This window comes from Streptomyces sp. NPDC092045 (genome assembly GCF_044756005.1).
In the GTDB taxonomy this organism is placed as follows: Bacteria; Actinomycetota; Actinomycetes; order Streptomycetales; family Streptomycetaceae; genus Streptomyces.
On sequence record NZ_JBIVSC010000001.1, the window covers coordinates 450,812 to 505,817 of the forward strand.

The 55,006-nt window shown below is 74.5% G+C and carries 58 protein-coding genes (2 of these 58 cut by a window edge); 36 read left to right on the forward strand and 22 right to left on the reverse strand.

Features of this window, described 5'->3' with window-relative positions:
• Positions 1-1,782: the 3' portion of a hypothetical protein gene (locus ACIQKA_RS02090; RefSeq protein WP_402539676.1), read on the forward strand. It extends 87 nt beyond the left edge of the window; the window shows 1,782 of its 1,869 coding nt (coding positions 88-1,869); the start codon falls outside the window, past its left edge; its stop codon occupies positions 1,780-1,782.
• A gap of 442 nt (positions 1,783-2,224) precedes the next feature.
• On the opposite strand, the gene ACIQKA_RS02095 is transcribed toward ACIQKA_RS02090, so the two are convergent.
• Both ACIQKA_RS02095 and ACIQKA_RS02100 read right to left on the reverse strand, forming a co-directional pair.
• On the reverse strand, positions 2,225-3,115 hold the full coding sequence (locus tag ACIQKA_RS02095) for a tetratricopeptide repeat protein (RefSeq protein WP_402539677.1): 891 nt from the start codon (positions 3,113-3,115) through the stop codon (positions 2,225-2,227).
• Positions 3,100-4,155: a GNAT family N-acetyltransferase gene (locus ACIQKA_RS02100; RefSeq protein ID WP_391093303.1), complete on the reverse strand. Its 1,056-nt coding sequence runs from the start codon at positions 4,153-4,155 to the stop codon at positions 3,100-3,102. The genes ACIQKA_RS02095 and ACIQKA_RS02100 overlap by 16 nt, the downstream gene beginning before the upstream one ends.
• A 112-nt stretch (positions 4,156-4,267) precedes the next feature.
• Here ACIQKA_RS02100 and fdxA point away from each other — a divergent pair, with 112 nt between their 5' ends.
• The gene (gene fdxA, locus ACIQKA_RS02105; protein ID WP_015035968.1) at positions 4,268-4,588 is read left to right on the forward strand and encodes a ferredoxin; all 321 of its coding nucleotides are present in this window, start codon (positions 4,268-4,270) and stop codon (positions 4,586-4,588) included.
• Positions 4,589-4,716: 128 nt separating this feature from the next.
• Positions 4,717-5,814, forward strand: a complete 1,098-nt coding sequence (gene dapC, locus ACIQKA_RS02110; protein ID WP_402539679.1) for a succinyldiaminopimelate transaminase — start codon at positions 4,717-4,719, stop codon at positions 5,812-5,814.
• A gap of 232 nt (positions 5,815-6,046) precedes the next feature.
• On the opposite strand, the gene ACIQKA_RS02115 is transcribed toward dapC, so the two are convergent.
• Together ACIQKA_RS02115 and ACIQKA_RS02120 are read right to left on the reverse strand one after the other, a co-directional pair.
• Entirely contained in the window at positions 6,047-6,454 is a 408-nt protein-coding gene (locus ACIQKA_RS02115; RefSeq protein ID WP_383159771.1) for an ATP-binding protein, read from the reverse strand.
• A 313-nt stretch (positions 6,455-6,767) separates the two neighbouring features.
• Positions 6,768-7,694, reverse strand: a complete 927-nt coding sequence (locus ACIQKA_RS02120) for a hypothetical protein (protein WP_390107512.1) — start codon at positions 7,692-7,694, stop codon at positions 6,768-6,770.
• Between the two features lie 37 nt (positions 7,695-7,731).
• Between ACIQKA_RS02120 and dapE the strand changes: the two genes are divergently transcribed.
• Both dapE and ACIQKA_RS02130 read left to right on the forward strand, forming a co-directional pair.
• Entirely contained in the window at positions 7,732-8,826 is a 1,095-nt protein-coding gene (gene dapE, locus ACIQKA_RS02125) for a succinyl-diaminopimelate desuccinylase (protein WP_383159767.1), read from the forward strand.
• A 105-nt stretch (positions 8,827-8,931) separates the two neighbouring features.
• Positions 8,932-9,681: a TIGR00730 family Rossman fold protein gene (locus tag ACIQKA_RS02130; protein WP_366371628.1), complete on the forward strand. Its 750-nt coding sequence runs from the start codon at positions 8,932-8,934 to the stop codon at positions 9,679-9,681.
• A 51-nt stretch (positions 9,682-9,732) separates the two neighbouring features.
• On the opposite strand, the gene folP is transcribed toward ACIQKA_RS02130, so the two are convergent.
• A complete protein-coding gene (folP, locus tag ACIQKA_RS02135) occupies positions 9,733-10,593 on the reverse strand; it encodes a dihydropteroate synthase (RefSeq protein ID WP_383159764.1) in 861 nt (286 codons plus the stop codon).
• A 102-nt stretch (positions 10,594-10,695) separates the two neighbouring features.
• Between folP and ACIQKA_RS02140 the strand changes: the two genes are divergently transcribed.
• Both ACIQKA_RS02140 and ACIQKA_RS02145 read left to right on the forward strand, forming a co-directional pair.
• Positions 10,696-11,049, forward strand: coding sequence for a hypothetical protein (locus tag ACIQKA_RS02140; RefSeq protein ID WP_383159762.1), 354 nt, complete (start codon positions 10,696-10,698; stop codon positions 11,047-11,049).
• Positions 11,046-11,660, forward strand: a complete 615-nt coding sequence (locus ACIQKA_RS02145) for a DNA-3-methyladenine glycosylase I (protein WP_383159760.1) — start codon at positions 11,046-11,048, stop codon at positions 11,658-11,660. Before ACIQKA_RS02140 ends, ACIQKA_RS02145 begins: the two co-directional genes overlap by 4 nt.
• Here ACIQKA_RS02145 and ACIQKA_RS02150 read toward each other — a convergent pair.
• Positions 11,657-12,460, reverse strand: a complete 804-nt coding sequence (locus ACIQKA_RS02150) for an enoyl-CoA hydratase-related protein (RefSeq protein WP_391093297.1) — start codon at positions 12,458-12,460, stop codon at positions 11,657-11,659. The two genes, ACIQKA_RS02145 and ACIQKA_RS02150, sit on opposite strands and share 4 nt — an antisense overlap.
• 311 nt (positions 12,461-12,771) lie before the next feature.
• Here ACIQKA_RS02150 and ACIQKA_RS02155 point away from each other — a divergent pair, with 311 nt between their 5' ends.
• The gene (locus tag ACIQKA_RS02155; protein ID WP_009997451.1) at positions 12,772-12,939 is read left to right on the forward strand and encodes a DUF3117 domain-containing protein; all 168 of its coding nucleotides are present in this window, start codon (positions 12,772-12,774) and stop codon (positions 12,937-12,939) included.
• Between the two features lie 159 nt (positions 12,940-13,098).
• On the opposite strand, the gene ACIQKA_RS02160 is transcribed toward ACIQKA_RS02155, so the two are convergent.
• Positions 13,099-13,764 (reverse strand): O-methyltransferase, encoded by a 666-nt coding sequence (locus ACIQKA_RS02160; protein WP_383159754.1) that lies wholly within the window; start codon positions 13,762-13,764, stop codon positions 13,099-13,101.
• A gap of 141 nt (positions 13,765-13,905) precedes the next feature.
• Here ACIQKA_RS02160 and sigE point away from each other — a divergent pair, with 141 nt between their 5' ends.
• The 5 genes from sigE to ACIQKA_RS02185 all read left to right on the forward strand — a co-directional run bounded on the left by sigE (position 13,906) and on the right by ACIQKA_RS02185 (position 18,909).
• Positions 13,906-14,664, forward strand: a complete 759-nt coding sequence (gene sigE, locus ACIQKA_RS02165) for an RNA polymerase sigma factor SigE (RefSeq protein WP_383159752.1) — start codon at positions 13,906-13,908, stop codon at positions 14,662-14,664.
• Complete coding sequence (locus ACIQKA_RS02170) at positions 14,661-15,608, forward strand: zf-HC2 domain-containing protein (protein ID WP_391093295.1); 948 nt, start codon at positions 14,661-14,663, stop codon at positions 15,606-15,608. The genes sigE and ACIQKA_RS02170 overlap by 4 nt, the downstream gene beginning before the upstream one ends.
• A gap of 76 nt (positions 15,609-15,684) precedes the next feature.
• The gene (locus ACIQKA_RS02175) at positions 15,685-17,649 is read left to right on the forward strand and encodes a trypsin-like peptidase domain-containing protein (protein WP_402539683.1); all 1,965 of its coding nucleotides are present in this window, start codon (positions 15,685-15,687) and stop codon (positions 17,647-17,649) included.
• Between the two features lie 91 nt (positions 17,650-17,740).
• Positions 17,741-18,208, forward strand: coding sequence for a sec-independent translocase (locus ACIQKA_RS02180; protein WP_383159747.1), 468 nt, complete (start codon positions 17,741-17,743; stop codon positions 18,206-18,208).
• Positions 18,209-18,282: 74 nt separating this feature from the next.
• Positions 18,283-18,909 carry a hypothetical protein gene (locus tag ACIQKA_RS02185; protein ID WP_383159744.1) on the forward strand — a complete coding sequence of 209 codons (627 nt, stop codon included), beginning with the start codon at positions 18,283-18,285 and terminating at the stop codon, positions 18,907-18,909.
• 78 nt (positions 18,910-18,987) lie between these two features.
• Here ACIQKA_RS02185 and ACIQKA_RS02190 read toward each other — a convergent pair whose 3' ends face one another.
• The 3 genes from ACIQKA_RS02190 to ACIQKA_RS02200 are packed head-to-tail and all read right to left on the reverse strand — an operon-like array spanning position 18,988 to position 22,005.
• The gene (locus ACIQKA_RS02190) at positions 18,988-20,121 is read right to left on the reverse strand and encodes an Mrp/NBP35 family ATP-binding protein (protein WP_383158584.1); all 1,134 of its coding nucleotides are present in this window, start codon (positions 20,119-20,121) and stop codon (positions 18,988-18,990) included.
• 44 nt (positions 20,122-20,165) lie between these two features.
• Complete coding sequence (locus tag ACIQKA_RS02195) at positions 20,166-20,729, reverse strand: DUF1003 domain-containing protein (protein WP_383158582.1); 564 nt, start codon at positions 20,727-20,729, stop codon at positions 20,166-20,168.
• Complete coding sequence (locus ACIQKA_RS02200; protein WP_383158579.1) at positions 20,719-22,005, reverse strand: magnesium transporter MgtE N-terminal domain-containing protein; 1,287 nt, start codon at positions 22,003-22,005, stop codon at positions 20,719-20,721. Before ACIQKA_RS02200 ends, ACIQKA_RS02195 begins: the two co-directional genes overlap by 11 nt.
• Before the next feature lie 286 nt (positions 22,006-22,291).
• Here ACIQKA_RS02200 and ACIQKA_RS02205 point away from each other — a divergent pair, with 286 nt between their 5' ends.
• Positions 22,292-23,047 (forward strand): hypothetical protein, encoded by a 756-nt coding sequence (locus tag ACIQKA_RS02205; RefSeq protein WP_383437770.1) that lies wholly within the window; start codon positions 22,292-22,294, stop codon positions 23,045-23,047.
• A gap of 11 nt (positions 23,048-23,058) precedes the next feature.
• On the opposite strand, the gene ACIQKA_RS02210 is transcribed toward ACIQKA_RS02205, so the two are convergent.
• Positions 23,059-23,568: a hypothetical protein gene (locus ACIQKA_RS02210; RefSeq protein WP_383443841.1), complete on the reverse strand. Its 510-nt coding sequence runs from the start codon at positions 23,566-23,568 to the stop codon at positions 23,059-23,061.
• A 28-nt stretch (positions 23,569-23,596) separates the two neighbouring features.
• Positions 23,597-24,724 (reverse strand): magnesium and cobalt transport protein CorA, encoded by a 1,128-nt coding sequence (locus tag ACIQKA_RS02215; protein ID WP_383158573.1) that lies wholly within the window; start codon positions 24,722-24,724, stop codon positions 23,597-23,599.
• 473 nt (positions 24,725-25,197) lie between these two features.
• On the opposite strand from ACIQKA_RS02215, the gene ACIQKA_RS02220 reads away from it, so the two are divergent.
• From ACIQKA_RS02220 to ACIQKA_RS02235, 4 genes are all read left to right on the forward strand, one after another.
• Positions 25,198-25,782 (forward strand): suppressor of fused domain protein, encoded by a 585-nt coding sequence (locus ACIQKA_RS02220; protein ID WP_391093289.1) that lies wholly within the window; start codon positions 25,198-25,200, stop codon positions 25,780-25,782.
• A gap of 224 nt (positions 25,783-26,006) precedes the next feature.
• Positions 26,007-26,645, forward strand: coding sequence for a DUF6758 family protein (locus ACIQKA_RS02225; protein WP_383158569.1), 639 nt, complete (start codon positions 26,007-26,009; stop codon positions 26,643-26,645).
• Positions 26,646-27,338: 693 nt separating this feature from the next.
• Entirely contained in the window at positions 27,339-28,205 is an 867-nt protein-coding gene (locus ACIQKA_RS02230; protein WP_383158566.1) for a PHP domain-containing protein, read from the forward strand.
• 255 nt (positions 28,206-28,460) lie between these two features.
• A complete protein-coding gene (locus tag ACIQKA_RS02235) occupies positions 28,461-29,066 on the forward strand; it encodes a MarC family protein (protein WP_053640910.1) in 606 nt (201 codons plus the stop codon).
• Positions 29,067-29,165: 99 nt separating this feature from the next.
• On the opposite strand, the gene ACIQKA_RS02240 is transcribed toward ACIQKA_RS02235, so the two are convergent.
• Positions 29,166-29,318, reverse strand: coding sequence for a hypothetical protein (locus tag ACIQKA_RS02240; RefSeq protein ID WP_104860408.1), 153 nt, complete (start codon positions 29,316-29,318; stop codon positions 29,166-29,168).
• Between the two features lie 175 nt (positions 29,319-29,493).
• Between ACIQKA_RS02240 and ACIQKA_RS02245 the strand changes: the two genes are divergently transcribed.
• A complete protein-coding gene (locus ACIQKA_RS02245; protein ID WP_383158563.1) occupies positions 29,494-30,423 on the forward strand; it encodes an NYN domain-containing protein in 930 nt (309 codons plus the stop codon).
• On the opposite strand, the gene ACIQKA_RS02250 is transcribed toward ACIQKA_RS02245, so the two are convergent.
• Positions 30,407-31,294, reverse strand: coding sequence for an alpha/beta fold hydrolase (locus tag ACIQKA_RS02250; protein ID WP_402539687.1), 888 nt, complete (start codon positions 31,292-31,294; stop codon positions 30,407-30,409). The two genes, ACIQKA_RS02245 and ACIQKA_RS02250, sit on opposite strands and share 17 nt — an antisense overlap.
• A 106-nt stretch (positions 31,295-31,400) precedes the next feature.
• Positions 31,401-34,088, reverse strand: a complete 2,688-nt coding sequence (locus tag ACIQKA_RS02255) for a DEAD/DEAH box helicase (RefSeq protein WP_402539688.1) — start codon at positions 34,086-34,088, stop codon at positions 31,401-31,403.
• Between the two features lie 486 nt (positions 34,089-34,574).
• On the opposite strand from ACIQKA_RS02255, the gene ACIQKA_RS02260 reads away from it, so the two are divergent.
• Entirely contained in the window at positions 34,575-35,297 is a 723-nt protein-coding gene (locus tag ACIQKA_RS02260; protein WP_383158555.1) for a ferritin-like fold-containing protein, read from the forward strand.
• A gap of 56 nt (positions 35,298-35,353) precedes the next feature.
• On the opposite strand, the gene ACIQKA_RS02265 is transcribed toward ACIQKA_RS02260, so the two are convergent.
• The 4 genes from ACIQKA_RS02265 to ACIQKA_RS02280 form a co-directional block, all read right to left on the reverse strand.
• Positions 35,354-35,626, reverse strand: a complete 273-nt coding sequence (locus ACIQKA_RS02265) for a hypothetical protein (RefSeq protein WP_383158552.1) — start codon at positions 35,624-35,626, stop codon at positions 35,354-35,356.
• Between the two features lie 168 nt (positions 35,627-35,794).
• Entirely contained in the window at positions 35,795-36,022 is a 228-nt protein-coding gene (locus ACIQKA_RS02270; protein ID WP_376247091.1) for a DUF3107 domain-containing protein, read from the reverse strand.
• 145 nt (positions 36,023-36,167) lie between these two features.
• Positions 36,168-36,827 carry a TetR/AcrR family transcriptional regulator gene (locus ACIQKA_RS02275; RefSeq protein WP_383158549.1) on the reverse strand — a complete coding sequence of 220 codons (660 nt, stop codon included), beginning with the start codon at positions 36,825-36,827 and terminating at the stop codon, positions 36,168-36,170.
• Between the two features lie 240 nt (positions 36,828-37,067).
• Positions 37,068-37,283: a hypothetical protein gene (locus ACIQKA_RS02280; protein ID WP_383158546.1), complete on the reverse strand. Its 216-nt coding sequence runs from the start codon at positions 37,281-37,283 to the stop codon at positions 37,068-37,070.
• Positions 37,284-37,423: 140 nt separating this feature from the next.
• Here ACIQKA_RS02280 and ACIQKA_RS02285 point away from each other — a divergent pair, with 140 nt between their 5' ends.
• The 7 genes from ACIQKA_RS02285 (at position 37,424) to ACIQKA_RS02315 (ending at position 45,620) form a co-directional block, all read left to right on the forward strand.
• The gene (locus tag ACIQKA_RS02285; RefSeq protein WP_402539690.1) at positions 37,424-38,389 is read left to right on the forward strand and encodes an alpha/beta fold hydrolase; all 966 of its coding nucleotides are present in this window, start codon (positions 37,424-37,426) and stop codon (positions 38,387-38,389) included.
• 8 nt (positions 38,390-38,397) lie between these two features.
• Positions 38,398-39,771, forward strand: coding sequence for a DUF3152 domain-containing protein (locus tag ACIQKA_RS02290; RefSeq protein ID WP_402539691.1), 1,374 nt, complete (start codon positions 38,398-38,400; stop codon positions 39,769-39,771).
• Between the two features lie 134 nt (positions 39,772-39,905).
• Positions 39,906-40,001, forward strand: a complete 96-nt coding sequence (locus tag ACIQKA_RS02295) for an Ms4533A family Cys-rich leader peptide (protein ID WP_383158537.1) — start codon at positions 39,906-39,908, stop codon at positions 39,999-40,001.
• Positions 40,002-40,208: 207 nt separating this feature from the next.
• Complete coding sequence (locus ACIQKA_RS02300) at positions 40,209-41,939, forward strand: ABC transporter substrate-binding protein (RefSeq protein WP_383438067.1); 1,731 nt, start codon at positions 40,209-40,211, stop codon at positions 41,937-41,939.
• The gene (locus ACIQKA_RS02305; RefSeq protein WP_383438070.1) at positions 41,936-42,913 is read left to right on the forward strand and encodes an ABC transporter permease; all 978 of its coding nucleotides are present in this window, start codon (positions 41,936-41,938) and stop codon (positions 42,911-42,913) included. Before ACIQKA_RS02300 ends, ACIQKA_RS02305 begins: the two co-directional genes overlap by 4 nt.
• Positions 42,910-43,899, forward strand: a complete 990-nt coding sequence (locus ACIQKA_RS02310) for an ABC transporter permease subunit (protein WP_391093280.1) — start codon at positions 42,910-42,912, stop codon at positions 43,897-43,899. The genes ACIQKA_RS02305 and ACIQKA_RS02310 overlap by 4 nt, the downstream gene beginning before the upstream one ends.
• Positions 43,900-43,922: 23 nt before the next feature.
• The gene (locus ACIQKA_RS02315) at positions 43,923-45,620 is read left to right on the forward strand and encodes an ABC transporter ATP-binding protein (protein WP_402539694.1); all 1,698 of its coding nucleotides are present in this window, start codon (positions 43,923-43,925) and stop codon (positions 45,618-45,620) included.
• Between the two features lie 306 nt (positions 45,621-45,926).
• Here ACIQKA_RS02315 and ACIQKA_RS02320 read toward each other — a convergent pair whose 3' ends face one another.
• The gene (locus ACIQKA_RS02320) at positions 45,927-46,976 is read right to left on the reverse strand and encodes a DMT family transporter (RefSeq protein WP_383433583.1); all 1,050 of its coding nucleotides are present in this window, start codon (positions 46,974-46,976) and stop codon (positions 45,927-45,929) included.
• A gap of 75 nt (positions 46,977-47,051) precedes the next feature.
• On the opposite strand from ACIQKA_RS02320, the gene ACIQKA_RS02325 reads away from it, so the two are divergent.
• From ACIQKA_RS02325 to lepB, 3 genes are all read left to right on the forward strand, one after another.
• Positions 47,052-47,954, forward strand: a complete 903-nt coding sequence (locus tag ACIQKA_RS02325; RefSeq protein WP_383160080.1) for a LysR substrate-binding domain-containing protein — start codon at positions 47,052-47,054, stop codon at positions 47,952-47,954.
• Between the two features lie 251 nt (positions 47,955-48,205).
• A complete protein-coding gene (locus ACIQKA_RS02330) occupies positions 48,206-49,261 on the forward strand; it encodes an AraC family transcriptional regulator (protein ID WP_402539696.1) in 1,056 nt (351 codons plus the stop codon).
• A gap of 267 nt (positions 49,262-49,528) precedes the next feature.
• The gene (gene lepB, locus ACIQKA_RS02335; protein ID WP_383433594.1) at positions 49,529-50,137 is read left to right on the forward strand and encodes a signal peptidase I; all 609 of its coding nucleotides are present in this window, start codon (positions 49,529-49,531) and stop codon (positions 50,135-50,137) included.
• 69 nt (positions 50,138-50,206) lie between these two features.
• Here lepB and ACIQKA_RS02340 read toward each other — a convergent pair whose 3' ends face one another.
• A complete protein-coding gene (locus tag ACIQKA_RS02340; protein ID WP_383433595.1) occupies positions 50,207-50,821 on the reverse strand; it encodes a TetR/AcrR family transcriptional regulator in 615 nt (204 codons plus the stop codon).
• Between the two features lie 187 nt (positions 50,822-51,008).
• On the opposite strand from ACIQKA_RS02340, the gene ACIQKA_RS02345 reads away from it, so the two are divergent.
• The 6 genes from ACIQKA_RS02345 (at position 51,009) to ACIQKA_RS02370 (ending at position 54,894) form a co-directional block, all read left to right on the forward strand.
• Positions 51,009-51,689 carry a cholesterol esterase gene (locus tag ACIQKA_RS02345; protein ID WP_383433598.1) on the forward strand — a complete coding sequence of 227 codons (681 nt, stop codon included), beginning with the start codon at positions 51,009-51,011 and terminating at the stop codon, positions 51,687-51,689.
• A 137-nt stretch (positions 51,690-51,826) separates the two neighbouring features.
• Entirely contained in the window at positions 51,827-52,348 is a 522-nt protein-coding gene (locus ACIQKA_RS02350) for a DUF6114 domain-containing protein (protein WP_383433601.1), read from the forward strand.
• Complete coding sequence (locus tag ACIQKA_RS02355) at positions 52,345-53,130, forward strand: DUF6230 family protein (RefSeq protein ID WP_062758214.1); 786 nt, start codon at positions 52,345-52,347, stop codon at positions 53,128-53,130. Before ACIQKA_RS02350 ends, ACIQKA_RS02355 begins: the two co-directional genes overlap by 4 nt.
• A complete protein-coding gene (locus tag ACIQKA_RS02360; protein ID WP_383160490.1) occupies positions 53,124-53,510 on the forward strand; it encodes a DUF6114 domain-containing protein in 387 nt (128 codons plus the stop codon). Before ACIQKA_RS02355 ends, ACIQKA_RS02360 begins: the two co-directional genes overlap by 7 nt.
• Positions 53,511-53,575: 65 nt before the next feature.
• Positions 53,576-54,157: a hypothetical protein gene (locus tag ACIQKA_RS02365; RefSeq protein ID WP_383160493.1), complete on the forward strand. Its 582-nt coding sequence runs from the start codon at positions 53,576-53,578 to the stop codon at positions 54,155-54,157.
• Complete coding sequence (locus ACIQKA_RS02370) at positions 54,154-54,894, forward strand: DUF6230 family protein (protein WP_402539697.1); 741 nt, start codon at positions 54,154-54,156, stop codon at positions 54,892-54,894. Before ACIQKA_RS02365 ends, ACIQKA_RS02370 begins: the two co-directional genes overlap by 4 nt.
• Before the next feature lie 49 nt (positions 54,895-54,943).
• Here ACIQKA_RS02370 and ACIQKA_RS02375 read toward each other — a convergent pair whose 3' ends face one another.
• Positions 54,944-55,006 carry the 3' end of an anti-sigma factor domain-containing protein gene (locus tag ACIQKA_RS02375; protein ID WP_383154891.1) on the reverse strand. Its footprint extends 699 nt past the window's final position, so the window shows 63 of its 762 coding nt (coding positions 700-762); the start codon falls outside the window, past its right edge; its stop codon occupies positions 54,944-54,946.

A 55,006-nucleotide genomic window follows, 5' to 3' on the forward strand; every position in this document is an offset into this window, starting at 1 on the left:
GCGGCCCCGGAGCCGCCGAAGGCCGAGGAGACGAGCAACTGGTTCGCGCCCCGCAAGACCCCGGCACCCGCCCCGGCCCCGGCTCCGGCGCCGTCCCCCGCGCCCGCTCCGGGCCCGAAGCGCACGGCACCCGGCCCGGACGCCCCGGGCACGGGCTTCGCCGGCTCCGCGACCTCGGGCGTCCCGACGGTCGGCGGCACCCCGTCGAGCCGCCCGGTCGCCCCGGCGGGCCCCGTCCCGGGCAACCCGCTGTACGAGACCGGCACCCCGGCGGGCGGCACGCCGATGTACGAGGGGACACCCGAGGGAGGGACCCCGATGTACGACAGCACTCCGGGGGGCGGCACGCCCCCGTACGACGGCACTCCGGCGGGCGGCACGCCCGTCCACGGCGGTCCGGCGGCTCCGGCCGGCCCGACCACCGGCCCGGTCACCGGCACCGCCTCGTTCGCCGGCCCCGGCGGCCGCGGTCCCTTCCGGGGGCAGAACGGCCAGGGCCCGGGCGGTCAGCGACCGACGGCCGGCCAGGGCCGGCCGCCCGCGGGCGGTCCGGGCGCGGGCTCCCCGTTCCCCGGTGCCCCGCGCATGTCCGACGACACCGCGGTCCTGACGCCCCAGCAGTCCGCACCGGCCTCCGGCCCGGGGCCCCGCCAGGGCGGTCCGGCGGCCGAGGGCGGCCGCCACGTCTCCGGCGACACGCTCACCAGCGGCATCCCCGTGGTCCCGCCGGCGACGGCCCGCCCGAACCCCGTCCCGCGCGCCGAGGAGCGGCCGGTCCCGGCCCCCGTCCCGGCCGCGCGCCCGGCCCCGGCGGCCGGCCAGGCCCCCGCGAAGAAGGGCCGCTCCAAGCTGGTCCTCCTCGGCGCCGGAGTCCTCGGCCTCCTCGGCGTCGCCTACGGCGCCGGACTGCTCCTCAACCACTCCGACGTCCCCAAGGGCACCACGGTGCTCGGCGTGGACATCGGCGGCGGCACGAAGGAGGAGGCCGTCAACAAGATGGAGGCGACGCTCGGCAAGCGTGCCCACGCCCCGCTCCAGCTCTCCGTCGGCGGCAAGAAGGTCACGCTGCCCCCGGACAAGGCGGGCCTGTCCCTCGACAGCCAGGAGACCGTCCGCGCCGCCGCCGGCAGCGACTACAACCCGGTGTCGGTCATCAGCTCCCTCTTCGGCGGCGAGCGGGTCGCCAAGCCGGTCTTCCCGGTCGACGAGGAGAAGCTCGCCGTCGCCCTGACCGACCTCGCGGGCGCCTCCGGCTCCGCGACCGAGGGCACGATCCTCTTCGCGCCGAACAAGGTGACCCCCGTCGAGGGCAAGCCCGGCAAGGGCCTGGACGTCCGGCGCTCGATCTACTCGGTCCGCGACGCCTACCGCGCCCAGGTCGAGACGGGACAGGGCAAGGTGGTCGAGCTGCCCGTCACGTCCCGCCAGCCGACGGTCACCAAGGCCGAGCTGGACCGGGCGATGAAGGAGTTCGCGGAGCCCGCGATGTCCGACCGGATCACGATCAGGGCGGGCGGCAAGGAGATCCAGTTCGGCCCGGCGCGGTCGCTGCCGCAGATCCTCTCCATGAAGCCCGTGAACGGCCGCCTGGTCGAGGTCTACGACAAGAAGGCGATCGAGCGGCTCCTGGACGGCGCCTTCAAGGGCGTCATGATCACCAAGGGCGACGGCACCAAGCACGAGATCTCCGTCGACGACGTGGCGTTCGCGATGCGCGACGCGCTGATGGGCAAGACGCCCGCGGAGCGCACGAAGACGATCGACCTCTCCGGCGAGGGCTGACGGCCGGCACGTCCGCACGCGAGGACGGTGGCGGCGGCGCGGCGCTCTCGGGCGCGGCACCGCCGCCACCGCCGTTTCCCGGACGGACGGGGGCTTCCCCGGGCCCTTCCCGGGCCCCCGTCCCGGACCCGGACGCCCCGGCGGCGTACGGCGCTCGTACGTGCGTGAGGACGCCGTCCGGCGGACGATCCCGGCCCACTGGCGGGTCTCCGGTCCACAGGCAGATGCCCGGCCCACGGGCAGGTCTCCGGCCCACGGGCAGATCCTCGGTCCGCGGGCAGGTCTCCGGTCCGCGGGAGTCCCGGTTCACGGGCAGGTCTCCGGCTCACGGGCAGATCCCCGGCCCACGGACGGGACCCGGCTCGGGCAAGCCCTGTCTCCCGCCGGCCCCGGCCCCGCACAGGCTCCGGGGCGTGTCCGGCGGGTCGGGGGCGCACACGCCCTAGTTCAGCCGGGCCCGGGCCGCCAGGGCCCGGCGTCGGATCGTGGTCGCCGCCTCCGGGTCCACCGCGTCCATCACCCGCGCGTACGCCTCCATCTCCACCGCGCCCGTCAGGAAGTCCCCGCGCCGCACGAGCAGCTCGGCGCGCTCGTAGCGCAGCCTCGCCGGGTGCGAGGGGAGCAGCAGGGCCAGCTCCACCGCCCACAGGGCGACGCCGGAGCGCTCGGGGCGGGGGGCCGCCCAGGCGCGGATGTTGTTGAGGACGCGCAGCACGATCGCGCCGGGCTCGGCCGGCCGGAGCATCGAGCGGTCGAGCGCCTCGCCGGTCGCGCTCGTCACCAGGAGCTCGGCGTCCGCGCCCGTCATGGCGCGCCCGCCCGCGAACGGGTCCGCGAGGCACAGGTCGGCCGGGTCGCCGAAGCCGACGACGAAGTGGCCGGGCAGCCCGAGCCCGTACACGGGCGCCCCGGCCCGGCGGGCGACCTCCATCCAGACGACCGAGAGCAGGATCGGCAGCCCCCGGCGGCGCCGGAGCACCTCGTGGAGCAGCGAGGACTCCAGGCGCTGGTAGTCGGCGGGCACGCCCTCGAACCCCTCGCGGTGCCCGAGGAGCGCGGCGAGCGCGCCGGGCCAGTCGCCGGTGACGCGGGTCGCGTACGGGACGAGCCCGGCGAGCCGGTCGAGCTCGATCTCGGCCCCGTCGAGGTCGTGCCGGGTGACGGAGGGGTCGGCCACCGCCCCGATGAGCAGGCAGAGCCGCGCGAGGTCGGGCCGCTCGGCCCGTGCCTCCTCCGCGAACTCCCGCCGCCAGTCGGGCGGATCGGGCGGCCCGCCCTCCGGCCCGCCGGCCGGATCGCCGTGGGGGTCCTCCTCCGTCACGCCTCCGCCCATCGGTAGTGGTGGTAGTGGTGGTGGGGCGCGAAGCCCATCCCGTCGTACAGCGCCCGCGCGCCGTCGTTGTCCGCCTCCACCTGGAGCCAGGCCGCCGACGCGCCCTCGTCCAGGGCCCGGCGGGCGAGCGCGGTCATCACGGACGTGGCCAGGCCCCGGCGCCGCAGCTCCGGGTCGACCTCGACGGCCATGAAGCCCGCCCAGCGCCCGTCGACGACGCAGCGGCCGATGGCCGCCGGTATCCCGTTCGTGCCCGCCACGGAGGCGAACCACACGCTCGGGCCGGAGGCGAGGACCGTCCGCACCGCCGGACCCGGCTCCCCGGAGCGCTGGTAGCGGCGCAGCCACGCCTCGTCGGCGGAGCGGGAGAGGCGGACGGCGGAGACGTCGGCGTCCAGGTCCCCGATCGGGGCGAGCGCCCCGGTCCGCACCTCGGCGGACACCTCGCGCCGCCAGCCGAGCCGCTCCAGCTCGGCGCAGAGCAGCTCCTGGGTGCCCTCGGCGCCGGTCGCGGCCTGGACGTACGCGGGCAGCCCCCGGTCCGCGTACCACTCCCGCACGTACGCCAGCGCCTCGGCGGCCGGGAGGCCCGGATCGCCCAGGGGGAGCACGGAGTTGGCCCGCCGGGTGAATCCCACCCGGCGCCCGGCCACCGTCCCTCCGGGACGCCCCCCGGGCGGCACCTCCTGGAACGCGGCCCGCAGCGTCCACTCCCCGAGCGCCTCGCTCTCGACCGGTTCCCACGCGCGCGCGGTGGCCCGCGCCAGCTCCGCGAAGGTGGCCGACGGGCCCCGCCGACGGGCCGGGGCGGCGGGCACGACCTTCCCCGCGACCAGGGAGGATTCCGCGATCCGGACGGCCTCGCCGCTCCTTCGTGTGATCAGCAGCACGCCGTCGTCCCATGATGTGAGAACCCCGACCGTGTCGGTGAACATCCCGCCCGCCTCGCCCGAGTCGGTCACGCACCGAACGGAGACACGTTTTCCCACGTCAGCGCTGGTGACACGGATCTCAAGGCGTCCACCGCCGGTGAATTCCACTGCTTCTCCACCCCTCCTGTTCGGATCGCCCCCGAGAACGGAGATACTAGGTGCGGGCATCGACGACGCCGCGCTCCCGCGCAGACCAGCCCTATCGAGGAGGAACGACAGCGTGACCTACGTCATCGCGCAGCCTTGTGTCGACGTCAAGGACAAGGCGTGCATCGAGGAGTGCCCCGTCGACTGCATCTACGAGGGCAAGCGGTCCTTGTACATCCACCCGGACGAATGCGTCGACTGCGGGGCCTGTGAGCCGGTCTGCCCGGTCGAGGCGATCTTCTACGAGGACGACACCCCGGAGGAGTGGAAGGACTACTACAAGGCGAACGTCGAGTTCTTCGACGAGCTCGGTTCGCCCGGTGGTGCCTCCAAGCTCGGCGAGATCGAGCGCGACCACCCCTTCATCGCCGCCCTGCCGCCGCAGAACGGCTGATCGACCGCATCCGGTCCCGCACGGCGTCGAGCGCCGTGCGGGGCCGACGCGTTTCCCGAGACCGCCAGACCGCCAGACCGCCAGACCGTACGGGTCCGCACGGGTCCGTACGAGGAAGTGAGCCACCCGTGAGCGCAGTCTCCTCGCGCCTCCCCGTCTTCCCGTGGGACAGGCTGGAGCCGTACAAGAAGACGGCCCTGGCGCACCCGGACGGGATCGTGGACCTGTCCGTCGGCACGCCCGTCGACCCGGTTCCCGCGCTGATCCGGGAGGCCCTGGTGGCGGCCGCCGACTCGCCGGGCTATCCGACGGTGTGGGGGACGCCGGCGCTGCGCGACGCGCTCACCGGCTGGTGCGAGCGGCGCCTCGGCGCGGTCGGCTTCGCCCACGAGAACGTGCTCCCGGTGGTCGGCTCCAAGGAGCTGGTGGCCTGGCTGCCGACGCAGCTCGGCCTCGGCCCGGGGGACGCGGTCGCCCACCCGCGGCTCGCGTACCCGACGTACGAGGTCGGCGCGCGGCTCTGCGGCGCGACGCCCGTGGTGTACGACGACCCGGTCGCCGACCTCGACCCGGCCGCGGTCCGGCTGCTCTGGCTCAACTCCCCGTCCAACCCGACCGGGAAGGTCCTCCCGAAGGAGGAGCTCACCCGGATCGTGGCCTGGGCGCGCGAGCACGGCGTCCTGGTCTTCTCGGACGAGTGCTACCTGGAGCTGGGCTGGGAGGCCGATCCGGTCTCCGTGCTGCACCCGGACGTCAACGGCGGTTCGTACGAGGGGATCGTCGCCGTCCACTCGCTCTCCAAGCGCTCCAACCTGGCCGGCTACCGGGCCGCGTTCGTCGCGGGCGACCCGGCCGTGCTCGGCGAGCTGCTCCGGATCCGCAAGCACGGCGGCATGATGACCGCGGCCCCGGTGCAGGCGGCGACGGTCGCGGCGCTCGGCGACGACGCGCACGTGGCCGAGCAGCGCGGGCGGTACGCGGCCCGGCGGGCGGCGCTGCGGGCGGCCCTGGAGGCGCACGGCTTCCGGATCGAGCACAGCGAGGCGAGCCTGTACCTGTGGGCGACCCGGGACGAGCCGTGCTGGGAGACCGTGGCGTACCTGGCGGAGAAGGGCGTCCTGGTGGCGCCCGGAGACTTCTACGGCGAGGCCGGGGACCGGTTCGTGCGGGTGGCGTTCACGGCGACGGACGAGCGGGTCGAGGCGGCCGTCAAGCGCCTGGGCTGACCCCCGGACGCACGCGGGGACCCGCCCCGCGGGGAAGGTCCGGGACGCGGGGACGACCCGACCCGCGGGGAAGGCCCGACCTGCGGGGAAGGCCCGACCTGCGGGGAAGGCCCGACCTGCGGGGAAGGCCCGGGACGCACGAAGACCCGGCCCCGCACGAAGGCCCGACGCGCACGGAAGGGCCCGGGGAGCATCGCGCTCCCCGGGCCCTTCCGTGCGCGTCGGGCCGGGATCAGCCGCCCAGGGGCAGGCCGCCCAGCGTCTGGCCGGTCGGCAGGCCGCCGAGGCCGCCGCCCAGGGCGCCGCCGGTCGGGCCCTCGGCGCTCTCGGCGGCCGCGCCGGCGGCCTTGCCGACGACCTGGCCCGCGGTGGTGCCGGCGGCGTCGCCGGCGACCTTCTGGGCGACCGGGGCGGCGGCCTCGCCGGCCTGGCCGACGACGCCGGCGGTGGACCGCGAGGCGCCGTCGACGGTGTCGCCCGTGTCGGAGACGTCCAGGGCGGACAGGCCGCCCAGGGCGCCGGTCGGCGCGAGGCCGTGGTCGAGGGCGCTCGCGGAACCGGCCGCACCGACCACGGGGGCTGCTCCGGCCGCGAGGATGAGGGCGGCGCGGGCGATCCGGCGGGTCAGGGGGAGGGACATGGTGCTCCTTCGGCGAGGTGCGACGTGTGCGTTCGGACGCAGTGACAACCGGCTCCGGGGAGGGGGAGGTTGCGGCGGTCGAAGGTAAAGAATTGGCAATGCGTCGTATTGTCGGGCGGGGAGGAAAACGGACGAACGCGTCATTGCGTGGGTGCCTGCCGAACCGTCACTTCCCTTGCCGCGCAAGGGGATTGGGGGCCGGTCGTGCCACCCCGAAAAGCCGCTCCGAAGACGCTTCGATCGCACCGCGTCCCGGACCGGTGCCGTGCCACGGGCGGGTGAGGGAGGGAACGGGCGTGCGGGGGAGTTCCGGCTACCGCGCCAGCCGTATGCGGACGGAACCGCCGCCCTCCGCCGGGCCGTCCGAGGACTTCGACCAGCCGCCCAGGGCCTCGCCCGCGCGCCAGACGCGGTCCCGGTAGGAGACCTCCGTGATGCGCAGCGTCTCCGCCCGGGCCACCGCCCACTGCGCCAGCTCCCAGCCGCGCCGCTCGTCCGCGCCGGCCCCCGCGCCCGCCACCGGCCGCACCGGCACCACGAGGACCGGCGGCTCCGCCGCCGACCGGCCCGCGCTCGGGCCGCCGGTCACCGCCGTCGGGGCCGCCTTCTGGCCGAAGGCCCGTATCAGCTCCGCGCGCACCTTCCGCGGATCGCCCGGCCGGCCCTCCTCCGGATTCGCCGTGCAGGAGAGCCCGGCCGGCGTCCGGCCCGTCAGGGCGGCGGCGAGCAGCGCGGCGTCCGGCTCGTGCTTCGCGTACGCCTGCGGGAAGCCGCTCTTCTGCACCTTCTGCGCCGCCACCGTCAGCGGCAGCCGCGAGTACCCCGGCACCTTCTCCAGGCCCGCGTAGAACTTCCCCGCCGAGTACACCGGGTCCATGATCTGCTCCGGCGTGCCCCAGCCCATCGAGGGGCGCTGCTGGAAGAGGCCGAGCGAGTCCCGGTCGCCGTGGGAGATGTTCCGCAGCGCCGACTCTTGGAGCGCCGTCGCGAGCGCGATCGTCACCGCCCGCTCCGGCAGCCCCCGGGTGGTGCCCACGGCCGAGACCGTCGCCGCGTTGGACGCCTGCTCCGGAGTGAACTCGTAGCGGTGGTCGCCGCTGCCCACGCTGCACCGCGGAGTGCCCTTGCTGCCCGTCATCTGGTGGAGGCCGACGTACGAGGCGACGCCGAGGAGCGCGGCGAGGGCGGCCGCGGAACGGGCGAGGCGGCCACGGCGGGCGGGGCGGATGGGCTCGGACACGGGCCCACCGTACTGGAGGCCGGGTTAGGGTCGGCATATGGCTGACATCACCCCGCCCGACGCCCCCCTCGACCTGTCCCTGGACGGGGCCGCCCTCACCGCCGCCCTCGTCGACCGCCCCTCCGTCAGCGGGACCGAGCGGCCCCTCGCGGACGCGATCGAGCGGGCCCTGCGCGCCCTGCCGCACCTCACCGTCGACCGGTACGGCAACAACGTCGTCGCCCGCACGACGCTCGGCCGCGGCGAGCGGGTCGTCCTCGCCGGCCACGTCGACACCGTGCCGATCGCCGACAACGTGCCCTCCCGGCTCGACGCGGACGGCGTCCTGTGGGGCTGCGGCACCTCCGACATGAAGTCCGGCGTCGCCGTCCAGCTCCGGATCGCCGCCACCGTCCCCGAGCCCAACCGCGACCTCACCTTCGTCTTCTACGACAACGAGGAGGTCGCCGCCGACCTCAACGGCCTCGGGAAGATCGCCGCCGCGCACCCCGAGTGGCTGGAGGGCGACTTCGCCGTCCTCCTCGAACCCTCCGACGGCCAGGTCGAGGGCGGCTGCCAGGGCACCCTGCGCGTCGTCCTGCACACCGCCGGCGAGCGCGCCCACTCCGCCCGCTCCTGGATGGGCTCCAACGCCGTCCACGCCGCCGCCCCGATCCTCGCCCGCCTCGCCGCGTACGAGCCGCGCAAGCCGGTCATCGACGGCCTGGAGTACCACGAGGGCCTCAACGCCGTCGCGATCGAGGGCGGCGTCGCCACCAACGTCATCCCCGACGCCTGCACCGTCACCGTCAACTACCGGTACGCCCCCGACCGCTCCCCGGCCGAGGCCCTGGCCCACGTCCGCGAGGTCTTCGCCGACTGCGACATCGCCGACCTCGTCGTCGACGACGAGAGCCCCGGTGCCCTGCCCGGCCTCTCCCACCCCGCCGCGGAGGCCTTCATGAAGGCCGTCGGCGGCAGCGCGCACCCCAAGTTCGGCTGGACCGACGTCTCCCGCTTCAGCGCCCTGGGCGTCCCCGCCGTCAACTACGGACCGGGCGATCCGATGTACGCGCACAAGCGCGACGAGCACGTCGTCGTCGAGCGGATCCACCACTGCGAGGCACGCCTCCGCGACTGGCTGACTGCCTGACTTCCGTAATTTCGCGTTTCGTCACCTGTGTCGTCCTACCCTGACCGGACCAGAAGATCAGTTGGCGGTCCACGGAGGACCGCCGATCGGCGGAGGGAGCAGGCCATGGGCATTCCCGAGGGAGTGGCGAAGCCCGAGGAGCAGCGGCTGGGACCGGTGCTCAGGCGCAGGGACCAGGTCCAGCCGGGCACGACGGACCAGCGGCTGCTCGACACCGAGGGCGACTCGGAGTGGGTGCACACCGACCCCTGGCGGGTCATGCGGATCCAGTCCGAGTTCGTCGAGGGCTTCGGGGCCCTCGCCGAACTGCCGAGCGCGATCAGCGTCTTCGGCTCGGCCCGCACGAAGCCGGACTCGCCCGAGTACGAGGCGGGCGTACGGATCGGCCGGGCGCTCGTCGAGGCCGGCTTCGCGGTCATCACGGGCGGCGGCCCCGGCGCCATGGAGGCGGCCAACAAGGGGGCCAGGGAGGCCGACGGCGTCTCGGTCGGCCTCGGCATCGAGCTCCCCTTCGAGCAGGGGCTCAACCCGCACGTCGACATCGGCGTGAACTTCCGGTACTTCTTCGTCCGCAAGACGATGTTCGTGAAGTACGCGCAGGGCTTCGTCGTCCTGCCCGGCGGCCTCGGCACCCTGGACGAGCTCTTCGAGGCGCTCACCCTGGTGCAGACCCGCAAGGTCACCCGCTTCCCGATCGTCCTCTTCGGGACGGAGTACTGGAAGGGCCTCGTCGACTGGCTGCGCGACTCGGTCGTCGCGGGCGGCAAGGCCGCGGAGCAGGACCTGCTGCTCTTCCACGTCACGGACGACGTGGAGGAGGCGGTGGCGCTGGTGAGCAAGGAGACCGGCAAGTAGGCCCGGTCCGCCTCCGGGGGCGCCGCACCGCGGCGCCCCCTTCCCGCCGTCCTACGCCAGTCCGCGCCGCGCCACGGCCGGCGGCCGGTGGCCCGCGATGGACGCCACCATGTCCAGGACCTGCTTCGTCTCCGCGACCTCGTGCACCCGGTACACCCGCGCCCCCAGCCACGCGGACACCGCCGTCGTCGCCAGGGTGCCGAGCAGCCGCTCCTGCACCGGACGGTCGAGGGTCTCGCCCACGAAGTCCTTGTTCGACAGGGACACCAGCACCGGCCAGCCCGTCTCCGTCATCTCGCCGAGCCGCCGGGTCGCCTCCAGGCTGTGCCGGGTGTTCTTCCCGAAGTCGTGCCCCGGGTCGATCATGATCCCGTCCCGGCGCACCCCCAGCGCCGCCGCCCGCTCCGCGAGGCCCACGGTCACCCGCAGGACGTCGGCCATCACGTCCTCGTACTCCACCCGGTGCGGCCGGGTCCGCGGCTCCGCGCCGCCCGCGTGCGTGCAGACGAGCCCCGCCCCGTACTTCGCCGCCACCTCCGCGAGCCGGGGGTCGACCCCGCCCCACGCGTCGTTCAGGACGTCCGCGCCGGCCTCGCAGACCGCCTCGCCGACGTCCGCCCGCCAGGTGTCCACGCTGATCACCACGTCCGGGTGGCGCCTGCGGACCTCGGCGACGAAGCCGACCGTGCGCCGCGCCTCCTCCTCGGCCGTCACCTCCTCGCCGGGGCCCGCCTTCACCCCGCCGATGTCGACGATCGCCGCCCCCTCGGCCACGGCCCGCTCGACCCGGGCGAGCGCCGGCTCGTCCAGGAAGGTCGCGCCCCGGTCGTAGAAGGAGTCCGGGGTCCGGTTCACGATGGCCATGACCACCGGTTCGTGCGGCCCGAATTCACGCCGTCCCAAGCGCAGCATCCCTTTTGTCCTCCCTCGCGTCCGTTCGCCTGCGACCCTAACCGCCGGTGACGCATGGCACGATCGGCACCGGACGGTTTCCACTCCGGGGAGAGGCGCGCAGTGTTCTGGTTTCTGCTCATCACGATGGTCGTGGTCGTGGCCGCGGTGACCCTGGCCGTGGTCGGCGGCGGCGACAGCGAGGTGCTGCCCGAGGTGGCGCCCGAGCAGCTCGTCGACCCCCTGCCGCTCGCCCGGCCGGTCGACCGCGCCGACGTCGAGGCGCTCCGCCTCCCCGTCGCCGCCCGGGGCTACCGGATGGCGGACGTGGACGACGTCCTGGTCCGCCTCGGCGCCGAACTCGCCGAGCGGGACGCCCGGATCGCGGAACTGGAGGAGGCGCTGGCGGGCCCGGACGGCGGCCCCGGCTTCGGCCCCGGCTCCGGTTCCGGCGGCGCGGAGGACGAGCGCCCGTGACGGCCGCCGGCGCGCTCACCGGACCGGACGGCCTCGCACGCTGCCCGTGGGGCCTGTCGACCGAGGACTACGTGGCGTACCACGACGAGGAGTGGGGCCGCCCGGTCCGCGGCGACGACGCCCTCTTCGAGCGGCTCTCCCTGGAGGCCTTCCAGTCGGGCCTGTCCTGGATCACGATCCTGCGCCGCCGCGAGGGGTTCCGGCGCGCCTTCGCGGACTTCGGCATCGCCGCCGTCGCCGCCTTCGGGGAGGCGGACCGCGAGCGGCTCCTCCTGGACGCGGGCATCATCCGCAACCGGGCCAAGATCGACGCCACCCTCGCCAACGCGAAGCTCCTCGCCGGCTGGGAGCCGGGCGAGCTCGACGCCCTGATCTGGTCCCACGCCCCCGACCCGGAGAACCGCCCGGCCCCGCGCACGCTCGCCGACGTCCCGGCGGTCACCGACGAGTCCACGGCCCTCTCCAAGGCCCTCAAGAAGCGCGGCGTCCGCTTCGTCGGCCCCACCACGGCCTACGCCCTCATGCAGGCCTGCGGCCTGGTCGACGACCACCTCGCGGACTGCGCGGCCCGGGGCGGCCGCCTCGCCGCCGCCCCGGAGGACACGCCCTAGCGCCCCAGGTACCGCGGCTTCTCCTTGGCGACGAAGGCGCGGACCGCGATGGTGTGGTCCTCCGACGCGCCCGCCAGGGTCTGGAGCTCCTCCTCCTTGTCCAGGGCCTCGGAGAGCGAGTGGCCGGCGCCGTACGCCAGGGACTCCTTCAGGGCCGCGTACGCCGCCGTCGGGCCGTCCGCGAGGGCGCGGGCCGTCCTCGCGGCCTCGGCGGCGAGGTCGTCGGCCGGGACCAGGCGGTTCGCGATGCCCAGCTCGTACGCCTCCCGGGCGCCGATCGAGCGCGGGAAGAGCAGCAGGTCGGAGGCGCGGCTCGCGCCGATCAGGCGCGGCAGCGTCCAGGACACGCCCGAGTCGGCGGTGAGCGCCACGCCCGCGAAGGAGGTGTTGAAGGAGGCCGTCTCCGCGACCACCCGGTAGTCCGCCGCGAGCGCGAAGCCGAAGCCGGCCCCCGCCGCGACGCCGTTCACGCCCGCGACCACCGGCTTCCGCATGCCGGCGAGGGCCCGGACGATCGGGTTGTAGTGGTCGCGGACCGTGTTCATGGTCTCGCGCGTGCCGGACTCCTGGTCCGCCAGGAGCAGCCCGACGTGCTCCTTCAGGTCCTGCCCGACGCAGAACGCCCGGTCCCCGGCCGCCGTGAGCAGCACCGCCCGTACGGCGGGGTCCGACGCGGCCGTCTCCGCCGCGTCCCGGAGGGCGACCTTGGTCGCCACGTTCAGCGCGTTCATGGCCTCGGGCCGGTTGAGCGTGATGGTCGCGAGCCCGTCGCTCACCTCGTACAGCACCGTGTCCGCCATGGGTTTCCTCCGCCTCGTCGCGTGGTTGACCAGCACAGCATGGCGGAGATCGACACCGCCGCACATGTGAGCTGCGTCAAAGAACCGGGGCGGCCGGGCGGACGCCGGGCGGCGAAGTATCGCAGGCCGAGCGCCGAAATGTGGGGTTATGAGAGAGCGCGTTGCGCAAGCGATGCCATTCGATGTTGGTCATCGGGTCCTGCCATGCGGGATAATGACCTGGAAGCAATGTGTTCGAAGCCGGTCACGCGTGCTCCACACCAAGGAGCTGCCCGGTTGTCGATGGGCTGGTTTCAGGAAGGGGAACAAGCATGGCGGCCATGAAGCCGCGGACGGGTGACGGCCCGCTCGAGGTGACCAAGGAGGGGCGGGGCATCGTCATGCGCGTTCCGCTCGAAGGCGGCGGTCGGCTCGTCGTCGAGCTGACCCCCGACGAGGCCGAGGCGCTGGGCGACGCCCTCAAGAAGGTCGTGGGCTGACCCTCTCTCCCCGTTTTCCACCGCTGCCCCGGTACGGCCCGCCGTACCGGGGCAGCGGTGTCCCCGGAGGGCGTACGGCTCCGGGGACACGCCGGTCGGCACGGGCGTACGGCTCGGGGAACACCGGCCGGCGGACGCGGACGGCTCCGAGGGCGCCGGTCAGCCGCGGCGCACCGCGCACAGCAGGCCGTCGCCCACCGGCAGCAGCGAGGGCACCAGGTCCTGGCTCTCCCGCACCGCCCGCAGCAGCTCGCGGACCCGCTGGACCTCCGCCGGCTGCGCCGACGAGTCGATCGTCCGGCCGTCCGCGAAGACGCCCTCGAAGCAGACCAGGCCCCCGGGCCGCAGCAGGCGCAACGATTCAGCGAGGTAGTCCAGGTACTCGAGGCGGTCGCCGTCGCAGAACACGAGGTCGTACCCGCCGTCCGCGAGCCGGGGCAGCACGTCCAGGGCGCGGCCGGGGATGAACCGAGCCCGGTTGCCCGCGAAGCCCGCCGCCCGGAAGGCCGTCTTGGCGAGCTGCTGCCGCTCCGGCTGGAGGTCCACCGTCGTCAGGACCCCGTCCGGCCGCATCCCGAGCAGCAGGTAGATGCCCGACACGCCCGTACCGGTGCCGATCTCCGCCACCGCCTTGGCGTCCGCCGTCGCGGCGAGCAGGCGCAGCGCCCCGCCGGTGCCCGGCGACACCGAGGGAAAGCCCGCCTCCTGGGCCCGCTCACGGGCCCAGCGCAGTGCTTCGTCCTCGGCGACAAAGGCGTCGGCGAACGCCCAGCTCGTCTGCCGGTTGGCGGTAATGGCCCTCTCCTGTCCCCGTAGTTGACGCAACGGTGACTGTATCCGCTGCCGACGGGAACCCGCAGATGGGACCGGGCGTTCACCAGGGGAGGGACGCGACGGAGGCAGCCGGGCGAGCCGGTTCCAAATTCGCGTAAAGATTCTTATCCGGAACTAACGGGCGAGGTGGCTATGGTAGGGGCTCCACTGGACACCACCAGAGCCGACAGGGGAGGTGCGGCTGCGCCTGTGGATCGGGGAGGAGTGCTTCGGCGTCTTCTCAGGTCGGCGGGTGAGCCGAAATCCGTGACCGACACCGCTGACCGTTCCCGCACCGCCGACTCCGCACCCACCACCGCGACCTTCGCCTCGGATGCGGAATCGCAGGCGTGGACGCCTCCCACGTGGGAGGAGATCGTCAGCACGCACAGTGGCCGGGTCTACCGCCTCGCCTACCGCCTCACGGGCAACCAGCACGACGCCGAGGACCTCACGCAGGAGGTCTTCGTCCGCGTCTTCCGCTCGCTGTCGACGTACACCCCGGGCACCTTCGAGGGCTGGCTCCACCGCATCACCACCAACCTCTTCCTCGACATGGTCCGCCGCAAGCAGCGCATCCGCTTCGACGCGCTCGCCGACGACGCCGCCGAGCGGCTGCCCAGCCGCGAGCCCTCGCCGCAGCAGGCCTTCAACGACACGCACTTCGACGCCGACGTGCAGCAGGCCCTCGACACCCTCGCGCCCGAGTTCCGCGCGGCCGTCGTCCTCTGCGACATCGAGGGGCTGTCGTACGAGGAGATCGCCGCGACCCTCGGCGTGAAGCTCGGCACCGTCCGCAGCCGGATCCACCGCGGGCGCTCCCACCTCCGCAAGGCGCTCAAGCACCGTTCGCCCGAGGCGCGGGCGGAGCGTGCGCTCGCCTCCGTCGGATGGGAGGCGGGCACAGCGTGAGCGGCACACCCCCCACCTCACCGACCCCCGCGGAGCACCACCTCGGGGACCGGCTCGCCGCGCTCGTCGACGGCGAACTGGGCCACGACGCCCGCGAGCGGGTCCTCGCCCACCTGGCGACCTGCGCCCGCTGCAAGGCCGAGGCCGACGCGCAGCGGACCCTCAAGAGCGTCTTCGCCTCCGCCGCGCCCCCGCCGCCCTCCGAGGGCTTCCTCGCACGGCTCCAGGGCCTTCCCGGAGGGCCCGGCGACCCGTCGGGAGATCCCGGGGGCCCGGGAGGGCCCGGAGGCCTCGGGAGCCGGGGAGGGCCGAAGAGCCCCCTCGAAGAACTCCTGGGCGCCCGCGGGGTGAAGTCGGACGGCTTCGCCACGGCCGCGGTCGTCACCCCGCACCCGGGGCGGCCCACGGCCGGCTTCCGCATACACGAGGTCGATGAGCGCCCGCCGGGCTCCGGCGGACGCGGCCGGCGCTTCGCCTTCGCGGCGGCCAGCGCCGTCTCGTTCGCGGCCATCGCCCTCGGCGGCACCCTGCCGCTGGACGCCTCGGTGAACGCGGGCGGGCGCGGTGCCCAGGGCACCGGCAGCGCCGTCACCCCGCTCCGCACCACCGCGGCCGGCGGCGGCCCCGGAACCGGTACGTCACCGGGGCGCGGCACGCGCTCCGGGGAACGCACGGGGGCGCAGACCGTCGCCGCCGAGCCGCTCTCCGCGGTCACGCCGGCGGCGGTCCCCCGGGGGCCGGTCGTGGCCGTGGTCCCGCTGGTGGCGGGGCACTCCTTCGTCTCGCCCCGGGTGGCCGTGGGCCTCTCGTACCCGCCCTCCCGGTCCCTACTCCCCCTTTCGCCGTTCGTCCGGGCGGCGGGTCCGGCCCTCCCCCCGGCCTTCGCCCCCGGCCCCGGTCCGGGACCGAGCCCGACGACCACGTCGCTCGGCTCCCCCCGTTGACCCGCGACCTGGTTGAATCCAGGGACAGTGGCGTCCGTAACGGGGGCGCGGACGGGTCAGCGGTTGCGGGGAGAGCATGAACAACGGGAAGCCGAACTGGTGGAGCCGTCCTTCGAGCACACCGGAGGCGGCGCGGATACCCGCGCCGCCTCCGTCCGGTGACGGTGACGGCGACTTCCCCCTGCCCGCGCCGCGCCCGTCCACGGCCCCGGCCGACGCCGCCGCCCGCCAGGACGGGGCCCCGGCCGCCGAGCCGCAGGACCGGACGCCGGCCGCCGAGCCGCAGGACCGGACGCCGGCCGCCGGACCGCAGGCCCCCGCACGGGCCGCCGAGCCCGCCGGGACCGACTTCCCGGGCCCGGAGCCCGCAGGCGCCGGTTCCGGACCCGCCGGAACCGGTCCCCGGGACTCCGGGCCCGCCGAGCCCGCCTCCGACGGTTCCGGTTCCACCGCGTCCGTCGAGGCCGGTCCCGGGCCCACCGAGCCCGTCGGAACCGGCCCCCGGGACTCCGGGCCCGCCGGCGACGGTGCCCCCGGGCCCGCGCCCTCCGTCGTCCTGACCAAGGGCGGGCCCGGGGGCCCGGAGCCGGTCCCCGCGCAGGACCGGGCGCCCGACCCCGTCCCCGCGCAGGACCCGGCGCCCGACCCCGTCCCCGCGCAGGACCCGGCGCCCGACCCCGTCCCCGCGCCGCAGACGCAGTCCCTGCACGCGCCCGACGAGTACCGGACGCCGCCCTACGGCGAGCCCGGGCCGTGGGCGCCCGCGCCGCCCGTGCAGCGGCCCCCGGCCCCCGCGCCGCCCCACCCGCAGGGCGGCCCCGTGCCCCCCGTGCCGCCGCATCCGCAGGGGCCCGCGCCCTGGGGCCAGTACGACCCCTGGGGCGTCGGCGGTCCCGCGCTGCCGCCCGCGCCCGCGAAGAGGTCCCGGAAGGGCCTCGCCGTCGCGGGGGCGCTGGTCTTCGCACTGATCACCGGCGTCATCGGCGGCGGGATCGGCGCGTACGTCGAGCGGAACGGCGGGATCGGCACCGTCGAGCTGCCCCAGGCCGCCGCCGAGGACACCGGCCGCGCCCCCGACAGCGTGGCCGGGATCGCCGCCAGCGCCCTGCCCGGCGTGGTCACCCTGCACGTCAAGGGCAGCGGTTCGTCCGGCACCGGCACCGGCTTCGTCCTGGACACCAGGGGCCACATCCTCACCAACAACCACGTCGTGGACGGCGCCCGGTCCTCCGCCGACATCTCGGTGACCTTCTCCACCGGCGAGACCGCCCGCGCCAAGCTCGTCGGCAAGGACACCGGCTACGACCTGGCCGTCGTCCGGGTCACCGGCGTCTCGGGCCTCAAGCCCCTGCCGCTCGGCAACTCCGACAGCGTCCGCGTCGGCGACCCCGTCGTCGCCATCGGCGCCCCCTTCGACCTCTCCAACACCGTCACCTCCGGCATCATCAGCGCCAAGGAGCGCCCGATCACCGCCGGCGGCGAGAAGGGCGACGGCAGCGACATCAGCTACGTCGACGCGCTCCAGACCGACGCCCCCATCAACCCCGGCAACTCCGGCGGACCCCTCCTCGACTCCAGGGCCCGGGTCATCGGCATCAACAGCGCGATCCGCGCGGCCGGCGGCTCCGGCGGCGACGGCGAGGGCGCCGGCGCGAGCCAGCCCGGCTCCATCGGGCTCGGCTTCGCCATACCGATCAACCAGGGCAGGCGGGTCGCCGAGGAGCTCATCAGGACCGGCAAGGCCGCCCACCCGGTCATCGGGGTGAGCCTCGACATGCAGTACAGCGGCGACGGCGCCCGCGTCGGCGAGAAGGGCAAGGACGGCACCGCCTCCGTCACGCCCGGCGGCCCGGCGGCCAGGGCGGGGCTGCGGCCCGGCGACGTCATCACCAAGGTCGACGGCCAGCGGGTGCACAACGGCGAGGAGCTCATCGTGAAGATCCGCGCCCACCGTCCCGGCGACCGTCTGGAGCTCACCCTGAGCCGCGACGGCAAAGAGCTGACAAAGACGTTGGAGCTCGGCTCCTCGCAGGGCACCTGAGCGCCATGCGGCGGACACCACGAGGTACCCGCCCGGCCGTTTCGGCGGGTACCGTGGACCGGGCCCCGGACCGGCGTGAAGGAGCTACAAGGTGTTCAGCGACATAGGCGCTCTCGAGCTGGTGACGCTCGTGGTCCTCGCCGTGCTCGTCTTCGGGCCGGACAAGCTCCCGAAGGTGATCCAGGACGTCTCCCGCTTCGTGCGGAAGATCCGCGAGTTCTCCGACAGCGCGAAGAACGACATCCGCAGCGAGCTGGGCCCGGAGTTCAAGGACTTCGAGTTCGAGGACCTCAACCCCAAGACGTTCCTCCGCAAGCAGCTGGAGGGCAACGAGGACCTCCGGGAGCTCAACGAGCTGCGCAGCACCTTCGACCTCAAGAAGGAGATGAACGAGGTCGCCGACGCGGTCCACGGCCGCGAGACCCTGCCCGCCGTCAACGGCTCGGCCACCGGCGGAGCGGCGGTCGACGGCACCCCGGCGGGCACCCCGGACCTCCTCAAGAAGCGGGACCGACCGGGCGCCGCCGAGCGCCCCCCGTACGACTCCGACGCGACCTGACGACGGCCCGTCACCGATCCGGCGCCCCCCGGTGGCTATCCTCGCTCTGTTGACGGAACGAGGAGGCTGCCGAGATGGAGACCACGAGCCGGGTGGAGGGCACGCCCGCGGCCCGGCGGATCGACGAGGGCTTCCTGCGGGCGCCCTTCGCCTGGTACGGCCTCGACGAGGCCTTCACCGGGCCGCGCCGGCTGATGCAGGTCGGCACGGCGGCGGACGGCAGCGTGCAGCACGGATCGATCGGGCACGGTGACGCGCCGTCGATAAAGTCCGACGCGAGCGGTGCGGAGAAGGAGCGTTTCGCCGTCGTCGTGACGGTCGCGGCGAGCCCCGTACGGCGGACCGGCGACGGGACGGGCGTCCTCGACGCCACCACCGTCTCCTCCGCCGCCTGGCTGGCCGGCTCCGGACTGCTCGTGCACACCTGGCCGGCCTCGCTCGACCACATGACGCGCGACAACTGGCTGGACCAGCAGACCGAGACGGCCTTCGAGCTCGCCGACGACCTCGACGGGCCCGCCTGGACGACGCTCTCGCTGCCCGTGGACGGGGTTCCAGTGCCGTTCCACTACCGCGAGACCGAGTTCGGCTGGGTCCTGGCCGGTTCGGCGGCGGGGGTGCACCTGGGGGTGTACGGGCGGGGGATGAGCGCGTACGGGCTCGGGTTCTCGCAGGTCGAGGACTTCGACGCGTACGCGTAGGACGAGAACGCCGAAGGGGCGCCCCCCGCACGGGGGGCGCCCCTTCGGCGTGCGCCGGGGCTCAGAACGCGCCGGGACTCAGAACTTGTTCCGCGGCGTGATGCCCAGGCTCATGCCCGACAGGCCGCGCTGGCGGCCGCCCAGCTTGCCCGCGATGGCGCGCAGCGCCGCGCCGGCGGGGGAGTCCGGGGCGGACAGGACGACCGGCCTGCCGTCGTCGCCGCCCTCGCGCAGCCGCACGTCGATCGGGATGGAGCCGAGGACCGGGACCGTCGCGCCCGTGGTCTGCGTCAGGCCGTCCGCGACCTTCTGGCCGCCGCCGGTGCCGAACACGTCCACCATCTCGTCGCAGTGCGGACACGGCAGGCCCGCCATGTTCTCCACGACGCCGACGATCTTCTGGTGGGTCTGGACGGCGATCGAGCCGGCCCGCTCGGCGACCTCGGCCGCCGCCTGCTGCGGGGTCGTGACGACCAGGATCTCCGCGTTCGGCACGAGCTGCGCGACCGAGATCGCGATGTCGCCGGTGCCCGGCGGCAGGTCGAGGAGGAGGACGTCCAGGTCGCCCCAGTACACGTCCGCGAGGAACTGCTGGAGCGCGCGGTGCAGCATCGGGCCGCGCCACACGACCGGCGCGTTGCCCGGGGTGAACATGCCGATCGAGATGACCTTCACGCCGTTCGCCGACGGCGGCATGATCATGTTCTCGACCTGGGTCGGACGCCCGTCCGCGCCCAGCATCCGGGGCACGCTGTGGCCGTAGATGTCGGCGTCCACGACGCCGACCTTCAGGCCGTCGGCGGCCATCGCGGCCGCCAGGTTCACCGTCACGGAGGACTTGCCGACGCCGCCCTTGCCGGACGCCACCGCGTACACCCGGGTCAGCGAGCCGGGCTTGGCGAAGGGCACCTCGCGCTCGGCGCCGGTGCCGCGCAGCGCCGCCGCCAGCTCCTTGCGCTGCTCGTCGCCCATCACGTCGAGCGTCACGTCGACGGCGGTGACGCCCTCGACCCGGGACACGGCCTCGGTCACCCGCTGGGTGATGGTGTCGCGCATGGGGCAGCCGGCGACGGTCAGGTAGACCGTGACGGCGACCCTGCCGTCCGGTTCGATCTCCACCGACTTGACCATGCCGAGTTCCGTGATCGGCTTGTTGATCTCAGGGTCGTTCACCGTCGCCAGTGCCGCGAGCACCGCGTCTTCCGTAGCCATACCGACGATGGTACGGCGCCGACCACCGGCCCATGAAAGGGCTGTCAACGGTCGGGTACGTCACTTCCCCGGCCGCCGCCGGACGGGAATAGATCCCGGCGCTCCTCCATCTCCTTGAGGAGGTCCTGGAGCTCGGAGCGGATCCAGTCGCGGGTGGCGACCTCGCCCAGGCCCATGCGCAGCGCGGCGATCTCCCGCGTCAGGTACTCGGTGTCCGCGATCGACCGCTCGTTCTGCTTCCGGTCCTGTTCGAGGTTGACCCGGTCCCGGTCGTCCTGCCGGTTCTGGGCGAGCAGGATCAGCGGCGCCGCGTACGAGGCCTGGAGGGACAGGGCGAGCGTCAGGAAGATGAACGGGTACTCGTCGAACTTCAGCGGCCCCGGCGCGAAGATGTTCCACAGCACCCAGACGACGATCGTCAGCGTCATCCAGACCAGGAACCGGCCCGTCCCCAGGAAGCGGGCGATCCGCTCCGACATCCGCCCGAAGGCCTCGGGGTCGTACTCGGGCAGCAGTCTGGCCCGCCGCTCCCTCGGCAGGTCGAGCCGGATCCGGGGCACCGCCCGTTCCCGCTCGCGCTCCCGGTCCTGCGTGCGTTCAGCGGCCATGCCCCGCCCCCTCCTCCTCGTGGAACTCGGTCTCGCGCCAGTCGTCCGGCAGCAGGTGGTCCAGCACGTCGTCGACGGTCACCGCGCCGAGCAGGGAGCCGCTCTCGTCCACGACGGGCGCGGCGACCATGTTGTACGCGGCGAGGTAGCTGGTGACGGCCGGCAGCGGGGTGTCCGGGCCCAGCGGCGGCAGGTCGCTGTCCACGATCGAGCTGACCAGCGTGAACGGCGGGTCCCGCAGCAGCCGCTGGAAGTGCACCGTGCCCAGGTACTTCCCGGTCGGCGTCTCGTCCGGCGGCCGGCAGACGTACACCTGCGCGGCGAGCGCCGGGGACAGGTCCTGCTGGCGGACCCGGGCGAGCGCGTCCGCGACGGTCGCGTCCGGCCGCAGCACGATCGGCTCCGTCGTCATCAGACCGCCCGCCGTGCGCTCCTCGTACGCCAGGAGGCGGCGCACGTCCGCCGCGTCGTCCGGCTGCATCAGGGTCAGCAGCCGCTCCTGGTCCTCCTCGGGCAGCTCGGACAGCAGGTCGGCCGCGTCGTCCGGGTCCATCGCCTCCAGGACGTCGGCCGCGCGCTCCTCCTTCAGCTTGCCGAGGATCTCGATCTGGTCGTCCTCGGGGAGCTCTTCGAGGACGTCCGCGAGCCGGTCGTCGTCGAGGGCAGCGGCCACCTCGGCGCGCCGCTTGGGGGAGAGGTGGTGCAGGGCGTTGGCCAGGTCGGCCGGGCGCAGCTTCTCGAAGGTGGCCAGCAGGTTCTCGGCGCCCTGGCCGTGCTCCTCCAGGGAGAAGCCGGTGACGGCCGACCACTCGACGGTCAGCGTCTCGCCCTTGCGGCGCAGCGCCCCGCCCTTCCCCTTGCGGACGAAGACCTTGTCGATCTCCCACTCGCGGCGGGCGGGCAGCTGCTGGATGGCGATGTCGAGGACGGTGACCTCCTCGCCCTCCCGGCCGTCCGCCTCCACGAGCCGGACCCGCCGGTCGAGGAGCTCGCCGAGGACGAGCCGCTCGGTGGGGCGCTGCTCGAAGCGGCGCATGTTGACCACGCCGGTGGTGATGACCTGCCCGGACTCGACGCCGGTGATCCGGGTCATGGGCACGAAGACCCGGCGGCGGCTGAGCACCTCCACGACCATGCCGAGCAGGCGCGGCGGGCGGCGGCCGACCCGGAGCATGGCCACCAGGTCGCTGACCCGGCCGACCTGGTCGCCGACGGGGTCGAAGACGGGGACCCCCGCCAGGTGGGAGACGAAGATCCGGGGGGCGCCTGCCGCCATGCCACGCGCCTCCTGGGTGTCGCACGATTCGAGTCCTCGCGGCGCCCGGCCGGTGATCGCGGAGCGCTACCGGTTCAGGCTAGCCCGTGCCGGTACGGGCCGCCCCGGCAGTGCCTCCGTACGGCTGCCTGCGGGGGCCGCCGACCGGCCCGGGTACGCTGCGGTCTGCTGTTACCCCGGTACCGGAGCCGGAACCCCCGGTACCGGTACGGATGCCGGACCCCGCCCCTCCGCCCGGCCGGGGCCCGGCGCCCGTACGCCCGCACGATCACGAGAGGCAGCGCAGATGACCGTCCGCACCCCGGCATCGCGTATCCGCGGGGCCGTCGTGCCCCTGGCGCTCTGCGCCGGACTGACGGTGGGGCTCACGGCCTGCGCCGCCGATCCGGACGAGGGGACCAACGGGGTCGGGAGGCTCGCCGCCCCCGAGATCGAGCGCGAGGCGCGGACGGTGGCGGACGGGGCGAAGGCGGTGCGCCTGGCCGGCACCCTGGTCAGCAAGGGCGGCTCCGTCAAGCTGAACATGCGCCTCAAGCAGGACGGCGCCACCGGCTCGGTGACGACGAGGAACAGCACCTTCGAGCTGATGCGGGTCGGGGACGCGCTCTACCTGAAGGCCGACGCCGGCTTCTGGTCCCACGACAAGGAGGAGGCCGAGCCGACGAAGGAGGACGTCGAGGCCGCCGAGAAGCTCGACGGCAAGTACGTGAAGGTGCCGCAGGACGACCCCTCGTACAAGCAGCTCCGCGGCTTCACCGACATGAAGCCGCTGCTCGACGGCCTCATCGGGCTGCACGGCGAGAAGGTCAAGGGCGACCGCACGCGGATCGGCGGGGTCCGCACGATCAAGGTCAAGGGCGGCGCGGACGGCGAGGGCGGCGTCCTCGACGTGTCCCTGGACGGCTCCCCGTACCCCGTGCAGTTCGCGCGCGGCGGCGGCGGGGGCGTCGTGATGCTCTCCGACTGGAACAAGGACTTCCCGCTCGCCGCGCCCACCAAGGACGAGGTCGTGGACTACGGGAAGCAGCTGCCCCGCACCTGAGGGGCGGCCCCTCAGCGGCGCTTGCGGCGCTTCAGGAGCAGGCGCGGGAGCGCGGCCGGCGCGGGACGGCGGGTCGTGGCAGGCGTGGGCAGCGGCACGGCCGCCAGGGAGCCGTCCGGCAGCCCGGCGGCGACCTCGCGCGGGTCGAGCCGCACCACCCGGCACTCGCGCGCCCAGCGGCCCGGCATCGCCTCGCCGTCGGGCGCGTTGAGCCGCTTGCCCTTCAGCTCGGCGACGGCCGCCTCCCACTCCTCCGTACCGGCGGCGAGTTCGCGCACGGCGGCCGTCCAGGCGACGATCCGGCCGCCCTTGTCCTTGCTGCGGACGGTCACCTCGGCCGTCCCGCCGTCCACGAGGCCCGGCAGCGGCTGCTCGCCGGGGCCGTCGCCGACGACGAGCGCGGCGCCGTCGTGCCAGACGTGCCAGAGCGCGCGGGCGGGCCCGGTGCCGCGCACCCACACCAGGCCGGACTTCTTGGTGGCCTCCTCGACGAGGGCGGGCCCGAGCGACTGATCGGTCATGGCCGCAGCCTATCGATCCGGGCGGGCCCTACAGCCAGCCGTTGCGCTTGAGGGTGCGGTGGATGGTGAGGCAGACCACGACGATGCCGGTGAGCACCATCGGGTAGCCGTACTTCCAGTGCAGCTCCGGCATGTGGTCGAAGTTCATGCCGTACACCCCGCAGACCGCCGTGGGGACGGCGACGATCGCCGCCCACGAGGTGATCTTGCGCATGTCCTCGTTCTGCGCGACGGTCGCCTGCGCCAGGTTGGCCTGGAGGATCGAGTTGAGCAGTTCGTCGAAGCCGACGACCTGCTCCTGGACGCGGGCGAGGTGGTCCGCGACGTCCCGGAAGTACTTCTGGATGTCCGGGTCCACCAGCCGCATCGGCCGCTCGCTGAGCAGCTGCATCGGCCGGAGCAGCGGGGTGACGGCCCGCTTGAACTCCAGGACCTCGCGCTTGAGCTGGTAGATCCGGCCGGTGTCCGTGCCGCGCGTGGAGCCCTTCACGGCCGGCGAGAAGACGTCGATCTCCAGTTGGTCGATGTCCAGCTCGACGGCGTCGGCGACCGCGATGTAGCCGTCGACGACGTGGTCCGCGATGGCGTGCAGGACGGCCGAGGGGCCCTTGGAGAGCAGCTCGGGCTCGCCCTGGAGGCGGTGGCGGAGGTTGCGCAGGGAGCCCTGGCCGCCGTGCCGGACGGTGATGACGAAGTCGGGTCCGGTGAAGCACATGACCTCGCCGGTCTCGACGACCTCGCTGGTCGCGGTGAGCTCGGTGTGCTCGACGTAGTGGATCGTCTTGAAGACGGTGAAGAGGGTGTCGTCGTACCGCTCCAGCTTGGGCCGCTGGTGGGCGTGGACGGCGTCCTCGACGGCGAGCGGGTGCAGCCCGAACTCGGCGGCGATACCGGCGAATTCGGCCTCGGTCGGCTCGTGCAGGCCGATCCAGGCGAAGCCGCCCTTCTCCCGCACGCGCCGCATCGCGCCGCGCGGGGTGAGGCACGCGTCGTCCTCGACCCGGCTCCCGTCGCGGTAGACGGCGCAGTCGACGACGGCGGTGGACGCCGAGTGGTCGCGGGTGGGGTCGTACGCGGTGTACGTGGTGGGGGTCTTGCGCAGGGGGTGCCGCAGGCTCGGACGGACGGCGGCGCGCAGGTCACGGATCATCGACATGGGCATGCTCCTTCACGGAGAGGCCGTCGGCGAGCGTGGCACAGCCCGGAATGGGGACGTGGAGCTACGTCGTCCACAAAGCGGGCGGCACCGGGGGATCGCGGTGACGGCGTTCGCTACAGACATTCGCTACAGGCGGGCGAGGGCGAAGTGCTCTTCCGTCGTGCGAGATGCCGGAGAACGGGTCGCGCGGTCCGTGCGGATCGGGGGAAACGCGCGGATCCGGGATCGCGTACCCGGAATCACCGGGAGAAAAAGCGCACCGGGCTCGGGTGCGGGGCGGAAGAGCCGCTGGTACTGCCCGACCGACTTCGGTCCATCGCAGCCCCACCTCCTCCGGCCGGTCCCCCGTGAGGGATGACGTGTGACGAGTGGTCGGGGATTCAGCGCTCCCGGCCAGCGCCCAAGACTATCAGCCGACAGATGGTCAATCCCTTACTTTGCCCGTTCCATACGCGCTTTATGCTCAAGCCATGGGAGAAGTTCTTGCTCTGGTCGAGGCCCGGTTGCGAACGGCCCTCGGGGAACCGGACGCGCGCGCCGCGGTGACGTTTCTCGGCACGGACCGGATCGAGGTGCTCCGCTTCGTCGACGGCGATCTCGTGCGGTACGCGACCCTCGGGATGTCCGCGCGGCCGATGGCCGATCCGACCGCCGCGCTCGCCGATCCGGTGCGGGGTCCGCGCGCGGAGCTCGTCCTCACCGTGCGGGCCGGCCTCGCCGACACCGACAAGGTGCTGCGCCCGCTCGCCGTGCTCGCCGCCACCCCGCAGGTCGAGGGCGTGATCGTCGCCCCGGGCGCCTCGCTCGACGTGGGCGGTCCGCTCTGGCCGGGCGCCCCCTTCGGTTCGGTCCTGGTCGCGGAGTCCGGCGGGCTGGTGGAGGACCTGGAACTCGACGGACCGATGGACCCGGTGCGGTTCCTGCCGCTGCTGCCGATGACCTCGAACGAGGCGGCGTGGAAGCGGGTGCACGGGGCGCAGGCCCTGGAGGAGCGCTGGCTCGCGCGGGGGACGGACCTCCGCGACCCCCTGCGCGGGTCCGTGCGGCTGGACTGAGGAAGCCCCTCGCGGGGCAATCCCGGCTCCCCGTCCGCCCGTTGGCGGGGGAGCCCGGGGAGCCCGCCGGGCCGTGCGGCCGTATAGGTGTAGGTGACATCTATACGAGGGGGTGATGTGCGGGTATAGCGGAAGGGATGTGCGGGTGGGCGGCCCGTGTCGGACGGGTGATCGTTCGGGGTCGTCCTTGACGCGGGACGGAAGGGGTAGGACCGTTGAGCCCTATGAGGGGCGAACCCAGTTGCCCGAAGTGCGGTGGCCGGGTCAGAGCGCCCGGCCTCTTCGCCGACTCCTGGCAGTGTGACGCGCACGGCTCGGTGCACCCGCTCCAGCCCGTCGTCCCGCCCAGCGTCGAGGCCCTCGGCGTCGTGGTGCACCGCTCCCGGGTGCCCGTGTGGATGCCGTGGCCCCTGCCCGTCGGCTGGCTCTTCACCGGGGTCGCGTACGCGGGCGACGACCGCAGCGGCGGACGCGCGACCGCCGTCGCCTGCTCGGGCCCCGGCCCGCTCGGCGGCATCGGGGAGCTGCTCCTGATCGCCGAGGAGCTCGGCGTCGGCCTCGGCGCCCGCTACGCCGGCATCGACGGGCTCGACCCCGGCGCGGGCATGGCCATCGAGAAGCCGCCCCAGACGAAGGTGCTGGCCGCCGGGCGCCCCACCCCGCTCTGGCACGTCAACGGCACCCCGCACGACCGCGCGGTCTTCGCGGGCGAGGCGCGCGGCCTGTGGCTGTGGGCGATCGTCTGGCCCGAGCAGTCCGGCCTCCTGATGTACGACGAACTGGTCCTCACGGACCTGCGCGACGCCGGCGCCGAGGTCGAACTGCTGCCGTGTGGGGCGCTCACGCCCAGACTGCTGGGCTGAGACCACCGCCGGACCCGAGGCCCCGGACTTGAGGCCGGCCGGGCCGGGCTCCACCGCACCGGGACGCTGGAGCGCCGAGACGCCGAGACGCCGAGACGCCGAGACGCCGAGGTGCCGCCGCGCCGGGGCGCCGTCCGTGCCGAGGCCGCCGCGTCCCGTCCCGCAGGGCTCGTGCCTCTCCGGCGCGGATCGCCGTCCGGGCCGTGATCCCGCGCCGCCGGGCCCAGACCCTCCGGCGGATCGCCGTCCGGGCCACGGTCCCGCGCCGCCGGGCCCAGACCCTCCGGCGGATCGCCGTCCGGGCCACGGCCCCGCCCCGCCGGGCCTCCGCCTCTCCGGCGGATCTCCGTCCAGGTCCCACCCCGCCTCGCCGGGCCCAGGCCCTCCGGCGGATCGCCGTCCGGGCCACGGCCCCGCCCCGCCGGGCCTCCGCCTCTCCGGCGGATCGCCGTCCGGGCCCGCGCCTCGCCGGGCCCAGACCCTCCAGCGGATCGCCGTCCGGGCCACGGCCCCGCCCCGCCGGGCCCCCGCCTCTCCGGCGGATCGCCGTCCAGGTCCCACCCCGCCCCGCCCCGCCGGGCCCCGCCCCCGCCCCCGCCCCGGGGCCCGGCGTTCCTTCCGTGCGGGCGTGTTCGATTCGCCCGTTATGCTGGAGCGGCCCCCGTCCGTCCCGAGCCTCCGGAGTACCGCGTCGTGCGCATCGACCTGCACACCCACTCCACGGCCTCCGACGGCACGGACTCCCCGGCCGACCTCGTCCGGAACGCGGCCGCCGCCGGGCTCGACGTCGTCGCCCTCACGGACCACGACACCACCCGCGGCCACGCCGAGGCGATCGCCGCGCTGCCCGAGGGGCTGACCCTCGTCACCGGGGCCGAGCTGTCCTGCCGGGTCGACGGGATCGGCCTGCACCTGCTCGCGTACCTCTTCGACCCGGAGGAGCCCGCGCTCCTCGCCGAGCGCGAACTGGTCCGCGACGACCGCGTGCCCCGCGCCCGCGCGATGGTCGGCAAGCTCCGGGACCTCGGCGTCCCCGTCACCTGGGAGCAGGTGGCCCGGATCGCCGGCGACGGCTCCGTGGGCCGCCCGCACGTCGCCGAGGCGCTCGTCGAGCTCGGGGTCGTACCGGACGTGTCCGCCGCCTTCACGCCCGAGTGGCTCGCCGACGGCGGCCGGGCCCACGTCGGCAAGCACGAGCTGGACCCGGTCGAGGCGATCCGCCTCGTCAAGGCGGCCGGCGGCGTCACCGTCTTCGCGCACCCCCTCGCCGTCAAGCGCGGCCAGGTGCTCCCGGAGGCCTCGATCGCCCGGCTCGCCGAGGCCGGCCTCGACGGCGTCGAGGTCGACCACATGGACCACGACGAGGCGACGCGGGCGCGGCTGCGCGGGCTCGCGAAGGAGCTGGGTCTGCTGACCACGGGCTCCAGCGACTACCACGGCAGCCGCAAGACCTGCCGGCTCGGCGAGTACACCACCGACCCCGAGATCTACGGCGAGATCACCCGCCGCGCGGCGGGGGCCTTCCCGGTCCCCGGCGCCGGAGGACCCGTCACCGCCTAGGCCCCCGGCCCTCCCTGGCCGCGCCCCCCACGGAACCCACCCACCCGCCCGGCCCCGGCCGGACGGCACGTCCGCGCACGTCCGCGCGGCCCGTTCCGCGGACCCGCCCCCGGGCCTTCCCCTTCCCGGTCCACCCCCGCACGGCCGCGCGCCGCGCGCGGGGCGGCACACCCCCTGCCCCGGCGACGGAATCCCGCATTCCGCAGCCCACGGGCCACACCCCGCCGTTCCACCTCTCCCGCAAGGCACCCCACCGTGTTCGACGTCGCCGTCTTCGGCTCGCTGTTCCTGACCCTCTTCGTGATCATGGATCCCCCCGGGATCACGCCGATCTTCCTCGCCCTCACCTCCGGCCGCGCGGCCAAGGTGCAGCGCCGCATGGCCTGGCAGGCCGTCGCCGTCGCCTTCGGCGTCATCACCGTCTTCGGCATCCTGGGCCAGCAGATCCTGGCGTACCTGCACGTCTCCGTCCCGGCCCTGATGATCGCGGGCGGACTGCTCCTGCTGCTCATCGCGCTCGACCTGCTCACCGGCAAGACCGACGAGCCCAAGCAGACCAAGGACGTCAACGTCGCCCTGGTCCCGCTCGGCATGCCGCTGCTCGCCGGGCCCGGCGCGATCGTCTCGGTCATCCTCGCCGTGCAGCACGCCGACGGCGCGGCCGCGCAGATCTCCGTCTGGGCCGCCATCGCGGCCATGCACGTCGTCCTCTGGCTGACCATGCGGTACTCGCTGGTGATCATCCGGATCATCAAGGACGGCGGCGTGGTCCTGGTGACCCGGCTCGCCGGCATGATGCTCTCCGCCATCGCGGTGCAGCAGATCATCAACGGCGTCACCCAGGTGATCCGGGGCTCCTGACCCCTCCCGGGGCGGTCCCGGACACCACTGCGCCCCCGTACGGATTCCGCTTCTGCGAAGTCCGTGCGGGGGCGCGGTGCGTGGTGTGGACCGGGCCTGTTACGAGGCCGAGGTCTCGGCGGGGCGGATCCAGATGCGCTGGCCGATCGAGGCGGCCTGCTGCACGATCCGGTTGACGGAGGCGGCGTCCACGACCGTCCGGTCGACGGGCGTGCCGTCGACGTCGTCGAGTCGCAGGATTTCGAAGCGCACGGGCTTCTCCCTTCGTCTGAGTTGATCCTCCTGGTGGAGAACTGCGTTACGTACCTGTACAACGGCTTGCACCCTGCAAACATTCCTTACACTAAGGAAAATTTTCGGATGACTAAATACTGACGAGTAAGGGGGTGTGGCGGCCGGCCGGACGTCGGCGGACAATGAGCCGCGTATGAACGACGCAGACACCCCACGGGCCACCGAGACCGACACCCGCCTCCGCGCGCTCGACGCGCGCCTGGAGCGCACCAACGAGCTCCTCCGGCGCATGCTGGCCGAGGTCGCCAAGACCCCTTCCACCCACGCCATCTTCGTCGACGCGGGTTACGTCCATGCTGCGGCCGGGTTGCTGGTCGTCGGCACCGAGGACCGGCGCTCCTTCGACCTCGACGCGGAAGGACTCATCGAGGCCTTCATCGACAAGGCGCGCACGATCTTCGCCGACAGCCGGCTCCTGCGCGTCTACTGGTACGACGGCGCCCGCCGCCGCATCCACACCCCCGAGCAGCAGGCCATCGCCGAGCTGCCCGACGTCAAGGTCCGCCTCGGCAACCTCAACGCCAACAACCAGCAGAAGGGCGTCGACTCCCTCATCCGCACGGACCTGGAGTCCCTCGCCCGCCACCGCGCCATCAGCGACGCCGCCCTCGTCGGCGGCGACGAGGACCTCGTCTCGGCCGTCGAGGCCGCCCAGGGCTACGGCGCCCGCGTGCACCTCTGGGGCATCGAGGCCGCCGAGGGCCGCAACCAGGCCGAGGCCCTCCTCTGGGAGGTCGACAGCCAGCGCACCTTCGACCTGGACTTCTGCCGCCCCTACGTCACCCGCCGCCCCGTCACCACGTACGAGAGCGAGGGCGAGCCGCCGCCCTCCCGCGAGGAGGTGCGCTCCGTCGGCGCACGGATCGCGGCCGCCTGGACCGCCGAGCGCGGCCGGGACCGGCTCGCCGAGCTCCTGCCGGGCGCGCCCTACCTGCCCGGACCGGTCGACCAGGACCTGCTCGTCGAGGCGGAGCGCCTGCTGAGCCGCTCCCTGCGCGGCCACGCCGCGCTCCGGCGCTCCCTGCGGGACGGCTTCTGGCAGCACCTCAAGGCGCGGTACTGAGCCCCGCGGGCGCCGCCGCCCGCTCCCAGAAGCCGAGGAGGCGGGCCGTCAGCTCCTCGGGGTGCGACACGTTGGGGGAGTGGCCCGCGCCCGCGAGCACCGTGTGGTGCGCGCCGGTCCGGGCCGCCGCCGCCGCGAGGTCGGTCGTCGACCAGACCATCTCGTCCGTCCCGTACGCGAAGTGCAGCGGCGTCCGCAGCGCGAGCAGCTCCTCCGTGCCGTCCCGGCGGTCGAGCAGCAGCCGCCCGGCGCCCCTGAGCTGGGCGATCCGGGTGCGCGACCAGCGCCGGAGGAGGAAGTCCGCGAGCCCCGGCACGTCGGACGTGTCCGGTTCCTCGCCCCGGCTGTCCAGCCAGCACATCGCCCGCCACACCCGCTCCTTCGACAGCAGCGCGAGCCCGGCCCGCAGCGCCCGCACCCGGACCCGCTGCGGCCGGGAGACCCGGCCGACGCCCGAGGAGAGCAGGGTGAGCGAGTGGAAGGCGCCCGGTGCGACCGCCACCGCCGAGCGGGCCACCAGGCCGCCGAACGAGTGCCCCACCAGGTGCACGGGGCCGTCCCCGAGCGCCGCGGCCTGCGCCACCGCGTCGAGCGCGAGCGCCCGGCGGCGGTAGGCTGCCCGGCCCCGGGGACCCGGGCTGTCGTTCTGCCCGCGTCCGTCCACGGCCACGGCCCGGTAACCGGCGTCGGCCAGCGGTCCGAGGAGGGCCAGGAAGTCCTCCTTGCTGCCGGTGTACCCGGGCAGCAGCAGCACCGTCCCGCGCCGCTCCCCGCCGGGCTCCGCGTCGAGCACGGCGAACGGCCCGCGCGCGGTGTCGAGACGGCGGACGCGGGTGCGCGGCGGCAGTACCAGGGACCTGGGCTTACTCATACCCGGACTGTAATCCCCGGTCGGCGGGACGGCGCGGCCCGGGGACGCCGCAGCGGCCCGGCCCCCGGGAAGGGGGACCGGGCCGCTGCGGGCGTGCGGGACGGGCTCAGCCCTCGGCCGGGGCCGCCGTCTTCTTGGTGGTGCGGCGGCGCGGGGCCGCCTTCTTCGGCTCCTCGGCGGCGGCGGCCTCGGCGGCCGGTTCCGCGACGGCCTTCTTCACCGTGCGGCGACGGGCCGGGGCCTTCGGCGCCTGCGGCTCGGAGGCGTCGGGCGCCTCGGCGGCGACCGCCTTCTTGGCCGTGCGGCGACGGGGAGCCTTCGGGGCCTCCTCGGCGGCCGGGGCGCCGACCGCCGGAGCGGCCTCGGCGACGGCGGCCTCGGCCACCGCCTTCTTGGCCGTGCGACGGCGCGGGGCGGCCTTCTTGGGGGCCTCCTCGGCCGCCGGAGCGGCGACGGGCTCGGCGACCGGCTCGGCCGCGGGGGCCGCGGCCGGGGCCGCCGTCTTCCTGGTGGTGCGGCGGCGCGGGGCGGGCTCGGGAGCCTCCTCGACGACCGGCGCCGGCGCCACGGCCGGTACGACGATGATCGCGGCGGCCTCGGCGGACGCCGGGGAACCGGCGGCCCGGGTGGCGGCGCGACGGCGGCGCGGGGCCGGCGCCTCCTCGACGACCGGAGCCGCGACCGGCTCGGCCACCGGCTCGGCGGCCGGGGCCCCGGCGGTCACCGGCGAACCGGCGGGCCTGCGGGCCGTACGGCGACGGCGCGGGGCCGGGACCTCGGCCGGGGCCTCGGCGGCGGCCGGCTCGGCCGCCGGAGCGGCGACGGGCCCGTCGGCCTCGACGGGCGCCTCGACGGCCTCGACGGTCCTGGCGGCCGTGCGGCGGCGCGGGGCCTTCTTCGGCTCCTCGGCCTTGGGCGCCTCGACGGCGACCGGGGCCTCGGCGGCCTTCGGGGTCCCGGCGGCCGACTGCGCCCGCAGGGCGGCGGCGGCGGTCTCGGGCGTCTGGAAGGAGACGGTCTCCTCGACCGGGCGCACCCGGGCCCGGCGGCGGCGCACGGCCGGAGCGGACTCCTGGACGGCGGGGGCCGCGGGGGTACGGACCGCCGGGGCGGCCTGGGAGACCGGGGCGGTCTCGGGGCGGGCGGCACGGGCGCGGCGACGGGGGGCCTTCGGCTCCTCGGCCTTCCGCTCCCCGGCCTGGGGGGCCTCGGCCTTCACGGCTTCGGCCCGGGGGGCCTCGGCGGTCTTCTCGACGGTCCTCGGGGCCTCGGCGACCACCGGGGCCGGGGCCTCGGTCTTGGGCGCCTCGGCGACGGCGACCGGAGCGGTCTGGGCCGTCTGCGCGACCGGCACGGCGCCCTGGACGCCGACCCGGGTGCGACGGCGGCGGCGCGGGGTGCGCGGACCGGACTCGGTCCCGGCCTCGTCGCCCGCCGGCACGGCGGCCGGAGCGGTCCGGTCGGCCTGGGCGGCGCGGTCCGGCGCCGGGGCGTCGGCGGCGTCGCCGCCCCGGGTGCGCCGGCGCTGGCGCGGGGTCCGGGTGCGCTCCGGGCGCTCCTCGGCCTTCTCCGCCGCCTTCGGGCCGCGGCCGCGGCGTCCGCCGGGCTCGCCCAGGTCCTCCAGCTCCTCCGCGCCCAGACCCGCGCGGGTCCGCTCGGCGCGGGGCAGGATGCCCTTGGTGCCCGCCGGGATGTCCAGCTCCTCGTACAGGTGCGGGGAGCTGGAGTAGGTCTCGACCGGCTCGTGGAAGTCCAGGCCGAGCGCCTTGTTGATCAGCTGCCAGCGCGGGATGTCGTCCCAGTCGACCAGGGTCACCGCCGTGCCCTTGGCGCCCGCGCGGCCGGTGCGGCCCACGCGGTGGAGGAACGTCTTCTCGTCCTCCGGCGACTGGTAGTTGATGACGTGGGTGACGCCCTCGACGTCGATGCCGCGCGCGGCGACGTCGGTGCAGACGAGCACGTCGACCTTGCCGTTGCGGAAGGCGCGCAGCGCCTGCTCGCGGGCGCCCTGGCCGAGGTCGCCGTGGACGGCGCCGGAGGCGAAGCCGCGGCGCTCCAGCTGCTCGGCGATGTCGGCCGCCGTGCGCTTGGTGCGGCAGAAGATCATCGCGAGCCCGCGGCCGTTGGCCTGCAGGATGCGGGAGACCAGTTCCGGCTTGTCCATCGAGTGCGCGCGGTAGACGTGCTGCTTGATGTTGGCGACGGTCACGCCCTCGCCGTCGGGCGAGGTGGCGCGGATGTGCGTCGGCTGCGACATGTAGCGGCGGGCGAGACCGATGACCGCGCCCGGCATGGTGGCCGAGAACAGCATGGTCTGGCGCTTCGCCGGAAGCATGTTCATGATCTTCTCGACGTCGGGCAGGAAGCCCAGGTCGAGCATCTCGTCGGCCTCGTCCAGGACGAGGACCTTGACGTGGGAGAGGTCGAGCTTGCGCTGGCCGGCCAGGTCGAGCAGGCGGCCGGGGGTGCCGACGACCACGTCGACGCCCTTCTGGAGCGCCTCGACCTGCGGCTCGTACGCCCGGCCGCCGTAGATGGCGAGCACGCGCACGTTGCGCACCTTGCCGGCGGTCAGCAGGTCGTTGGTGACCTGCTGGCACAGCTCGCGGGTGGGCACGACGACGAGCGCCTGCGGGGCGTCGGTGAGCTGCCCGGGCTCGGCCCGGCCGGCCTCGACGTCCGAGGGGACGGTGACGCGCTCCAGGATCGGCAGCCCGAAGCCGAGGGTCTTGCCCGTGCCGGTCTTGGCCTGGCCGATGACGTCGGTGCCGGTGAGGGCGACCGGAAGGGTCATCTCCTGGATGGGGAAGGGGTTGACGATGCCGACCGCCTCAAGGGCTTCGGCCGTCTCGGGAAGGATTCCGAGGTCTCGGAAAGTCGTAGTCAGGGTGCTGCCTCTTCTGTGAGACGCGGCGCGAGGCGAACGAAGGGGGTCGTACCGTGCCGGATCACTGTCGGCGCGATCGTGAAGACCGCCGCCGGGTGGCACGGGACCACTGCCGTCGCTCGAGCGTCGTACCGCTGAGGGTGACCCTTCCGCGGGTCCGCCGGAAGGGCTGTCGGGCCGGAGCCGATCGGGCCACCGACCGGGCATCCTCATTCATGAGTCGGCCCACCGGATACGTCCGAACGTGCGAAAGCATGTCCGCATACTCAGCAGGCGCCTTACCACTGTACCCCGGAATCGCGCATGTGTGTCGGGGGAAAACGTGATGAGGGCACGGTCACACTGACTGACCAGGGCCTTCCCGGGCCGCGCGGGCGGGCTATTGTGCGCTGCATGGAGACGCCTGACAACGCCACACCCACCGGGATCGCCGCCAAGGACTGGGCGACGGCATCCGCCGAGCCGCAGTACCGCGCCGCCGTGATCGACCTCCTCGGCGCCCTCGCCTACGGAGAGCTGGCGGCCTTCGAGCGGCTCGCCGAGGACGCCAAGCTGGCACCGACCCTCGCGGACAAGGCGGAGCTGGCGAAGATGGCCTCGGCCGAGTTCCACCACTTCGAGCAGCTCCGGAACCGCCTCGCGACCGTCGAGGCGGAGCCGACGGAGGCCATGGAGCCCTTCGCGAAGGCGCTCGACGACTTCCACCGCCAGACCGCGCCGTCGGACTGGCTGGAGGGCCTGGTCAAGGCGTACGTGGGCGACTCGATCGCCAGCGACTTCTACCGCGAGGTCGCGGCCCGGCTCGACTCCGACACCCGCGCCCTGGTGCTCTCCGTGCTCGACGACACCGGCCACGGCAACTTCGCCGTGGAGAAGGTCCGCGCCGCGATCGACGCCGACCCGCGCGTCGGCGGCCGGCTCGCGCTCTGGGCGCGCCGCCTGATGGGCGAGGCGCTCTCCCAGGCCCAGCGCGTGGTCGCCGAGCGGGACGCGCTCTCCACCATGCTGGTCGGCGGCGTCGCGGACGGCTTCGACCTCGCGGAGGTCGGCCGGATGTTCTCCCGGATCACCGAGGCGCACACCAAGCGCATGGCCGCCCTCGGCCTCGCCGCCTAGGACCCGCGGACCGTACGGGCCCGCCGGGCCCGTACGAAGAGGGGGACGGCCGCCCGTCAGACGGTCGCCGACCGGCGCAGTCGGCGGCGCGAGGCCGGGCGGACCAGGAGCGAGAGCAGGACCGCCGCCACCGCCACGGCGCCCGCCGGGGTGGCGAGGGGATGGCCGGGGCCGATCGCCCCGTGGGTGACGAGCGCGCCGAACGCTCCGCCGAGCGCGCCGGTGACGAGGACGAGCCCCCGGCCGGGCAGACGGTGGGGCAGCCGGTGCACGGCGGCCCAGGCCAGAACGAGGCCGAGCAGGGCGGAGCCGAGGGCTTCCAGGTACATCGGGGATCACCTCGCGAGGGGTGCGGGGCGGGTGGTGCGGTCGAGGTCCTCCCTACCCGTCGCGTCCGGCGCGCAACCCTCCGTACCCCCCGACGTGGACGCGCGGACACGCGAAGGGCCCGGCGGACCGAAGACGGTCCGCCGGGCCCCTCCTCCCAGATCCTGGGCTCAGAGCGTGCCGAAACCCACGCGGCGGACGGCGGGCTCGCCGAGCTCCACGTACGCGATCCTGTCGGCCGGAACGAGGACCTTGCGGCCCTTCTCGTCCGAGAGGCTGAGCAGCTGCGCCTTGCCGGCCAGCGCGTCGGCAACCGCGCGCTCGACCTCCTCGGCGGACTGCCCGCTCTCCAGAACGATCTCCCGGGGCGCGTGCTGCACGCCGATCTTGACCTCCACGGCTATGTCCCTCCGAACGGTCAGCGTTGCGCGATTCATCCGCGCCGTACGCTGCACACATTAGCCCGGTGAGGGGACGATCACGGTGCGGTCGCCGCACGCCAGGAGCGAACAGACGCAGGGGGCGCGCGGTCGCCCGGACGGATCAGTGGCCCTCGGCGCTCAGCTGGCCGTCGACCGGGTGCAGCGGGAAGCCCGCGATGCCCCGCCAGGCGAGCGAGGTGAGCAGCTCCACCGCCTTGTCGCGCGGGATGGGGGACTCGCTCGACAGCCAGTAGCGGGCCACCACCTGGGAGACGCCGCCGAGGCCCACGGCGAGGAGCATCGACTCGTCCTTGGACAGGCCGGTGTCCTCGGCGATCACGTGCGAGATCGCCTCGGCGCACTGGAGGCTGACCCGGTCCACGCGCTCGCGCACGGCCGGCTCGTTGGTCAGGTCGGACTCGAAGACGAGCCGGAACGCGCCGCCCTCGTCCTCGACGTAGGCGAAGTACGCGTCCATGGTGGCCGCGACCCGGAGCTTGTTGTCCGTGGTGGAGGCCAGGGCGGTGCGGACCGCCAGGAGGAGGGACTCGCAGTGCTGGTCCAGGAGGGCCAGGTAGAGCTCCAGCTTCCCCGGGAAGTGCTGGTAGAGCACCGGCTTGCTGACGCCCGCCCGCTCGGCGATGTCGTCCATGGCGGCGGAGTGGTACCCCTGGGCGACGAAGACCTCCTGGGCCGCGCCGAGCAGCTGGTTCCGTCGGGCACGTCGCGGCAGGCGCGTGCCCCGAGGGCGTGCTGCCTCTGTCTGCTCGATGGCGCTCACGCGGCCTCCCAAGATTCGATCCATGCGCGCTGTAGCGACGCGCCGCCATCGTACTTTTGGGTAACCCGGCTGTGCGCGGTGCGGACGCAGAATTTCACGGACCGGACGCCGGGGTCGACAGCCGGTTCAATATTGAACCGGAAGAATGGGCGGCGAGCGCGGCCCGTCGGAGGCCGCCGCCCCGTCCCCGCGGGCGTCCGCCCGCGTTCCCCCGGGCGTTCCCCGCGCTCCTCCCGGCGTTCAGCGGTAGTCGTCCTCGTCCAGCTCGACGACGCGCGCCTGCTCGGACGCGTCGGCCTCGTTCGCCGACTCGCGTTCGACGTGCGTCAGCGGCTCGTCCCGGCGCGGTCGGAGGTCGGCGTGCTGCTCGGCGGCGTCCGCCTCGGGCGTCTCCTCGTCCAGCTCGACGACCTCCTCCTCGGCGAACGTCTCCGGCTCGGTCGGATCGACAGTCATGCGGCTCCCTCCGGTACGCGGGTCGCGGTCCTTCCCCGGCGCCTTCCCTCCGAGCCTAGGAGCACACGTGTCCCGCCGCACACGGACTTGTGACCGCACCCACACACGGGGGCGCGTGATCGTCTCGTAATATTGCGGCCATGTCCTCGACCGAGCTGCCGGAAACCCGGACCGCCGCCGCACCACCCGCGTCGCGGACCCGCGCCGTACGGGTCGCCGACGGCGAGGAGCTCCGCACCGTCACCCTGCCCGGCCTCAGCCTGACCGTGCGCGCCCGGCCGGGCACCCGGCCCGGACTGCCGCCCGCGCTGTACGTCCACGGACTCGGCGGCTCCTCGCAGAACTGGTCCGCCCTGATGCCGCTGCTCGCGGACGTCGTCGACGGCGAGGCGGTCGACCTGCCCGGCTTCGGCGTCTCCCCGCCGCCCGAGGACGGCAACTACTCGGTCACCGGGCACGCCCGCGCCGTCATCAGGCTCCTCGACTCCCGGCGGCGCGGACCGGTCCACCTCTTCGGAAACTCGCTGGGCGGTGCCGTCGCCACCCGAGTCGCCGCCGTCCGGCCCGACCTGGTCCGCACCCTCACCCTGGTCTCGCCGGCCCTGCCCGAACTGCGCGCGCAGCGCACCGCCTGGCCCACCGCGCTGCTCGCGCTGCCCGGCGTCTCCTCCTTCTTCGCCCGGCTCACCCGGGACTGGACGGCCGAGCAGCGGGTCCGCGGGGTCATGGCGCTCTGCTACGGCGATCCCGGCCAGGTCACCGACGAGGGCTTCCTGCACGCGGTCGAGGAGATGGAGCGGCGCCTGGAGCTCCCGTACTTCTGGGACGCGATGGCCCGCTCCTCGCGCGGCATCGTCGACGCGTACACCCTCGGCGGGCAGCACGGGCTGTGGCGGCAGGCCGAACGGGTCCTCGCCCCGACGCTGCTCGTCTACGGCCGGCGCGACCGGCTCGTCTCGTTCCGGATGGCCCGGAGGGCGTCCACCGCCTTCGGCGGCTCGCGCCTGCTGACCCTGCCCGACGCGGGGCACGTGGCGATGATGGAGTACCCCGGGACGGTCGCCCAGGCCGCCCGGGAACTGATCGCCGATCACGGCGGGAGCTGATCCGGGGCGTGGGACGACACAGTCGCAGGGGCGCCGCGCCCGCACCGGCGCCCGACGCCGGGCAGCAGCGGACCGGACCGGAACCGGGCACGGCCGGAGGCCCGGCCCCCGGCACGGGCCGCCGCCGCAGGGCCGCGGCCGACGGCGGCCAGGACCCGACGGGCACACGGCCCGGCGGGACACCGGCGTACGGCCGCCCGGCGCACGGCACTCCCGCGCAGGGGACCCCGGCGCACGGCACTCCGGCGCACGGCGTCCCGGTCCACGGCGCTCCGGCCCGTGACGGGCAGGCGTGCGGGACTCCCGCCCACGGCACCCCGGTGTACGGCACCCCCGCCCACGGCGTCCCCGGCACCCCCGCGCACGGCGTCCCCGTCCACCGGGCCGCCGCCGCGCGGGGCGGTCACCCGCAGCACGACGAGGGCGGCGCGCGCCCCGCGCCCTACGGCGGACGGCGCGGCCGGCCCCCGGCCGCCGATCCCGAACGGGACGAGGACCAGGGGCCGTTCGTCCCCGCGCCCCGCCAGGAGGACGAGCCCGACGCCGAGGCGCCGACCGCGCGGGGCGGGCTCGGCCGCACCTTCGCCGGGGTCGGGGCGGCGGCCGTCGCCACCGTCCTCGCCGTCGTCGTCGCCGGGCAGGTCACCGACAAGGAGGCCTCCGAGGCGGCCCCCCGCGCCGCCGGGGAACCGGCCGAGCGGGCCGCGGACGACTCCTCCGCCTCCCGCTCCGACGACCGGATCACCCCGACGCACCCGGCGCCCCCGAAGCCCCCGGCGCCCACGTACGAGCAGTTGATGACCCATCAGTTCTTGATCGACCCCGGGCTGAAGGGGTCCGGCGCCTTCGAGGCCGTCCAGGGCTTCCAGAAGGCGCCGGGGAAGGGCAAGCTCATCCGCTACCGCGTCGACGTCGAGAAGGGGCTCGGGCTCGACCCGAAGCTCTTCGCCGACGCCGTGCAGAAGACCCTCAACGACCCGCGCAGCTGGGCGGGCGACGGCGCGATGACCTTCGAGCGGATCTCCACCGGGGAGGCGCACTTCGTCATCACGCTCGCCAGCCCCGGCACCACCGGCGTCTGGTGCCGGAAGTCCGGGCTCGACACGACGGTCGACAACGTCTCCTGCGACTCCGCCTCCACGGAACGCGTGATGATCAACGCGTTCCGCTGGGCCCGGGGGGCCGACACCTTCGGCCCCAAGGCCATGTACGCCTACCGCCAGATGCTCATCAACCACGAGGTCGGCCACCGGCTCGGGCACAACCACGTGAACTGCCGCACTCCCGGTGCGCTCGCCCCCGTGATGCAGCAGCAGACGAAGTCCCTGGACCTCGACGGCATCCGGTGCCGCCCCAACCCCTGGGTGCATCCCGGAAGTTGAGTCCACGGCCGGTCGGCGGCCGCTTCGCCCCCGGCCGGCCGTCGCCCCGTGGTCGATCGTATGCCGAGACGCTTGTCTCAAAAATCACTCGCAGCGCGTTGACATCGTTCGCGCGTTCGTCCATATTTCTCGGCATGTCGCACCGTCACGCCGCCACCGAGCGCGCCGCCATAGAGCTGGCGCTCATCGGCGTGTCCGGGCATGCCGTGTCCGACGTCCTCTGTCGCTGACCCCTGCCCGAGCGCACGTCGGCCCTCCGCGTTTCCCGCACCTGCCGACGCCCTTCCGCGCCCGGGTCCTCCCCGTGGGCGCGGCTCCTCCGTGCGTCTCCTTCGTCGTAGGGAACGCCCGGGGACTCCCCGGCGACACCGCCGCTCGCCGCTGCCCGCGCGGAACGTCCCCACCTTCCGCCGCAGTTCTCCGAGAGGCCTTCTCCGATGCGTCAACCGTCCGTCATTTCCCGCCGCGTGGCAGCGGCCGCCGTCAGTGTCGTCCTGGCCTCGGGCGCCGCCGCCTGCGCGGGACCCGAGGACGCCGGCGCCAAGAGCGGCACCTCCGGCAAGGCCCCGGCCGCCCCGCAGAAGGGCGGCACCCTCACCGTCCTGAACGCCGAGGCCCAGACCGACTTCGACCCCGCCCGCCTCTACACCTCCGGCGGCGGCAACGTCCCCTCCCTCGTCTTCCGCACCCTCACCACCCGCAACCGCGAGGCGGGCGCCGCCGGCACCCAGGTCGTCCCCGACCTCGCCACCGACACCGGGCGCCCCAACGAGGACGCCACCGAGTGGACGTACACCCTCAAGGACGGGCTGAAGTTCGAGGACGGCACGCCCATCACCAGCGCCGACGTCAAGTACGGCATCGAGCGCTCCTTCGCCGCCGAGCTCTCCGGCGGCGCCCCCTACCTGCGCGACTGGCTGGTCGGCGGCGACACCTACCAGGGCCCCTACAAGGACCCCGAGGGCCTCGCCTCCATCGTCACCCCCGACCCGAAGACCATCGTCTTCAAGCTGCGGAAGCCCGAGGGCGAGTTCCCCTTCGTCGCCACCCAGACGCAGTTCGCCCCCGTGCCCAAGGCCAAGGACAAGGGCGCGAAGTACGAGGAGCACCCCGTCTCCTCCGGCCCGTACAAGGTCGTGAGCAACGAGAACGACGGCGAGCGCCTCGTCCTGGAGCGCAACGAGCACTGGGATCCCGGGACCGACGAGGAGCGCAAGGCCTACCCCGACAGGATCGACGTCCGCTCCGGGCTCGACGAGGCCGTCATCAACCAGCGCCTCGCCACCTCCTCCGGCGCCGACGCCGCCGCCGTCACCACCGACACCAACCTGGGCCCCGCCGAACTCGCCCAGGTCGGCTCCGACAAGGCGCTCGCCGCCCGCGTCGGCACCGGCCACTTCGGCTTCACCAACTACCTCGCCTTCAACCCGAAGGTGAAGCCCTTCGACAACCCCAAGGTCCGCCAGGCCATCTCGTACGCGGTCAACCGCACCAGCGTCGTCAACGCCGCCGGCGGCTCCTCGCTCGCCGAGCCCGCCACCACCTTCCTGCCCGAGCAGAAGGCCTTCGGCTTCACGCCGTACGACCACTTCCCGGCCGGGAAGACGGGCGACCCGGAGAAGGCCAGGGAGCTGCTCAAGGAGGCCGGCTTCCCGAACGGGCTCACCGTCACCCTGCTGCACTCCACCGCCCAGAACCGGGCCACCAGCCCCGAGATCGCCACCGCCGTCCAGGAGGCCCTCGGCAAGGCCGGCATCACCGTCAGGCTCGACGGCCAGGAGCCCAACTCCTTCAACGAGAAGCGCTGGAGCGTCAAGGACGCGCCCGGCTTCTTCCTCTCCCGCTGGGGCGCCGACTGGCCGGCCGGCGGCCCGTTCCTCGCACCGATCTTCGACGGACGCCAGATCGTCACCAACGGCTCCAACTACAACCACGCGCAGCTGAACGACCCGGCGGTCAACAAGGAGATCGACGAGATCAACAAGCTGACCGACCTCAAGGCCGCCGCCGCGCGCTGGGGCGCCCTCGACAAGAAGATCGGCGAGCAGGCGCTCGACGTCCCGCTCTTCCACCCGGTCTACAAGCGGCTCGTCGGCAAGGACGTCAAGAACGTCGTCATCAGCGACTGGACCGGCGTCCTCGACGTCTCGCAGGTCGCGGTCAAGTGACCACCCCGACCGCAGCACCGGCGCCCGTGGCGGGGATCCCCGCCACGGGCGCCGCCCGGCAGGTGTGGCGACGGCTGCGCACCCGTCCGGCCGCCCTCGCCTCCCTCGCCGTCCTGCTCCTGCTCGTCCTCCTCGCCCTCGCCGCGCCGCTGCTCGCCGCCCTGGAGGGCCAGGACGCGTACGCGTACCACGACGACCTCGTCGACTCGGCGCGCGGCGGCGTCCCGTACGGCTCCTTCGGCGGCGCGAGCGCCGACCACTGGCTCGGCGTCGAACCGGGCACCGGCCGCGACCTGTTCGTCCGGCTCCTGTACGGCGCCCGGATCTCGCTGCTCGTCGGCATCGGCGCCACCGCCGTCCAGATCCTCATCGGCGTCCTCGTCGGCCTCGCCGCCGGACTCGGCAACCGCTGGGTCGACACCGTCCTCGGCCGCGCCACCGACGTCCTCGTCGCCCTGCCGATGCTGGTCCTCGCCATCGCGCTGACCGCCGTCGTCCCCCGCGACTTCCCCCGGCCGCTGCTCCTGATCCTCGTCATCGGGTTCCTCGGCTGGGCCGGCACCTCCCGGATCGTGCGCGCCCAGACGCTCACCCTCAAGGGTCTCGACTTCGTCGCCGCCTCCCGCCTCGCCGGCTCCGGACGCTGGCGGACCGCCCGCCGCGAGCTGCTGCCCGCCCTCGCCGCCCCCGTCATCACCTACGCGGCGATCCTCGTCCCCACCAACATCGTCGTCGAGGCGTCCCTCTCCTTCCTCGGCGTCGGCGTCACCCCGCCCACCCCGTCCTGGGGGCAGATGCTGTCGACCGCGCAGACCTGGTTCCGCGCCGACCCGGCGTACGTCCTGCTGCCCGCCGGACTGCTCTTCGCCACCGTGCTCGCCTTCACCGTCCTCGGCGACGCGGTCCGCACGGCCCTCGACCCGCGCGAGACGAGCCGGCTGCGCGTGGGCACCCGTAAGGAGTCCTCCCGATGACCCGCTTCGTCCTCAAGCGGCTCGCGGGTGCCGCGCTCGTCCTCCTGGCGCTCTCGGTCCTCGTGTACGGCCTCTTCTACCTGGCCCCCGGCGACCCCGCCCGGCTGGCCTGCGGCGAGCGCTGCAACCCCCAGCAGATCGCCCAGGTCCGCGAGCAACTCGGCCTGAACCAGAGCGCGCTCGCGCAGTACCTGCACTTCCTCCAGGGCGTGTTCACCGGCCGTGACTACTCCACCGGGACCTCCGTCGTGCACTGCGACGCGCCCTGCCTCGGCCTCTCGTACCAGAGCGACAAGGAGGTCACCCGGCTCGTCCTGGAGCGCCTGCCCGCCACCGCCTCCCTGGCCCTCGGCGCCATGGTCGTCTGGCTGCTCGTCGGCGTCGGCACCGGACTCCTCTCGGCCCTGCGCCGGGGCGGGATCACCGAGCGCGTCCTCACCGTGGTCACCCTCGCCGGCACCGGCACGCCCGTCTTCATCCTGGGCCTGCTCCTCCTCATGGCCGTCTGCGCCCACCTCCGGTGGCTGCCCTTCCCCAGCTACGTGCCGCTGGGCGAGGACCCCGAGCAGTGGGCCTGGAACATGCTGCTGCCGTGGATCACCCTCGGCTTCTTCGAATCCGCCAAGTACGCCCGCCTCACCCGGAGTTCCACCCTGGAGACGCTCGCCGAGGACCACATCCGGACCTTCCGCGCCTACGGGGTGGGGGAGCGGTCCGTCGTCACCCGGCACGCCCTGCGCGGCGCCGTCCCGCCGGTGATCGCGATCAGCGCCGTCGACCTCGGCTCGATGTTCGGCGGGGCCGTGCTCACCGAGTCCCTCTTCGGCATCCCCGGCCTCGGCAAGACCCTCATCGACGGGGTCCGCCAGATCGACCTGCCCGTGGTGGTCGGCGTGGTCATGGTGATGGGCACGGCCGTCGTCCTCGCCAACGTCCTCGCGGACCTGCTGTACGCGGCCGCCGACCGAAGGGTGGTCCTGACGTGACGACCGAGAAGGATGGTCCCCACGTGACGACCGAGACCGCCTCCGGACCGGCCCCGACCGGGACCCCGGGCCCCCTGGTCGAGGTGCGGGACCTGACGGTCTCCTTCGACCGCGCGGACGGCTCCGTACGGGCCGTCGACGGGCTCTCCCTCACCCTCGACGAGGGCCGCGCGCTCGCCCTCGTCGGGGAGTCCGGCAGCGGCAAGTCCACCGTCGCCGGCGCCCTCCTCGGACTCCACCGGGGCACCGGCGCGAAGGTCACCGGCACCGTGCGCGTCGGCGGCATCGACGTCGCCGCCGCCGGCCCCGCCGACCTGCGGCGGCTGCGCGGCGGGGTCGCCGCCATGGTCTTCCAGGACCCGCTGTCCTCCCTCGACCCCTACTACGCCGTCGGCGACCAGATCGCCGAGGTGTACCGGATCCACGCCGGGGGCTCGCGGAAGGCCGCCCGCGCCCGGGCCGTCGACGTCCTCGACCGGGTCGGCATCCCCGACGCGGCCCGCCGCTCCCGCTCCCGCCCGCACGAGTTCAGCGGCGGCATGCGGCAGCGCGCCCTCATCGCGATGGCCCTCGCCTGCGAGCCCCGGCTCCTCGTCGCAGACGAGCCGACCACCGCCCTCGACGTCACCGTGCAGGCCCAGATCCTCGACCTGCTGCACGAGCTGCGCCGCGAGACCGGCACCGCGCTGCTCCTCGTCACCCACGACGTGGGCGTGGCCGCCGAGAGCGTCGACGAGGTGCTCGTCATGCGCGACGGGCGCGAGGTCGAGCGCGGCCCCGTCGCGGGCGTCCTGGGCGCGCCCTCGGAGCCGTACACGCGCGCGCTGCTCTCCGCCGTGCCCCGGCTCGACGGGCCGGTCAGAACTTCTCCGCGGGAGGGGGACGTGCTGATCGAAGCGGTCGGGCTGCGGCGGGAGTTCGGGCGCGGCGAGCGGGCCGTGACCGCCGTCGACGACGTCTCCCTCACCGTCCGCGCCGGCGAGACCCTCGGCGTCGTCGGGGAGTCCGGCAGCGGCAAGACCACCCTCGGCCGGATGCTGGTGCGGCTCCTCGACCCGACCGGCGGCCGGCTCCGCTACGGGGGCACGGAGATCGGCGCCCTGTCCGAGCGGGACCTGCGCCCGTACCGCCGCGAGCTCCAGATGGTCTTCCAGGACCCCGTCGCCTCCCTCAACCCGCGCCGCTCCGTGGGCGAGTCGATCGCCGACCCGCTGCGGGCGGCGGGGGAGCGCGACGAGAAGCGGATCCGGGACCGGGTGCGCGAGCTGCTCGACCGGGTGGGGCTCGACCCCGACCGCCACGGGGCCTATCCGCACGAGTTCAGCGGCGGCCAGCGCCAGCGCGTCGGCATCGCCCGCGCGCTCGCCGCCGAGCCCCGCCTGATCGTCTGCGACGAACCCGTCTCCGCGCTCGACGTCACCACCCAGGCCCAGGTCGTCGAACTGCTCGCCGCGCTCCAGGCCGAACTGGGCCTCGGACTCGTCTTCATCGCCCACGACCTCGCGGTCGTCCGCCGGGTCGGCGACCGGGTCGCCGTCATGCGCGGCGGCCGGATCGTCGAGCAGGGCACGGTCGAGGAGGTGTACGGGACGCCCCGCGACCCGTACACCCGGCAACTGCTCGCCGCCGTCCCCTCGCTGGACCCGGCCCTCGCGGCGGCCCGCCGGGAGCGGCGCCGGGAACAGCGCGCGGAGCGGGGCAAGGAACTGGCCGTCGTCTGACCCTCCGTGACCGTTCCGCCGCTTACCGCGACAGAACGCGACGTGGGGGGGAAAGTTACGAGCATTCACCCCTTCCGGTGGTGGGGGGGGGGGCCGCCCCCCCCCCCCCCCCCCGACTTGTTTTAATTATTTGAGCCCCCACGCCCCCCCCCACCCCCGGCGGCCCCCCCAAGCACCACGGGGGGGGGGGGGGCGGGGGGGGGGGGGGGGGGGGGGGGGGGGGGGGGCGGGGGGGGGGGGGGGGGGGGGGGGGGGGGGGGGGGGGGGGGGCCCCCCCCCCCCCCCCCCGCCCCGGGGTGCGGAGGCTCAGGCGCAGGTCGCGGAATCCCGGGGCGCGGGGGCCGGTGCGGGCGCCTCGGGGGCCGCCGGTCCGGGCGGGGGAGTCGCGCGGCGACGGGAGGCGCGGGTCTGGGTGAGGGCCGCGCCCGCCAGGACGACGACGGCGCCCACCGGGGTGTTCCAGCCGAGGTGCTCGCCCAGGAGCGTGACGCCCGCCGCCGTGGCGATGACCGGGATGAAGTACGTGACCATGGAGGCCGTCGTCGGGCCGACCTCCGCGACGATGCCGTACTGGAGCAGCATCGCGTACCCCGTGCCGAGCGCGCCGAGCGCGATCACGGCGAGCAGCGGCACGAGCTCCACCGACTTCGGGAGCGACGTGAACAGCGGGGTGACCACGGCCAGTTGCAGCGTCGCCAGGCCCACCTGGGAACCGGCGAGCGAGAGGTTCGAGGCGCCGGTGCCGGCCAGCGTCCGGCGGACGTAGATCCAGCCGACCGCGTAGCTGAACGAGGCGAGGAGGGCGAGCGCGGTGCCGGTCACGTCGAGGCCCGAGAAGCCCTGCCAGGCGCCGAGCACGGTCAGCACGCCGACGAAGCCGATGCCCAGACCGGCGGCCCGGACCCGGGTCGGGCGGTCCTCGGAGAGCGCGACGAGGGAGAGCAGCATGCCCCACAGCGGGGTCGTCGCGTTGCAGATGCCCGCCAGGGTCGACGGGATCGTCAGCTCCGCGTACGCGAAGAGGGAGAACGGCAGCGCGTTGAGGAGGAGGGCCGCGACCGCCAGGTGGCCCCAGACCCGGGCGCCGCGCGGCAGCCGGTCCCGCTTCGCGACCAGGGCGACGGCGAGCACCGCCGTACCGAACAGGAGCCGGCCGAAGGTGACCTGGAAGGGCGCGAAGCCCTCCGTGCCGACCTTGATGAACAGGAAGCTGAAGCCCCAGACGAGGGCCAGCGCGCCGAACCGGACACGCCAGTCGAGCGGCGGACGGGGAACGGACCGGGGCGGCCCGGCGGAAGGGGCGGGGCGGGCGGAGGGAGGGACCGGGGGGACGTGCTGCGGGGCTGCGGGGCTCATGCCCCTCAGGGTGACCGGAACCAACCGCTTAGGACAAGTGAGACTTCCTCGACCCCTTCCCTTAGGATCGCTTACATGTTGAACCTGGAGCGCCTCCGCACCCTCGACGCCGTCGCCCGGCACGGCTCCGTCAGCGGCGCGGCCGACGGACTGCACGTCACGACCTCCGCCGTCTCCCAGCAGCTGTCCAAGCTGGAGCGCGAGGTCGGGCAGCGGCTGCTCGCCAAGAACGGGCGGGGCGTGCGCCTCACCGACGCCGGGGTGCTGCTCGCCGAGCACGCCGCCCGGATCCTCTCCCAGGTCCAGATGGCCCAGGCCGACATCGAGGCCCAGCGGGGCCGGGTCGTGGGCGAGGTGCGGCTCGCCGGCTTCCCCACGGCGGCCCGCGGCCTCTTCCCCGGCGCGCTCGCCGCCCTGCGCGCCGGCCACCCCGAACTCCGGGTCCGCACGACGGAGCTGGAGCCGGAGCCGGGGGTGCGCGCGGTGCTGCGCGGCGACGCCGACCTCGCGATCGTCCTGGACTGGAGCAACAAGCGGGCGCCCGTGCCCGGCGGCCTGGAGCGCGCCCACCTCTTCGACGACACCGCCGACGTGGCCCTGCCCGCCTCGCACCCGCTGGCCGGGTGCGAGGCGGTGGACCTGGTCGACTTCGCCGGCGAGGAGTGGGTGTCCTGGCCGGAGGGCGAGTTCTGCCACGACTGGCTGATGTTCACCCTGCGCTCGCAGGGCATCGAGCCGCGCATCGGCCACCTCGCGGGCGAGCACCACACCCAGCTCGCGCTCGTCGCGGCCGGCCTCGGCGTCTGCGTGACCCCCCGGCTCGGCCGCCCGGTGCCGGAGGGCGTCGCCTTCGTGCCCGTGCGCCAGAAGATGCGGCGGCACATCTACGCCACCTGGCGCGCCGACGCGGGCCGCCGCCCCTCCGTGCGGGCGGTCGTCGGGGCGCTGCGGGCGGTGGCCGAGCCGCTGGGGTGCTGAGGCGCCGAGCCTCGCCGGGTGCCGGGTGCCGGGCGCTTAGCCGCTGGGGCGTCGGGCCGCCGGGTGCCGGGCCGCCGAGGTCCCGGTCCTTCCGCGGACGGGCGTGGCCCGCTCGTCGTTCCCCTCGTCCGGGAAGGACCCGAAGAGCCTTACAGTTCTCAGTAGAATGTCCGAACCTGGACATCTCTCAGGGAAAGTGTCCAGCTCCGGGGAGCCCGGGGCGTGACGCGGCCGGAACGGAGGCGACGCGCGTGCCGACACGATCGGTCAGTTCCCACCACGTGCGGGCCGCGCTGCTCGGCGCCGAGCGGCGCGGGGTGGCCGCCGGGCCGCTCCTCGCCCGGGCCGGACTGCCCACCGCGCTCCTGGAGGAGGAGCCCCGGACCCGGGTCCCCGCCGAGCAGTTCGGCCGGCTCGTCAGGACGCTGTGGGCCGCGCTCGACGACGAGCTGATCGGCTTCGGCGGCGCGCCCAGCAAGGTCGGCACCTTCGCGATGATGGCCCACGTCGTGGTCCACGGCAGCCGGGACCTGCGCGAGGCCCTCCGGCGCGCCCAGACCTTCTACTCCCTCTTCCCCGCCGGACCGCGCTTCCGGCTCGTGGAACCGGCACCGGACGAGGGGGCCTTCGGGGCGGAAGGGGCCGACGGGGCCGACGAGGCCCGGCTGGAGTTCGACGTCTCCGGGTACGACGACCCGCTCCACTTCGGCGCCGAGTCCACCGTCCTCGTCGCCCACCGCTTCGCCGGCTGGCTGATCCGGCGCAGGATCGGCCTGCGCCGCGTCGAGTTCGTCCACCCCGAACCCCGCCACGCCCGCGAGTACGCCCTCCTGTTCGGCGCGCCCTGCGTCTTCGGCGCCGGGCGGACGGCCGTCGTCTTCGACCGGGCCGACCTCGACGAACCCGTCCTCCGCGACGGCGCCGCGCTCAAGGTCTTCCTGCGCCGCGCCCCCGTCGACGTGCTCGTCTCCGCCGACTACGGCAGCACGGTCACCGGCCGGGTGCGGCACCTGATCGGACGCGCCCTGCCCGCCGGTCCCGTGCCGACGCCCGAGCAGCTCGCCGTCCGGCTCTCCATCAGCCCGCAGACCCTGCGCCGCCGGCTGGCCGCCGAGGGGACGACGTACCAGCGCCTCCGCGACCAGGTGCGGCGCGACCACGCCATCGCCGAACTGGCCGGCGGCCGCGTCTCCATCGAGCGGCTCTCCCGGCAGCTCGGGTTCTCCGAACCCAGCGCGTTCCACCGGGCGTTCCGGCGCTGGACGGGCGAGACACCCCGCGCGTACCAGGGGAGGGGGCGGGGGTAGCGCCGCCCGGGCCGGCCCACTCGGTCGACTCGGCCCGCCCGGCCTGTCCGGTCCGCTCGGTTCGTACGGTCCAGCCGGTCCACCCGGTACGCGCGGCCCGCACGCTTCCGCCGGGACCGCCCGGTCCGCCCGGTCCGCCCGGCCCGTCCGGTCAACAACCCTGAGCGGTACGGTCACAGCCGCCGTCCGCCGTCCGGCCTACCGTCCCGCCATGACCGAAATCGACCGGTCCGGTGGCGTGCGGCTCCCGGACCCCACCCGACGCCCGTGAACGCGCGCCGGGCGGCCGGCGCCGCCCTCGGGACCGGAGTCCTGCTCTGCCTCCTCGCCGGAGTGGCCGTCACCGCCCTCGGCATCCGGGTCGACGGCACCAGCATGGCCCCCACCCTCCACCAGGGCGACCGCGTCCTCGCCGCCCCCGGCTCCGCGGGGGAGGCGCGCCGGTTCGACGTGGTGCTGCTGCGGGCCACCGGCAAGGACGCCCTCCTGGTCAAGCGGGTGATCGGGCTCCCCGGCGACCGGGTCGCGATCGTCTCCACGCCGGACGAGCCCTTCCGCGTGCTGCTCCAAGAGGGCGGCAAGGGGCCCCTGTACCGGGTGGTGGCGCCCCAGTGGGCCGCGCAGGCACACCGGACGGGCGCCTGCTGCACCCCGGAGGGCTCCCGCGCGGCGCGGGCCGAACTGCGGACCGTGCCCGAGGGCGCGTTCTTCTACCTGGGCGACAACCCCGACCTGTCGGACGACTCGCGGGCGTACGGCTGGGGCGAGATCGGCCGGATCGAGGGGAGGGTCGGCGTGCGCGCCTTCCCCGTCTCCTCGTCCCCGGACCTCGGCAACCGGCCCGTCCTGGAGGAGTACCGGGGGCCGAGCCCCTGAGGCGGCTAGGGCGTGTGTCGAAAGTCCCGCCTGCCCTCCGGGCAGACGGCGCTACTTTCGACACACGCCCTAGGCCGCCGGGCCCGGCGGGAGCTTCTCGCGGCCGGTGCTCAGGGCGACCCTGACCACCGTGTCCGCGACGCGCCGGGCCGACTCCTCCGGGGACGCCGTGGCCTGCACGATGTGGCTCGCGGTCAGCCGCACCGCCGCGTCCACGGCCAGCTCGCGGGCCACCGGATCGACGGTGGGCCACGCCTCCGTGACGTACGCGTCGGCCATGGCCGTGGCCGTGGCGAACGCCGCCGCGGACCGGGTCGTCAGATAGGGGAGCAGTCCGTCCTCGCCGGTGCTCGTCAGCATGGCTCTGATCAGCGGGTTCCGACCGGCCAGCGTGAGCGTGAAGCCGACGGCGGCCTCGACGGCCGCGCGCAGGTCGTCCCGGTGCGCGTCCAGGCCCGCCTGGATGCCGACGAGGCAGCGCTCCAGCTCGCGCTGGAAGAGGGCCTCGCCGACCGCCTCCTTGGAGGGGAACTCCGAGTACAGCGTCTGCCGGCTGACGCCGACCGCGCCGGCCAGGTGGGCCATGCGCAGCTTGTCGAAGCCGCGCTCCGCGACCGCCTCGTACGCCGCGTCGAGCAGGCGTTCGCGCAGCAGTGTCCGGACCGTCTCCCTGAAGCGTGGCATCGGCCAAGCCTAGTCCAGAGGAATTCTTCCGAGAATTGTCCGGACTGTTGACACTCCATAAGAGAGTGTCCAATTCTCGAACAAGCAGCCGCAAAGTGTCACCCGTCTCCGACCATCCGGCCGAGGACGCACGGCTGTGTTCACATCCCACCCGCACGCCGCGTGCGGGACGACGGTTGGAGAGCACATGCAGGAAGAGACCAGAGGGGTCACCCGCTGGCGCAGATCGGCGGTCCTGGCCCTGCCGGCCACCGTGGCGATCGGCGCCATGGCCACGGCGATGGTGCAGGGCGCCCTCGCCGCGAACCTCTCGCTGACGAGCGTCCCCTTCACCCTGAGCTCCAGGACGGTGGCCGCGCCGCAGGGCATCGGCGCGGTCATGCACACCGTCGACGCGGGCGGGCCGAAGGGCGCCGCCGAGGTCGGCCTCGCCAAGGCGGGCCTGGACGGCATCTGCGTCCACGCCGTCCAGTCGGTCAACCTCCCGGTGATCGGCAGCCTCGGCACCTGGTCGCTCAACATCTCCTCGCCGGCCGCCGCGACCCCGCTCACCAGCGAGCAGCTCGTGGCCGGCGCCGGGCTCCAGGCGAACAAGCTGGTCCTCGACGCCCAGGCGCTCAAGGCGTCGACGGCCACCCTGCACGCCGCCGACGGCAGCCCGAACGTCATCGGCGCCGCCGCCGACGGCGCCGGGATCAAGAGCACCGGCATCACCGACGGCACCCCGGGCCAGTTCGGCCTGGACGCCACCGGCGGCCGGACGGACATCAAGAACCTCAACGCCGACGCCAACGCCGCCACGATCTCCGGCGCGATCACCCTGCCCGACCTGGCGATCGGCATCGCCCACGGCGACAAGGGCTGCTGAGCCGCACGGCCCCGGCGCACCGCCGCCACCGGCCGGGGCCCCGCGCCTTCCGGAACCTCCCCCGGGTCCTCCGGAGACGCGGGGCCCCGTCCCCGCACCCCTCCCGTCCCTCCCCGAACCGCCGCTGCGAGGCCTCCATGAGCACCGATCCGCCGAACGACCCACCCGAGCCGACCCGGCCGGCCGAGGACCCCGCCTCCGCCGAGGGGGCCGCACGCCCGCGCGGCGCCCGCGGGGCGTTCCGCCAGTGGCGCCGCACCCGGCCCTTCTGGGCGGCCGTCTGGACCGGGACCGGCGGCTTCGTCATCTTCTTCCTGCCGATGGCCCCCCTCGGCAAGATCCTCCAGGTCGGCATCGGCGGGATCGCGGGTATGGCGGGCGGGGTGGTCCTCATGGCGATGGCCCTGCTCGTGCTCCTGCTGCCGAGCCAGCGTCACACCGCCGGCGTCCTCGCGGTCATCGCGGGCGTCGCCTCCTTCCCGCTGTCGAACCTCGGCGGCCTCTTCGTCGGCATGTTCCTCTCGGTCCTCGGCGGCTCCATGGCCTTCGCCTGGCTCCCCGGGAAGCCCGCCGCACGGACCGGCGGCCTCCTCCGCCGCCGCAAGGCCGCCGCAACAACCCCCGTACCCCCCGTGCCCGTTGGGAGCGGATCCGCATGAACCACCTCTTCTCCGGAGCCCGCGGGCTCGGCAAGTCCTTCACCCGGATGCGTACGGCCGGCGCCCGCGCCGCCGCCGACTGGAACACCCGGATGCTGGCCGAGGCCGCCGACGACACCCGCCGCGGCACCCGCTGGGGACGCGGCGCCCTCGCCCTCGTCCCCTCCGCCCTGGCCATAGGGGCCCTCGGTACGGCGCTCGCCCAGGGGGCGCTGGCCGCCAACTTCAGCGTCACCGGGGAGCCCTTCACCCTGACCTCCAACGGCGTCCAGGGCAGCGGCTTCGGCGCCATCGTCAACACCCCCGCCGTCGGCCGCCCGGACGGCACCACGACCACCAACACCGCCATGGCGCGCGTCGGTTTCGCGAGCGCCGGGCTCGCGGGGCTGTGCGGGATCGTCCACCAGAAGATCGCCGGCGTCCCGTACTCGCTGCTCCTGACCGGCGGTCAGAAGGTGACGGCCACCCCGCCCGGGACCTTCACCACCGACATCGACGCCTCGAACCTCTACATCCAGGCCACCGAACTCCAGGCGTACGGGCCCACCACGCTCCAGAACGCGGTGCTCGGCCAGTCCGCCGACCAGGTCACCGTCGCCGGCAAGCCCCTGACGGGCGCGCTGCCCGGCGGGTTCGGACTCGGCTCGGCGGGCGGCGAGGGCGGCAGCTCCATCAAGCTGCACGGCCTCAACGCCACCGCGTACGACGCCGAGATGGCGGGCGCGCTCGTCCTGCCCGACCTGAAGATCAAGGTCGTCCCCGGAACGGCGACGACGTGCTGAGCCGGGTGCGGTCCGCGTGGGCGTGGTTCGGGGCCTTCCGCCGCACCCGCCCCTTCTGGGGCGGGGTGTGGCTGGTCGCCGGCGGCTGGACCGTCCTCAAGTTCTCCCTCAGCTCGCTCCAGCTGATCGTGAGCACGGGCTTCGGGGGCATCGCCGGCTACCTCGTCGGCGGCGGGATGATCCTGTGCGGCCTCATCCCGATGGCGCTGCCCGCCCAGCGGTACACCTTCGGGCTCATCGGCGCGATCCTCGCCGTCGTCTCGCTCGTCGTCTCCAACCTGGGCGGCTTCCTGCTCGGCATGGCGCTCGGCGTCCTCGGCGGCTCCATGATGGTGGGCTGGGGAGCCAAACGCCCGCGCCGCAGGGCGGTGGAGGGGTGACGGCCGGGGTGCGCGGGACGGCCCGGCCGCGCGGAAGGGGCGGGGCGCGGCGGAAGTCGCTGGCCGTGAGCACCTCCCTGGTGCTCGCCGTCGCCACCGCCGTCTGGTCGGGGCAGCCGGGCAGCGCCTCGGGGGCGCCCGCCGCGGTCCAGCCGCTCGGCGTCCCCTTCCTGCCCTCCCCGGACCCGCTGCGCGTCACCATCGACAGCATGGTCGCCGTCTCGCTGACCGTCGACAAGGACGTCACCATCCGGCTCTCCGACGGCACGACCCGGACCACCAACAAGTACACCTTCACCAAGCTCAAGATCCGCTCGCACATGAACGTGGTCCAGAAGGCGAACGGCCACACCGTCACCATCGACGTGCCGGACGAGGGCTCGCTCGGCGGCTACGACAGCGCGGGGAAGCCCGAGACGACGACGATGTGGGGGAACATCACCAACGTCTGCCTCCGCGTCCTCGTCAAGATCTGCGGGGTGCAGGGCCTCCTGGACTTCTTCGGCTCCCTCATCCCGCTGACCGCCGGGGCCGAGGACTTCGCCGGGGACATCTACGCCATCCGGACCGTCGACGACCACGCGGCCCTCGACTCCACCGACAACCCCGTCCACCTCCCCGGAACCATCACGGTGACCTCGCCATGAGCCCCGAACGCCACAGCCCGGAAGGACACGTCACCGGCCCGGGGGAAGCCGCCCCGGAGGAGGGCCGCACCCACTGGCGCCGGTCCCTCGCCGTCGCCGTGCCCGCGCTCCTCGCCGCCGGCGGCCTCGGGACCGCCATGGCGAGCGGAGCCCTCGCGGTCGGCCTCAAGATCCAGGACCGGCCCGTCGACTTCACCACCAGCAGCCTGTACGGGACGCAGTACGGCGCCGCCGTCGTCGACCAGGCCGTCGTGCGGCCCGACGGCTCGGCCGGGACCGTGCGGGTGCTCCGCATGGGCTTCGCGGACGGCATGATCAACGGCCTGTGCCTGAGCCAGAAGCAGCAGATCGGCGGAGCCACGTACACCCTGATGCTGGTCCTCGGCGACGACGACCCCGACTCCTGGGAGATCAGGACCAAGAACACCGTCCTCGACCTCAAGAACGCCACCGGCGTCCTCGACATGGACGGCATCGTCGACCTCAACACCAACGGCGCCGACGTGAAGACCGTCAAGGACTCCTCCGGGGCGTACGTCGACAACCCGCTGAACAGCCCGCAGCACCGCTTCGGCATCCAGGCGCGCTACGCCAAGTTCGACCGGATCACGGGCACCGCCCAGGACTTCCAGCTCCCGGGCCTCCTCACCACCCCGAAGCTCAAGCTGTCCGTGAAGCCGGGCTCGGTGGCCTGCCCGGCGCCGCCGGCGCCCACCGGGACGCCGGGGACGCCGTGAGCGGGGCGCGGCGGCCGCCCCCGGGCCGCGGCCGCCGTGCCCCGGGCCGTCAGGCCGCCGCCGGCATCGCCATCGTCGCCACCGGGTCCGAGGTCGGACGGGGCGAGCCGCC

Coding starts and splice junctions, on each gene's coding strand:
- dapE (WP_383159767.1), top strand. CDS start 7,732: ATGGCTGACATCACCCCGCCCGACGCCCCCCTCGACCTGTCCCTGGAC.
- ACIQKA_RS02155 (WP_009997451.1), top strand. CDS start 12,772: ATGGCGGCCATGAAGCCGCGGACGGGTGACGGCCCGCTCGAGGTGACC.
- ACIQKA_RS02280 (WP_383158546.1), bottom strand. CDS start 37,283: ATGACTGTCGATCCGACCGAGCCGGAGACGTTCGCCGAGGAGGAGGTC.
- sigE (WP_383159752.1), top strand. CDS start 13,906: ATGGTAGGGGCTCCACTGGACACCACCAGAGCCGACAGGGGAGGTGCG.
- ACIQKA_RS02095 (WP_402539677.1), bottom strand. CDS start 3,115: ATGGGCGGAGGCGTGACGGAGGAGGACCCCCACGGCGATCCGGCCGGC.
- ACIQKA_RS02310 (WP_391093280.1), top strand. CDS start 42,910: ATGACCCGCTTCGTCCTCAAGCGGCTCGCGGGTGCCGCGCTCGTCCTC.
- ACIQKA_RS02210 (WP_383443841.1), bottom strand. CDS start 23,568: ATGACCGATCAGTCGCTCGGGCCCGCCCTCGTCGAGGAGGCCACCAAG.
- ACIQKA_RS02150 (WP_391093297.1), bottom strand. CDS start 12,460: ATGGCGGACACGGTGCTGTACGAGGTGAGCGACGGGCTCGCGACCATC.
- ACIQKA_RS02300 (WP_383438067.1), top strand. CDS start 40,209: ATGCGTCAACCGTCCGTCATTTCCCGCCGCGTGGCAGCGGCCGCCGTC.
- ACIQKA_RS02265 (WP_383158552.1), bottom strand. CDS start 35,626: ATGTACCTGGAAGCCCTCGGCTCCGCCCTGCTCGGCCTCGTTCTGGCC.
- ACIQKA_RS02320 (WP_383433583.1), bottom strand. CDS start 46,976: ATGAGCCCCGCAGCCCCGCAGCACGTCCCCCCGGTCCCTCCCTCCGCC.
- ACIQKA_RS02225 (WP_383158569.1), top strand. CDS start 26,007: ATGAGGGGCGAACCCAGTTGCCCGAAGTGCGGTGGCCGGGTCAGAGCG.
- ACIQKA_RS02215 (WP_383158573.1), bottom strand. CDS start 24,724: ATGTCGATGATCCGTGACCTGCGCGCCGCCGTCCGTCCGAGCCTGCGG.
- ACIQKA_RS02205 (WP_383437770.1), top strand. CDS start 22,292: ATGACCGTCCGCACCCCGGCATCGCGTATCCGCGGGGCCGTCGTGCCC.
- ACIQKA_RS02260 (WP_383158555.1), top strand. CDS start 34,575: ATGGAGACGCCTGACAACGCCACACCCACCGGGATCGCCGCCAAGGAC.
- ACIQKA_RS02325 (WP_383160080.1), top strand. CDS start 47,052: ATGTTGAACCTGGAGCGCCTCCGCACCCTCGACGCCGTCGCCCGGCAC.
- ACIQKA_RS02220 (WP_391093289.1), top strand. CDS start 25,198: ATGGGAGAAGTTCTTGCTCTGGTCGAGGCCCGGTTGCGAACGGCCCTC.
- ACIQKA_RS02190 (WP_383158584.1), bottom strand. CDS start 20,121: ATGGCTACGGAAGACGCGGTGCTCGCGGCACTGGCGACGGTGAACGAC.
- ACIQKA_RS02340 (WP_383433595.1), bottom strand. CDS start 50,821: ATGCCACGCTTCAGGGAGACGGTCCGGACACTGCTGCGCGAACGCCTG.
- ACIQKA_RS02115 (WP_383159771.1), bottom strand. CDS start 6,454: ATGTCCCTCCCCCTGACCCGCCGGATCGCCCGCGCCGCCCTCATCCTC.
- ACIQKA_RS02350 (WP_383433601.1), top strand. CDS start 51,827: ATGAGCACCGATCCGCCGAACGACCCACCCGAGCCGACCCGGCCGGCC.
- ACIQKA_RS02245 (WP_383158563.1), top strand. CDS start 29,494: ATGAACGACGCAGACACCCCACGGGCCACCGAGACCGACACCCGCCTC.
- ACIQKA_RS02185 (WP_383159744.1), top strand. CDS start 18,283: ATGGAGACCACGAGCCGGGTGGAGGGCACGCCCGCGGCCCGGCGGATC.
- ACIQKA_RS02195 (WP_383158582.1), bottom strand. CDS start 20,729: ATGGCCGCTGAACGCACGCAGGACCGGGAGCGCGAGCGGGAACGGGCG.
- ACIQKA_RS02285 (WP_402539690.1), top strand. CDS start 37,424: ATGTCCTCGACCGAGCTGCCGGAAACCCGGACCGCCGCCGCACCACCC.
- folP (WP_383159764.1), bottom strand. CDS start 10,593: ATGCTGCGCTTGGGACGGCGTGAATTCGGGCCGCACGAACCGGTGGTC.
- ACIQKA_RS02370 (WP_402539697.1), top strand. CDS start 54,154: ATGAGCCCCGAACGCCACAGCCCGGAAGGACACGTCACCGGCCCGGGG.
- ACIQKA_RS02130 (WP_366371628.1), top strand. CDS start 8,932: ATGGGCATTCCCGAGGGAGTGGCGAAGCCCGAGGAGCAGCGGCTGGGA.
- ACIQKA_RS02250 (WP_402539687.1), bottom strand. CDS start 31,294: ATGAGTAAGCCCAGGTCCCTGGTACTGCCGCCGCGCACCCGCGTCCGC.
- ACIQKA_RS02295 (WP_383158537.1), top strand. CDS start 39,906: ATGTCGCACCGTCACGCCGCCACCGAGCGCGCCGCCATAGAGCTGGCG.
- ACIQKA_RS02355 (WP_062758214.1), top strand. CDS start 52,345: ATGAACCACCTCTTCTCCGGAGCCCGCGGGCTCGGCAAGTCCTTCACC.
- ACIQKA_RS02255 (WP_402539688.1), bottom strand. CDS start 34,088: ATGACCCTTCCGGTCGCCCTCACCGGCACCGACGTCATCGGCCAGGCC.
- ACIQKA_RS02200 (WP_383158579.1), bottom strand. CDS start 22,005: ATGGCGGCAGGCGCCCCCCGGATCTTCGTCTCCCACCTGGCGGGGGTC.
- ACIQKA_RS02175 (WP_402539683.1), top strand. CDS start 15,685: ATGAACAACGGGAAGCCGAACTGGTGGAGCCGTCCTTCGAGCACACCG.
- ACIQKA_RS02345 (WP_383433598.1), top strand. CDS start 51,009: ATGCAGGAAGAGACCAGAGGGGTCACCCGCTGGCGCAGATCGGCGGTC.